We start from the raw sequence: 41,157 nt of genomic DNA on the forward strand, positions 1-41,157 counted from the left end.
TTCGGCGCCGACTCCTGCAGGCGCAGCAGGGGCGGTGCGAACTCGAGGTGGTCGGCCTCGGTCCTGGCGAGAACCTTGTTCAGTAGCTTCATGTCACGGCGATTCCCTGTTCCGGGCCCGCAGCCCCAGGCCGGGGCGGCCTGGGGCACGAGTCCCACATTGCGCTAAGCGATCTTCTGCACGCCCTCGGCGAGGCCTTTGAAACCCTTGAGGTCGGCGCCTGCCAACAGGCCGATCGTGTCGGTGCCCATCGTCTGGTTCGAGCCGACGATACTGCCGTTGGCCGCGAGCAAGCCGCGTAGATCGGCGCCCTGGACCTTATCCAGCCAGTCCGGCATGCCGTCGGCCGAGTCGCGCGCCAGCGCCTGCTCCACCGCCAGCCAGCGGGCAAAGACCGCCACGGAATCGCCGCTCTTCCCGGTTGGCTGATTGCTGCTGTCAGTCCGGTCCAGATAGGCCCATGCCGTATCGCCCAGCCAAGCCGTTTCCACTGCCTTGCCGCGGACGGCGGGCTCGGCTGCGGCGCGCGGGCCGCTCGCCGCCTCATCCGGCGCCGCGTCAAGAGTTGGCGCTGGCGACACGGCAGCCGGATCGCCGCCGCTGCCTGCTGCGGCGGATAGCGCATCCGTCTCGCCCGCGGCCTGCTTGATCTGACCCGGCGCTGCAGCGTGGGCAGCGTCCGAATTGCCATGGCTTGCCGCCGGTCCTTGCGCCTCGATGACCGGCGTCGCGATCTGAACCTGGGTCAGGACGATGTCGGCACGGCTGGGCGGGCGGTAGCCGTTGCCGCCCTGCGCGCCGGGATTGCCTGGCCCGGTGCCGGCGCCGTCGTTGAAGCTGGCATCGTGGCCCGGCGGCGGCGCATCGACGCCGTTGCCGACGCCTTCGTTGCCCTGGCTGCCGCCACCGCCGCCACCACCCCCACCCCCACCGCCCGTACCCGCAGCAAAACTCAACGTAAAGACGTCGGCCGCGCTCTCCCCCAAACGATCGGTCGCTGCGACGCGAATGTCGATGCTGCCGCTCGCCGATTTCGGCACCCGGCCGGAGAAAGTCTGCGTCGCGGCATCGAAGGCCAGCCAGCTCGGCAGCGCCGTGCCATCGGCCAGCGTCGCGCCATAGCCCAGCATGTCGCCGGCATCGATGTCGGTAAAGCTGCCGGCCGGCAGCGTCCAGCTCCAACTGGTATTGGCCGCCACGCTCTGGTCGGCCAGTGCGCTGGCGATGATAGGCGCATCGTTGCGACCGATGATGCTGATCGCCAGCTTGCCGCCCACCTGCACGATGCCGTCGCTCACCGCTTGCGTGAAGTTCTCCGTCACGCTCTGTCCGGCGGCCAGGCTTTGCACCGCCGTCGTGGCATTGGCCAGGTCGTAGCGCCAGGCGCCGTCGGCGGCGAGGTTCAGCGTACCGTAGGCGCCGACTTGGGCGCCGGGATCGGCAATCGTCAGCACGGTGCCGGCATCGATGTCGCTGTCGTTGGCCAGCAGGTTGCCGGCAATTGGCGCCGCATCTTCGCTGGTTGCGGCACTGTCGGCACCGAGCAGCGGCACGTCGTTGGCGCCCAGCACGCTGATGTCGATGCTCGATGCGGCGGTGGCTGCACCATTGGGATCGTCGTCGGTGACGATGTAGGCGAAGCGCTCCAACAGGCTCTGCCCGGCGGCCAGGCTCTGCACCGCGGTCGACCCGTTGTCCAGCACATAGCTCCAGCCGCCGCCGCTGCCCAACGACAGCGTGCCGGCGCTACCGGTCCGGATGCCGGAATCGATGACGCGCAGGGCGCGGCCTTCGGGGTCGCTGTCGTTGGCCAGCGCGTTGCCGGTGATCTCGGTGATGGCGTCCTCGACCGCCGTGCCGCTATCGGCATTGGCCAGCGGCGCCTGGTTCTGCGGCATCGCGGCTTCAACGCCGGCATGGTCGAGCAGCGTGCCATCGGCCAGGCTCAGGCTGGCAAACGTGCTGCCCGCGGCAAACCAGTCCTTCACCGTCAGGCGGTCCGTGCTGTTCTTGACGGCGACCAGCAAGTCGCCGCCCTGGCGGCTGAAGACCACGGCGTCGAGCGTTAGGCCCGCGCCCAGCGCGATGGCGTTCTGCCCGAGCGCATCGCTGGCGGTGTCCTCGCCATCGCCCATCTGGAACAGGTAAGTGTCGTCGCCCTCGCCGCCTTGCAGGACATCCGTGCCCGTCCCGCCGGCGAGCAAGTCGTTGCCGGCATCTCCGATCAGCGTGTCGTCACCCGCTTCACCCAGCAGCACGTCATCGCCGTTGCCGCCGAAGACGACATCGTTGCCGTCCCCCGCATACACCACGTCGGCGCCGTCGCCGGCTTGCACCGTGTCGTTGCCGGCGCGCGCCGTGACCACGTCGTCACCGGCCAGCGCATCGATGGTCTCGGCCAGCGCCGTGCCCGAAAGCACGTCGGCTTCCGGCGTGCCGGTAGGCTGAATGCCCAGCGCATCGATCAGTTGGCCCTGGCTCATCACCGCGCCGTCGGCAAACTGGAAGTAGTCGATGCCGCCGGCGGCATAGGGATTATCGGGATCGAAATTGTCGAGGTGGATCTCGCCGCCATCGGGCAGCGTCAGCAGCAGCGAGCCGACACCCAGCCTGATCTGGCCCCAGGTAAGGTCGTTGAACACCAGCCAGTCGGTGCCGGCCGAATCGACAAAGCGGTCGCGACCGTCGCCCCGGGTATAGAAATACACGTCGTCGCCGTCGCCGCCATCGATCACGTCGTCGCCCAGGCCGCCGATCAGGTAGTCGTTGCCGGCGCCACCCAACAGCTTGTCGTTGCCGGCTTCGCCGAACAGCGTGTCGGCATCAGCGCCGCCGTCGAGCTGGTCGTCGCCCGCACCGCCTTGCAACTGATCGCTTCCCGTGCCGCCGGCGATCTGGTCGTTGCCCAGGCCACCGGCAACGATGTCGTTGTCGGCCCCGGCGTCGATCACGTCGTCGCCGCCCTGGCCATCGATGAAGTCGTTGCCGGCTTCGCCATGGATTGTGTCGGCGCTGCCCGAGCCGTCGGTGCCGCCGTTGTCGCCGGCGATCTGGTCGTTGCCGTCGCCACCGTGGAGTTCGTCGCTACCGCCCAGGCCCAGCAGGATGTCGTCGCCGGCCTCACCATCGAGATAATCGTTGCCGTCACCGACGCCGTTGCCGGCATCGCCTTGCAGGAAGTCGGCGCCTACCCCCCCAAAAAGCTGGTCGGCGCCTTCGCCGCCGACCAGCACATCGTTGCCGTCTTCGCCGTCGAGGTAGTCGTCGCCTTCGTTGCCGTAGAGCTGGTCGGCGCCAACGCCGCCGAACACTTGGTCGCTGCCACCCTGCCCAAACACGGTGTCGTCGCCGTCCTCGCCATCCAGATAGTCGTCGCCATGGGCGGACAGTGGCAGGCTGCTGGTGTCACCGACGATCATGTCGTTGCCGCTGCCGCCGAACAGGTCGTCGTTGCCCGCCTCGCCGAACAGCACGTCGGCGTCGTTGCCGCCATCGACATAATCGTTGCCGAAACCGGCAAAGACCCAGTCGACTCCAGCGCCGGCGTAGATAGCGTCGGCGCCGCCTTCCGTCGCCAGATCGTAATAGGTCTGGGTGTAGGCGCGGAAATAGGTGGTGTTGGTCACGGTGCGCGTCACAGTCCAGTCGGGAAGGATGTTGCTCGCTTCGACATCGCCTTCAATCGTGTCATCACCCGCTCCGGCAACGAGGATGTCGTCACCGCGACCGCCAAACAGCACGTCGTTGCCGATGCCGCCAATCGCCAGATCATCACCGGTACCACCAGTGAGGGCTTCGCCTTGCAGGCCGCTCGACGTAGCATTCTCGGCGGCCAGGGCATCGGTCACGGTCACGATGCCATCGGCGTACAGTTTATCGTTGCCATCACGCTCGACCAGCACGTCGCGGCCGAAGCCGCCTTCGACGAGGTCATTGCCGGCGCCACCAAGCAGCCAGTCGTCGCCTTCGCCTCCGTAGAGGATGTCGTCGCCGCCGCGCCAACTGTTGATAAAGTCGTTCCCGCCGAAGCCCTGGATGATGTCGTTGCCGGCGCTGTCGTTGAACGAATCTGCCCGACCTGGCGCGGGCTTAGTCGAGTCGAGGATGATGTTGCCCAAGTCGTCAATCTGGATCTGGATGCCGTCTTGGGTGACGTCGAAGTCCAGCGGCTGGTAGTCGCCGGTGAAAGTGCGGGAGGTGCCGGGGGCGGCAGTTTCTTCGAAGAGCTGGAGGCCGAAACTGCCGTCGAGCATATCTGCGCTGGTCTGGTTCTGGAAGGTGATCGTGTCCCCATCTGCGAGCGTCAGCACGCCGGGGGAATGAAACTCGATCGTCTTGCCAGAGTTGTCGACAAACTTGTATTGGCCGGTGCTGGCATCTTTGACGACCAGGCCGGCGATAAGTTCGCCGTCGTAAATGAGCCGGTTGGCGCCATCGTCGATGATGATGTCCGCGCCATCGCCGCTGTTGAAGACGTAGAGGTCGTTACCGGCGCCACCGGTCAGGGTGTCGCTATCCTTGCCACCGATTAGGATGTCATTGCCGTCGCCAGCGCCGAGGGTGTCTGCTTGCGTGCTGCCGACCATGAGATCGCTTTTGCCATCGACAGCCGCGGCGACATTCATGGCGCCGGCGGTGGGCAGGGTGTAGCGTTCGGCTTTTGGTTCGCTGTCATATTTGAGACCGGCGAAATCTGAATATTGCCCAAGTTCGAAGAGCACCGTTTTCAACGCCGCCTTGTAATCGTTCGGTCGGCCAGGATCGGGCGTGAACTGGATGCCGCCGGTCACCGTCTTGATCAGGTTGTCGAACGGAGTGTTGGTGACGCCGGTATGATTTTCCCCTTCGTCATAGTAGAGGGCAATGGCAAGCTGGTACAGGGCGGTCTTGAGTTTTGAATCAGCGCTGGTCGCGCCGCTGGCGACCGGATCGAGTGCGCCGGTGAACTTGGCGATGCCCTCAGCCAATGCATCCAGCGCCTGGTTGCCCGCAGCTTGCTGCTGGATCATCAGATTAAGGAAGTTGTGCTCGGCGAGTTTTTGATCGCCGCTGAACTTGGATTGGAATATCTGTTGCAGGAGCTCCGGATTTGCCTTGCTGGCTTGACGGAATTTCTCCGACTGAATGATGGCCGTCAGCAACGCCATTGAGTGAAGGTCGACTGCACCGACGCTGCTACCGGCGTCTTTCTCAACTATGGTTCCGGCGATTCCGGATGCAACGCTGCCAATCAATGCGCCGGCTGCTGCTCCCGCCGGTCCGCCCAAAACAGCACCGATCGCGGCGGCATAGATCGGGTTTCCAAGGTACTGGAGCGCTTCGCCCTTCACGAAAGTTTGAGTAACAAGCCCTTTTCTGAGGTCGAGACTTGTACCGGCATCGAAGGCGGAAAACTCGGACGGCAACACATAGTTCAGTCCCGTGAGCCTGGATTTAAGTCCATTGACGACACCCGACGTGCTCGCCGATTGCGCGAAAGGTGCTTGATCGAAGGTATGAGCTTCCCGACCGAAATAGACCGCCATTAGCGCAGCGAGACCACCACCGAGCGAGTGGCCGGTGAAACTGATATTGGCTTGGCTGTTTGTCTGGAGTACATCGAGATAAAACCTCGCGGCGTCGACTACCTGCTCGCCAAGCGATAACCCCGTTGCACCTGGTAGATTGCCCTTGGTCCAATCCAATGGCGCCATGCCATCTTCGGAAGTCGTGCCGCCGTAGGCTATGACGATCTCGCCCGATGTGCTCTTGTAGGCGCGGGCGAGGAAGCCGGTGGCGTTGTTGACGCCAGAATTTGCCGGAACAGCCATGACCGTCCATCCGGTTGGAAGGGGGATTTCATTGTTGAGGTGCACTACTGCTTGTGATGCTGAATAGGCATTGGCGGCAAACAGGGCGTAGTCGATTGGGTTTGGCATCTCAGTGTCCTCAGGTTATTGTTGGCATGAATTGCTGCCGTCATTGATGAAAGTCTCGGGCGCGACTTCCGGGCTTGGATTGACACGATCACACTTGTCGCAGGAGTTGCGCTTGTAGCTGTAGCTTTCGTTAAACCGTTTCCAGCCAATACGTCTTTGTTCGTGGCGCATGCTCTGATCTCTGTCCTTCAGCTTGTTTGCCAATGACAGAAAACCCCTCACATCGTCTTCCTCGTGCGCGGATTGGGAGTCCCAAAGTAAGTTCCACTCGGATGCGACTGGAAACTCCTCATGCCGGATCCGTTTCCACTGTCCGCCTTCCCACAAAAAGTAGTGTGCTCCTGTTGCCGGAAATCCGTGAAGGCGGCACTCCTCGCAACCGGCAATAGGCACATGCATATAAGCCTTGCCATCGACGATATCGAAGATATCTGGCCGGTAGCCGCCAACCGACTTCCAACGGAGGTTCATCGGCGCATAACATATCTCGTGAGACTTGTAGAGGCCACGGCGATTGGCTGGGAATCCCGCGTGCTTTGCAATTTCCGTCTTCCGTTGAACCTGAATGATTCGCCCATCGGAGAGCTTCACTTCCTCGGTCCAATGAAGATCGTTGCCGCCAGCCCCGAGACCAGCACAACCGGCGATCAACAGACTCGCGAAAAGCCTATAGAAAACTTTTAGTAGCGTTCTCATGCGACGATCCTCCGGCCGGCATCGTTGCTTGCCCGCAGCCCACGCGCGCCGTCCCGCAAGCGCCGATTCTTGCAGCCACTCGCTCTTGATCTTCGTTCGATACCATGTGTCATTCGCATCCCCTTACCCAAGCACCCGCTTGCGGATGTGCTTCGCTCGTGCTGCGTTCCCTCTGGGGTGGCACCTGCGTCAGGGCCGTAATTATTGCGTTCGTCATTGCGACGAATCGTTGAATCCATGTCACGACCATACTTGCTGCCGGCATTACCGTCAATCTGGACGAAAGATATAGAACCATGGTAATAGCCCGTCAGGCGGCCATCCGCCAGGCATAGGCATTGGCGGCATGATCGAGCAGCGTGCCGTCGCCCAGGCTCAGGCTGGCAAACGTGCTGCCCGCGGCAAACCAGTCCTTCACCGTCAGGCGGTCCGTGCTGTTCTTGACGGCGACCAGCAAGTCGCCGCCCTGGCGGCTGAAGACCACGGCGTCGAGCGTTAGGCCCGCGCCCAGCGCGATGGCGTTCTGCCCGAGCGCATCGCTGGCGGTGTCCTCGCCATCGCCCATCTGGAACAGGTAAGTGTCGTCGCCCTCGCCGCCTTGCAGGACATCCGTGCCCGTCCCGCCGGCGAGCAAGTCGTTGCCGGCATCTCCGATCAGCGTGTCGTCACCCGCTTCACCCAGCAGCACGTCATCGCCGTTGCCGCCGAAGACGACATCGTTGCCGTCCCCCGCATACACCACGTCGGCGCCGTCGCCGGCTTGCACCGTGTCGTTGCCGGCGCGCGCCGTGACCACGTCGTCACCGGCCAGCGCATCGATGGTCTCGGCCAGCGCCGTGCCCGAAAGCACGTCGGCTTCCGGCGTGCCGGTAGGCTGAATGCCCAGCGCATCGATCAGTTGGCCCTGGCTCATCACCGCGCCGTCGGCAAACTGGAAGTAGTCGATGCCGCCGGCGGCATAGGGATTATCGGGATCGAAATTGTCGAGGTGGATCTCGCCGCCATCGGGCAGCGTCAGCAGCAGCGAGCCGACACCCAGCCTGATCTGGCCCCAGGTAAGGTCGTTGAACACCAGCCAGTCGGTGCCGGCCGAATCGACAAAGCGGTCGCGACCGTCGCCCCGGGTATAGAAATACACGTCGTCGCCGTCGCCGCCATCGATCACGTCGTCGCCCAGGCCGCCGATCAGGTAGTCGTTGCCGGCGCCACCCAACAGCTTGTCGTTGCCGGCTTCGCCGAACAGCGTGTCGGCATCAGCGCCGCCGTCGAGCTGGTCGTCGCCCGCACCGCCTTGCAACTGATCGCTTCCCGTGCCGCCGGCGATCTGGTCGTTGCCCAGGCCACCGGCAACGATGTCGTTGTCGGCCCCGGCGTCGATCACGTCGTCGCCGCCCTGGCCATCGATGAAGTCGTTGCCGGCTTCGCCATGGATTGTGTCGGCGCTGCCCGAGCCGTCGGTGCCGCCGTTGTCGCCGGCGATCTGGTCGTTGCCGTCGCCACCGTGGAGTTCGTCGCTACCGCCCAGGCCCAGCAGGATGTCGTCGCCGGCCTCACCATCGAGATAATCGTTGCCGTCACCGACGCCGTTGCCGGCATCGCCTTGCAGGAAGTCGGCGCCTACCCCCCCAAAAAGCTGGTCGGCGCCTTCGCCGCCGACCAGCACGTCGTTGCCGTCTTCGCCGTCGAGGTAGTCGCCGCCGTCCTGGCCGTAGAGCTTGTCGGCGCCGATGCCGCCGAACAACCGGTCCTTGCCGCCTTCGCCGAACAAGCTGTCGTCACCGTCTTCGCCGTCGAGGTAGTCGTCGCCATGGGCCGAAATCGGCAGGCTGGCGTTGTCGCCCATGATCAGATCGGCCCCCGCACCGCCGAAGAGATCGTCGTTGCCGGCTTCGCCCCAGATCAGGTCGGCGTCGTTGCCACCGTCGACGTAGTCGTTGCCGTTACCGGCCCGCACCCAGTCTGCGCCAGCCCCGGCGTAAATGGCATCGGCACCGCCGTCGACCGGCCAGGACATGCTGAACTGGTTGTAGGTACTGAAATAGCTGTTCGTGCCCACCGTGCGCGTGACGCTCCAGTCGGGCTGGATGTTGCCGGCCATGGCGTCGCCTTCGATGTTGTCGTCACCCGCGCCGGCGATCAGGATGTCGTCGCCGGTGCCGCCCAGCAGCGCGTCATTGCCGGCGCCGCCGATGGCAAGGTCGTCGCCGAATCCGCCGGACAGCGCTTCGCCTTGCAGGCCGCTCCCGGCGGCATTCTCGGCATCCAATGCGGCGGCCACGGTGACGATACCTTCGGCGTAGAGCTTGTCGTTGCCGGCACCTTCGATGAGAACGTCGCGGTCGGCACCGCCGATGACGAGATCGTTGCCGTCTGCGCCGATCATCCAGTCGTCACCGTCGCCGCCTTCGATGCGATCGTCGCCGCCGTAGAAGCTGGCGATGCTGTCGTTGCCGCCCAGGCCCTGGATCACCTCGCTGGCATATACACCTTCGAAAATGTTGTCACTCAGCGTGTCGGCTTGATCCGTTCCGGCGAGGGCACGGGTGGTGGCAGGGCCGCTAGCTTCCTCATAAAGCTGAAAACCAAAGCTGCCATCCAGCATTTCGCCACTGGTCTGATTCTGGAATGTAAGCGTGGTTCCACTTGCCAGCGTAAGCACGCCGGGCGAATGAAATTCGATCTTGTTGCCCGATGCATCAAGGAATTCGTACACTCCCGTGCTCGCGTTCTTGACCACCAGACCTGAAATGGTCCTGCCGTCATAAAGAACTCGATTGTTGCCGGTGTCGACAATGGTATCGGCGCCATCGCCGGTGTTGAAGATATACAGATCGTCTCCGGCGCCGCCTTCCAGCACATCTGCACCGGCGCCACCAAACAGGGTGTCGTGACCTTCGCCACCCTTGAGATTGTCTGTTCCCGCGTTGCCCTCTAGGTAGTCGTCGCCGGCCTGCCCGTCCAGCACATCGTCGCCGGCGCCGCCGAACAAGTGGTCCACCACTCCTCTGCCCGCAAAGGCATCGTTCCGCTCGTCACCAAAATAAAAGTGTCGTGTCGCGTTGGACACCACGCCCTGAGCGATCTTGTAGTCACTGGCGGCATCCAGGAAAAGCACGTCATCGTTCTGATAGGCGTTTGGCGTGCTGTTGTACTGATAGGAAGGATCGAGCGGATTGATGTTATTTTCGTTGAACCAGTTCTTGCGCATAAGGAAATCGGCGCGGTCGGCGAGCCATTTGTCGGTGATGGCAAAGGTCTGCGGTTTCGTCCGATCGGCGAGGGTTTCCTTGTCCTTTTTCCAGGCGACGTAGGCCGGGTGTTGGCTCCACGAACTGTCCGCTGCGCTTTGCAACAGACCGTCCGGCCCCGAGAGAACGAAGGGGCTCAAACTGTAAAGGGCAGCGAAGGCCTCAAAGTCCTTGCGGGCAGCGCTGGCGAGATTGTCTGTGGAAGGCTTCAGGGTCAACTTGCCGGCGAGAACCTTCTTGTAGGCATCGCTTGCCGTGATCGCATCCAGGGTTGCGTAAAGCTTGTCGCGGCCGGAGTAGGAAGCACTTAGATCTTCCGTGGTCCTCCACCAGGTATCACCATCCGGGCTGCCATTGAGACGGTCGGTCTTGACCTGCGGTCCGAGCACCACGTCGGCCAGAGCATTGACGACATTCTCCAGGACGTCGCCTTGTGCCGTTCCTTGCGTCCCCGAGTTGGATTCCGCCTTGCGCCAGGAGGCCTCTTTCAGAAGGGTGTTGAGCGTTCCCGCCGCGTTGCCGCGTTGTGTCAACGGCACCAGGTTGAGCAGGGTATTCTGGACATTCAGCGAATCGACGATCAACACCAGGCTGTGGGTATCGCCGAAGTCGTTCTTCGAATAGTTCGGCACCAGCAGTTTGATCGCGGCGCTGGCGAACGATGCCTGCAGAACCTCGGAAATCGCATCGCCGCGATACAGCGGTTGGTCTTCGATGAAGAGCTGGAATTCCTGACCGTAGCGGTATTGCGAATGCGCGACCATGAACAGTTGCTTTTCCGCGTCGATCTCGGTGCCCGTCAGGTCCCACTGGTTGCCCAGCCCGAGTGGGGCGCCGCCGCCCATGATGGGCTTGCCCATCGTCGCCTTCAGCCCATCCAACAGACTCAGGGGCTGGGTGTTGAATTGCTTGGCGGTGGCGAGCACGGCCAGTTGGTAATCCAGCGATTCGGCGGCGATGGCAAGCTTTTGCGGCCCCGTGGCGGGCGAATACAGGTCGCCGATGAGGGCGGGGTTGGCCAGGCCTCCGCTACTGCCCGACGCAAGCGTCGGCGCGCGATGGGCTTCGTTATGCACGTCGAGCGCACGATCCATGGCCCGCCAGAGCAGATCGTAATCCGCCAGATTGTCGCCCGTCCGCGGCTCACCGACGGCGGAGGACGGCATGTTGTTGATGATGTCGACGAGTCCGGCGTAGGGCACGCCGTAGGTATCGGCCAGAGCGTTCTTGAGATCGCGGTAGGCGGTGCGGCCTTCGGCGGTCTGGAACAGCGAGGCCAGACCGTCGGTACTTTCGCCATCGGCACGCAGCTTGGCAAAGTGCTTGATCATGGCCGGCAGTAGCGTGCGCGTGCTGAACAGGCTGCCGTCGCCGATCTTGCCTACCCCGGCGCCGTTGAAGTTGATGACTTGCTTCACCAGCGGCTGGCCGTTCTCCAGCGGTTCCTGGCCGTGGATCAGATTGAAGGCCGTGGCCAGATGCCCGCCCAGGCTGTAGCCGGTGACGGACAGGGGGCCGGTGATCTTGCCGGCGCCCTTGAGTTCGCCGTACCACTTTTCCATATCGGCGAGCTGGCCAAAGGCCCAACCTTTGTCGGCGATCTCCAGCTTGTTGGTCGCTTCGTTGTCGCGCGCGGCGTCGTCGATGAATTCGGTGGAGCGGAAGGACAGGACGAGTTCGTCTTTCGTGATTCCGTTGGCCGGGTCGTCCTTGATGGCCTTGAGCAGTGTCCCGGAGAAACCAGTAGTAGTGTTGGAGACGTGCTCGACCACCGTCCATTGGGCGGCGAACTTGGTGGCTTCGGTGCCGATGAATTTGCTGGCGTGGAGGTTACCGTCGGTGAGGTAGCGATCAAGGATCGTACCGTTGTATTTCGCTCCAGGAGTTAGCTGTATTCCCTTGGTAGCGTCGGAGTTGTAGAGTGCCTCCGCCGCCATCTGCAGGTTAGCGAACTTGAGGTAGTCGGTAATTGTGGGTGCGGGCATCTCATTTCTCCTTGGTGGGAATCAGAACTGTGTCGACAAACTGACGGGTAACACTAACGAGATCACCTGACGTCGGCGGGCATTTGTAAGCGGTGAGCCACGGACTGGGATTTCCAGAACTGGGTCCAAGACTCCATGCGTAGCGGGTCAACTCGCCCAACACTTCCTTGGTCTGGAGGTCGAGCACCTTGACGGTGCTGCTAGCAATACCCAGCGCGCGGTCTTCGGTGATGACGTGATCCTCGAAGGTGACGCCGTAGCGCGGAATGGGGCCAGTGGCCGGGGCTTTATCGAGATTGAAGCGAATGTAACTTTTTGAGTAAGAGCTATCGGTCTTCCATGGCTCGTCGTAGCGGCCGGTGTAGCGATAACGTTGGCCGTCCTTCTCGTCGATAACTTCGACCCAGCGGTAGCCGGGGCGGCCACCGGGGCGACGGTCGGTATTGATGTAGCCGCGATTGTTCGGTGTTATCGGATCGTTGCTACCAGCCGGATTCGAGGCGTACTCGTACCCGAGAAAGGTTGTGACGTATTCATGCCCCGAAGTTTCCCGCGCAAACGCCGCTCCTGGCCACATGCGGTCGGCCAGTTGCCGGTCACCGCGCTCAGGCCGCACCTTCATCAGCAACAGTCCTTCGACGTCCTCCACTCTGCGATAAATCTTCTCGCCGGCGACGGTGCGGCATTTTTCTTCCCAAAGTGCCTTGCGGGCCAGCGCGCGATTGACCGCCGCCTCGCCGGCATTCGGGTCGGCCGGACGGGTCTGGCAGGCGGCCAGCGCGGCCAGCAGAAAGATGCCGGCCCAGCGCGAGATCGTGTGGTTGCGCTTCATGCGGCGTGCTTCCACGGGATGTCGTTGGCGACGCTCGCGGTCGGACCGCCGTCTCGCCAGCGCCAACTTTTACATGACCCAACCAGGCGCCGCGTTTGCTCAACCAAAGGAACCAGCTTCACAATCTTTTTCATCGTCATTCCTCCCTAAAACCCGAATCCCGTCTGCTCTTCCAATGCGTCCGCCGCCTTTGTCTTTCCTGGCGGACGCCCTCTTCCGGGCATTGCACGACGCATACCCAACCTGGCGCAGATGCGCTCGGCAAACCGGTCGTCACCCAGCGGCTGGCTTTGTGCCAACGCCAGTCGAATATCAGTAATCGCGTCGTCATCAAGTTCCGATCTAAACAGTGCGCGGTAGCTGTTACGCCGCTGGTCCGCATCGCGGCCGAGGTCCTGGAACAAGGGATGGGGCGTGAGTCGTTCGTCGGCTTGGCCGAGGCCGTTATGCCGGTAACTCGACCAGCGATACTGGCCGGGGTCGGCAACCATGGCGGCTCGCACCGGGTTGAGCTTGATGTAGCGCATGCAGGCAAACAGGTAGGTCTCGGCTTGCACGATGCTGGATTTGTAGCGCCCTTCCCACAGGCTGCCGCTGCGCTTGTAGGCACGATTGACGTACTGCACGTAGCGCCGGCCGAGGGACTGCATCAGCTTGGCCGGGCCGTCGCTGCGCTGCGGGGTGACCAGCAGGTGCACGTGGTTGGTCATGAGGACGTAAGCATGTATGGGGCAGCCCCAATCGGCAGCCGACTTCTGCAGCCAATGGAGGTAGCAGTGATAGTCCTCCTCGGCAAAGAAGCACGGCTCTCGATTAATGCCTCGCTGAACGAGGTGCATCGGGAGTCCGGCGAGATGGATGCGGGGGCGACGTGGCATGGCTGTTCAGCTTGGAATTAATGCGAAGCTGACCCCGTTAGTTTCGCAATCGGCAGCCGACTTCTGCAGCCAATGGAGGTAGCTGTGATAGTCCTCCTCGACAAAGAAGCACGGCTCTCGATTGATGCCTCGCTGAACGAGGTGCATCGGTAGTCCGGCGAGATGGATGCGTGGGCGGCGTGGCATGGCTGTTCAGTTTGGAATTAATGCGAAGCTGACCCTTTTAGTTGTTCGATGAAACATCGCCGAGGCGAACGGCATATGCGTTCGTGGAAAGCAGTGCACATTCAAGTTGAGTAGCCATGGTTTACTCCTTTAGTTGGAATGATCTATTGGCACGATGATGCGGAATCGTCAATCAGTACTTCGAGAACGCTCTTGTCACTTCCATAATTTATGTTTCGTATTCCTTTGCATGCTTCGCAACGGCCTTTTTGCGAATAGCTTTCGCTCACTCGCTTCCAGCCGAAGCGCTTTTGTTCGTAACTCAGGCTGTCGTCCTGCCATTTGCCGGTGGTCTTGTCCGCAATCGAGATCATTCCATTCGGACCATTTTTCGAGGGGCCTCGCATCACTTGCATCATCAGGTTCCACTCCGAGGCAGCAGGAAACTCATCGTGCGTGATCCGCTTCCACTGTCCTTGGTCCCAGACGAAATAGACGGCATTGGTGCTCGGATAGCCATAACGTTCGCAGGAAAAGCAGTCCGAGATGGGAACGTGCATATAGGCCTTGCCATCGACGATGTCGAAGATGTCGGGCTTGTAACCAGGCTTCGATTTCCAGTGGATGCCCATCGGCGGGTAGCAAATTTCATGGAAACGCGGTGAGCCACGCTCCTCCAAGCGCCCCATTGGCGCACCAATTTCAACGTGGCGCTGAATCTGGATCACCTTGCCGTCGGAGAGTTTCACTTCCTCGGTCCACCGGACGTGTTCGCTTCCCCCGACGCCACTCCCTGCGCAGCCGGCTATCGACAAACACACACACACCACGCACAGAGTCCTGATCAGTTTTCTCATGCGACACGCTCCCATAAGCCTGCGTCGCCAGTGCCAAGGGGGCCAGAGACATTTCGCTTCTTGTTTCGCATCTTCTTTTCCTCCATTCGCAGAATCTAAATCCTTGTTGTTCAGTTCGCGCCGGTAGCGATGGCGGTTCTCTGCGGGGTACCCGTCCTCGCTTGCCGGTGTTGCGTCGAATACCCAGCCCCGAAGACCATAGGGGTCGGCATCGCATTCCTTTTCATACGTCTCTCCTCAAAATCCAAATCCAGTTTTTTCTTCCATCCCGTCCACTTCGATCGTCTAATCGCCGTTCCGCCATCGCCAACTTTGTCGAGAACCAATTGAATCAACACTAGCGACCGCCCTGCGGCCGGAGCATGTCTTCGAATCCCAGTAGCCGGCTGATTTCGAAACAGATCACGCCGAAGACGCCGGCACCAGATGCCATACCGAACCACAGCGCGACGACAAACGCGGCGATGCCGTTTGGCCCCTTGGTGCCAAAGATCGCCTGCGCCAACTGGCCGCTGAAGGCCATTCCAAATGCGGCCAGCGTTCCCACCAGCATCAGGCCGATGCCTAACTTGCGCAGCGCTGCATGCCATCGGGTCGGTATGAATGCATCCAGCGTCGTCGGGTGCCGAATGACGAGCTGGATGCGGTAGCCGTACATAAGGAGCAGCGGGATCTGGAAAATTCCTACCCACCCCATGGCCAGTCCAACCCAGCTCGATGCCGCGAGAAAACTCGGCAGAACAGCGCCGATCAAGGCCAGGCAATACAGCCATTTCAGTTTTCGATCTGCTTTGGTGCGCATGCGTGTTTTCCTTTGCTCAGGGTTACTTGATCTTGGTCGGACAGGCCAGCTTCACGTCCCGCCCACCATATCGAGCAGCTCATCGACGGCAAACCGCCCGCCGTCGGCGAACTCGACAAATTCAGGGTCGGCGCCCATGGCGCCATAGATCGCCAGCAGGGTCTGGCCGGCATAGAGCAACAGGTATTGGCCGTCGTCGCTGCGACTGACTGCGAGATCGCCGGGAACCATCCGAATGGAATATGTCAGCTCTTTGTCTTGTTCGGCGTCCTTGCTGTCCGCTTCGCTCATTCCGTCGCCTCCCTGGTTGTCGATCCGGGTCCGCCTTCGCTCACCACGCCCATCCGCGCGCCGTGCTCGCCGAGCGAAATCACCTCGTCGACATGCAGTCCTCTTGGAATCTGGTGGGTGATGAAAATCATGGTCACCGTGCCCTTCAGCGTATTGATGGTTCGCGCGAAGTGTTCCGCGGTGTGCTGGTCGAGGTTGGATACGGCCTCGTCGAAAATCAGGATGCGCGGCTGCTTCAAGAGTGCGCGGGCGATCGCGATGCGCTGGCGCTGGCCGCCGGAGAGGCCGACGCCGCGCTCGCCGATTTCGGTCCGGTAGCCGTCGGGCAGCGTGTCGATCAGATCGTGGATCTCGGCGGCCTTGCAGGCTTTGATCACGTCGTCGAAGCTGGCATGGGGCTGGGCCATGGCCAGGTTGTCGTAGAGCGTGCCGGCGAACAGCACGGTCTCCTGCGGCACCACGCCGAAGGTCCGGCGAAGCTCGTTGGCGGCGAGATGGCGGATGTCCCTGCCGTCGAGGCGGATCTGCCCTTCCTGCGGCAGGTAGAAGCCCAGGAGCAAGCGGGCCAACGTGCTCTTGCCGCAGCCGGAAGGACCCATCAGCACGGTGAGCCGGCCGGGCTTGAAGGCGAGATTCAGGTTGCGATAGAGCCAGGGATGCTGCTCGCCGTAACGGAAGCCGAGGTCGGCCAGTTCGATCAGGCCGCTGCCGCCGGTATTCTCCCGGGCCGGGATCAGGGTGTGGGGTTCCTGCGGCATGTCGAGGATGTCGCCCAGACGCTTGACGGCGATGTTGGCCTGCTGGAATTCCTGCCACAGGCCGACCAGGCGCAGCATGGGCTGGCTCATGCGGCTGGCGAACATCTGGAAGGCGACCAGCATGCCGATGGTGAAGCCTTCGTTTCTCATCACCAGCAGCGCGCCGACGATCAGGATGGACAATGTCATGATCTGTTCGACGCCGTTTGCGACGACGTTGTAGCTGTTGCCAACCTGCTTGGTGGAAAAGCCGGCGGCGAGATAGCCGGCCAGCAGATCGCCATACTTGCGGTCGACGTCGGGTTCCATCTGCAAGGATTTCACCGTGTCCATGCCGGCGATGTACTCGGTGAGGAAGGCCTGGTTGCGCGCGCCGAGCATGAACTGCCGGTTCAGGCGCTCGCGGAACACCGGTACCATCAAGAGGCTCATCGCCGCGATGAGCCCCAAGAGGCCGAGCACGATCAGCGAGAGCTGCCACGAGTACCAGAACATCACGGCGAGGAAGATGAACAGGAAGGGCAGGTCGAGCATCAGCGTGACGGCGGCGCCGGAGACGAACTCGCGGATGGTCTCCACCCCTTGCAGGCGGGCGACCAGGGTGCCGGTGGGGCGGCGCTCGAAGTAGGGTGCGGGCAGGTGCAACAGGTGGCGGAACACCTGGCTGCCCAGCACGGCGTCGATGCGGTTGCCGGTGTGCAGCACGAGGTACTGGCGCAACCATGTCATCGTGCTGGTGAAGAGCATGAACATCACCAGGGCGGCGCCGAGCACGACGAGGGTGTTCTGCGTCTGATGCACGACCACCTTGTCGATGATGACCTGGGTAAATAGCGGCGTCGCCAGGCCGACGAGTTGGATCACCAGCGAGGCGAGCAGGATGTCGCGCCAGATGCGCCGGTGCTTGAGCAGTTCAGGCACGAACCAGCGGAAGCCGAAGGGCTGCTTCTCGGACTTATCCCACCGGGGGATACCGTCCCTTTGGGACATAAAGCCGGGGACATCCTCATCCTTGCCCTCACCCGCAGACGATTCCTTGGCGACGAGGACAAGATCCGGTCCGAGTCTGACGGCCGCGTCTTCGACGCTGAGCGTTTCCGGAGCCTGGCCACCCGGCAGGAAATAGAGCAGGGTTGCGCCGTCGCTCTTGAGGATCAGGATGGGCGTGGCGGTAGTTGAATCCTCCGTGGTGTTGTCTGCGGCGTGGAGGAAAGCGATGGCCGGCAGCGGCAGCTTGCGCCAATCGAGTCCAGCAAACTTGCGCGAACCTGTCTTGAGGCCCAGAGCCCTGGCGGCGTGGTGGAACGACGCCAGGGTGTGCGGCGGTGGGAATTGCTGCGCAACCAGCGCGGCATCAAAGGGGATGCGATGGAGATTGCAGAGACTGCCAAGCAGCCAGAGCATCTGCTCACCCAGCAGTGACCGATCCAAGATTACCCATCTCCCCGACAGTTACCAATGCCGCGGATCGACGCCGCTGGCCGCTTAGCGCATGTCCGCCTTGTTTAGCCCGGCGGCATTGCGTCTTGTTAGCGACATGCCGCCCCTGAATGGGAAGGCCATGAAGATGGTATGGAGATTAGCGGGATTTGAATGGGAATGTAACTGACAGAAATAGCAGGTAGCCAATGGCTGGCCGGAAACCACCCATCCCCAGCAACGGCAGTGGTTTCCGCGGCATTTTTGCTGCAAAGCAGTGCCTCGAAGGGGAAAGATGCGACGGACGACCCCGCTTCAGTCTTCCCGTATGGCCGGCAACAGTCGCGCAGCGGCTTCTCCGATCACCGACAGCTTTTGCGGATCAGTAGCCGCCCTGCCGGTAGCCCCCAGCTACTGTCGCCGCGTGCCTACCGCCCGCGCAGCAACCGCCGCTGCACCTTGCCGGTGGTGGTCATCGGCAGGGCGTCGATGAACTCGATGATCTTGGGATATTCGTAGGGCGCCAGGTATTGGCGCACGTGCTGCTGCAGCGAGGCTTCGAGTTCGGCCGAGGGTTTTTCGCCGGTGGCGAGCACGATGAAGGCCTTGACCACGGTACCGCGCGTCTCGTCGGGCACACCGATCACGGCGGCATTGGCCACCGCGGCGTGCTTGACCAGGCAGTTCTCGATCTCGCCCGGGCCGATGCGGTAGCCGGCGCTCTTGAACATATCGTCGCTGCGGCCCTGGTACCAGAGCACGCCGTCCTCGTCCTGCTTGGCCAGGTCGCCGGTGCGGCCCCAGGCCTGCGGGTCGTCGATGCCGCCGCCGAAGAATTTTTCCGCGGTGGCCTGCGGGTTGTCCCAGTAGCCGAGCATGAACACCGGGTCCATCTCGCCGTTGCAGTTGCGCTGGACGCAGACTTCGCCGAGTTCGCCGAGCGCCGCCGGATTGCCTTCATCGTCGAGCACGGCGAGCTGGTGCCCCGGATAGCCGCGGCCCATGGCGCCGGGCTTGGGCGGCGTCACCGCGGCGCAATTGCCGACGATGTAGTTGATCTCGGTCTGGCCGTACATTTCGTTGACCGTCACGCCCAGCGCCTGCTGCGCCCAGCCGCAGACCGCCTCGCCGACGGTCTCGCCGGCGCTCATGATGCTGCGCAGGACCAGGTCGTATTTTTCCTGCGGCTGCGGCACGGCCTTCATCATCATTTTCAGCGCCGTGGGAAAGAGGAAGGCATTGCGTATGCCGTACTTTTCCATGAGCCAGAAGGCCTTCTCCGGATCGAAGCGGCCGCGGTAGCCCAAGAGCGGCTGACCGAAATTCCAGCTCGGCAAGAGTGCGTCGAACAGGCCGCCGGTCCACGCCCAGTCGGCCGGCGACCAGAACATGTCGCCGCGCTGCGGATAGAAATCGTGCGAGCAGACGAAGCCCGAGAGGTTGCCGATCAGGCTGCGCTGGGCGATCAGCGCGCCCTTGGGATTGCCGGTGGTGCCGCTGGTGTAGATGATCATCGCCGCATCGTCGGCCGCCGTGTCGCGCGGCGTGTAGCGCGACGAAGCCAGCGGCAGCAGCGTGCTCCATTCGCGCACCCAGAATTCGCGCGCGCCGCCGACGCCGATCACGTGCTTCAGCTCGGGCAGCTTGTCGCGCACGGCGCCGAGCTTTTCCAGGCCGCCCTCGTCGATGATGGCCACGCGCACGCCGGCATGCGCGAGGCGGAATTCGAGCGCGTCGGCGCCGAACAGGTGCGAGACCGGCACGGCGATGGCGCCCATCTGGTAGCAGGCCATGTGCGCGATGCCGGTTTCGGGCCGCTGCGGCAGGATGATGGCGACGCGGTCGCCGGCCATCACGCCCATCGCGCCGAGCACGTTGCACAGGCGGTTGGCGGCCTGCTGCACGTCCCAGAAGCTCCAGGCGGAGGTCATGCCCGCTTCGTCCTCGTAATACAAGGCGAAGCGCGTGCGATCCCCGGCCCAGCGGCCGCAACAGGCCTGGGCGATGTTGTAGCGCGCCGGCACGTTCCAGCGAAAGGAAGCGCGCAGGGTCTGCCAGTCGCGCGCCTTGCTGTCGAGCCCGATGCCGCTCATGGGAACACCTTCCCCCCTGCCCCACGGCTGGCTTTGCACAGCCAGCCGGCTTCGTCAGCGCGGAGCAGTACTCCGCGAAACCCTGCCTTCGCCCCAAGGAAGGGGGTGACAGTGGTTCGCGGGCGACGCCCGCTCCGAGTGGTTGGCCGCGACATCCTTGGGGCGGCCCGACTGATGTCGCTCATGACGACAAACGCGCGTCGAGCAATTCGATCCAGTGCCTGACCGGCAGCGTCGTGGCGCCCTGCAGATGCCCCATGCAGCCGACATTGGCGCTGGCGATCGCGGCCGGGCCGCCGGCCGTCAGCGCGGCGATCTTGTTGGCCTGCAGGCGCTTCGAAAGTTCCGCTTGCAGCACCGAGTAGGTGCCCGCGGAGCCGCAGCACAGGTGCGAATCGGCCACCGCGGTCAGCGTGTAGCCGGCCGCCGTCAGCAAGGACTCGACGGTGCCGCGGATCTTCAGCCCGTGCTGCAGGCTGCAGGGATTCTGGAAGGCCAGCAGGCGTTCGCTCTCGGCCAGGGGGCGGCAGGCCTGCAACAGCGGCGTCAGCGTGGCGACTTCGGCCGCGACGACCTCGCTGACGTCGCGCGTGGCCAGCACCACGCGCGCCGCCTTGACCGCGTAATCGGGATCGTCCTGCAGCAGATGAGCATATTCGAGCACATGCGAGCCGCAACCCGAGGCGGTCATTACCAGGCCTTCGGCGCCGGCTTCGAGCAGCGGCCACCAGGCGTCGATGTTGCGCCGGGCATCGTCGCGCGCGCCTTCGGCTTCGTTCAGATGCAGACGCACGGCGCCGCAGCAGCCGGCGCCTTGCGCTTCGACCATCTGGATGCCGAGACGGTCGAGCACGCGCCGCGCCGCGCCATTGACGTTGGGATACATCGAGGGCTGCACGCAGCCGGCCAGCGCGATGAATTGCCGCGCATGGCTGCGCCGCGGCGTCGGGCCGGCCGCGGACAGCGGCGGCACCTTGGCGCGTAGCGCGCCCGGCAGCAGCATGCGCACCGACTGGCCGAGCTTCATCGCGGCGCCGAACACGGTTGCGCGCGGCAGCAGGGTCTTCAGCGCGCCGCGCATGAAGGCGTCGCTGCCCGTGCGCGGCACCATGCGCTCGACCACTTCGCGGCCGATGTCGAGCAGGCGCGAGTAGTGCACGCCCGAGGGGCAGGTGGTTTCGCAGGAGCGACAGGAGAGGCAGCGATCCAGATGCAGGCGGGTCTTGGCGGTCGGCGTGGCGCCTTCCAGCACCTGCTTGATCAGGTAGATGCGCCCGCGCGGACCGTCGAGCTCGTCGCCCAGCAACTGATAGGTCGGGCAGGTCGCGGTACAAAAGCCGCAATGCACGCAGCGCCGCAGGATCTCCTCGGCTTCGCGACCGGCGGTGGTATGACGTATGAAATCGGCGAGATGGGTTTCCATCAGAATTCCATGTAGAGACGGCCGGGATTGAACACGCCGAAAGGATCGAAGCTCTGCTTGAGCCGGCGATGCACTTCCATCAGCGCCGGTTGCAGCGGCGTGAACACCCCGCCTGTCCGCTGTTCCCCGTGGCCGCCGCGGAACAGCGTCGCGTGTCCGCCGGCCCGGGCGGCGATTTCGCGCAGTTGCGCGGCATCGGCGTCGGCCCGCAGCCAGCGCTGCGCCCCGCCCCACTCCAGCAGTTGCTCGCCGGGCAGTTCCAGCGGCAGGGCGACCGACGGCACGGACAATCGCCATAGCGGGGCGTCACCGGCGAAAAACTCGGCACTCTGCTCGCGCAGCCCCTGCCAGAAATCGGCCGCCGCCGTTGCCGCGAGCGGCTCGCCACCGAGCTTCCGGCAGGCCGAGGCGACCGCCGCCTGCGCGCCGGACAAATGCAGCGTAAGCGCGCCGTCCTGCCAACTGCCTGCCGCCAGCGGCAACGGCTGGCCGGCCCAGCGATTCATCGCATCCAGGGCCTGCGCCTGCGGCATATCGAAACGCAGGGTGGCGTCGCCCACCGGCAGCGGCATCACCTTCAGCGACACTTCGAGGATCAGGCCCAGGGTGCCGAGGCTGCCGGTCATCAGGCGCGAGACGTCGAAGCCCGCCACGTTCTTGATCACCTCGCCGCCGAACTTGAGCACGCGGCCCTCGCCATCCATGATCTTCACGCCGAGAACGAAGTCGCGCAGGCTGCCGGCCATCGCCCGACGCGGGCCGGAAAGCCCGGCGGCGACGGCGCCGCCGACGGTCGCGCCACCGAAGCCGGGCGGCTCGCAGGCGAGAAACTGGCGCCGTGCCGCCAGCGTCGACTCCAGTTCGGCCAGCGGCGTGCCGCAGCGCGCGGTGACTACCAGTTCGGTCGGCTCGTAGCTGACGATGCCGCTGTAGGCGCCGGTCTCCAGCACTTCGCCGGCCAGCGGCCCGCCATAGAAGTCCTTGCTGCCGCCGCCCCTGAGGCGCAGCGGCTTGCGTTCGAGGATGCGCGAGCGAAATTCTTCGACGAGTCCCTCCATCACAGGCGCTCCAGTTCCGGGAATGGAATGTCGTTGCCGTGCACATGCATGCGCCCGGACTCGGCGCAGCGATACAGCGTGGGGATGGCCTTCTCGGGATTGAGCAGGCCTTCCGGATCGAAGGCGCGCTTGACGGCGTGGAAGGCGCGGATTTCGTCGGCGCAGAACTGGTCGCACATGGAATTGATCTTCTCGTAACCGACGCCGTGTTCGCCGGTGATGGTGCCGCCGAGCTGCACCGACAGGCGCAGGATTTCGGCGCCGAAGGCTTCGGTGCGCTCCAGTTCGCCCGGCACGTTGGCGTCGTACAGAATCAGCGGATGCATGTTGCCGTCGCCGGCATGGAACACGTTGATGCAGCGCAGGCCGTATTTCTTCTCCATGCCGTAGATTGCCATCAGCATTTCGCCGAGGCGCTTGCGCGGGATGGTGCCGTCCATGCAGTAGTAATCGGGCGAAATGCGGCCGGCGGCGGGGAAGGCCGCCTTGCGCCCGGCCCAGAACAGCAGGCGCTCGGCTTCCGACTGCGAGACGCGGATTTTGGTGGCGCCGCTGGCTTCGAGCACGGCCTGCATGCGGCCGATTTCCTCGGCCACTTCCTCGGCCGTGCCGTCGGATTCGCAAAGCAGGATCGCCGCCGCCGTCAGGTCGTAGCCGGCCTTGACGTAGGGCTCGACCGCGGCGGTGGCCGGCTTGTCCATCATTTCCAGACCGGCGGGAATGATGCCGGCGGCTATCACGGCGGCCACGGCGTCGCCTGCCGTCATCACGTCGCCGAAGCTGGCGATGATGACCTGGGCATGGTCCGGCTTGGGCACCAGCTTGACCGTGACTTCGGTGACGACCGCCAACAGGCCCTCGGAGCCTATGGTCAGCGCCAGCAGGTCGTAGCCCGGTGCATCGAGGGCATGGTTGCCGAACTCGACGATCTCGCCGGTGATCAGCACGGCGCGCACGCGCAGCACGTTGTGCAGCGTCAGGCCGTATTTGAGGCAATGCACGCCGCCGGAATTCTCGGCGACATTGCCGCCGATCGAACAGGCGATCTGCGAACTGGGGTCCGGTGCGTAGTAGAGGCCCAGCGGCGCGGCCGCCTCGGAGATCGCCAGGTTGCGCACGCCGGGCTGCACCACGGCGACACGCGCCACCGGGTCGACGTGGAGGATTTTCTTCATCTTGGCCAGGGACAGCACCACACCCTGCGGATGCGGCAGCGCGCCTGCCGACAGCCCGGTACCGGCGCCGCGCGGCACCAGCGGCGCCCCGGCGGCGCGGCAGGCCTTGATCACCGCGATCACCTGCGCCTCGGTTTGCGGCAGGGCAACGGCCATCGGCATCTGGCGATAGGCCGACAGGCCGTCGCATTCGTAGGGCTTCACATCCTCGTTCACCTGCAGCAGCGAATCCGCCGGCAGCAGGCGCGCAAGCTCGGCCAGCAGTGCCGGGTAATTGGTGTCGGCAAAGTCCTGCGCGCTATCGGCAGAGTGTTCGCGTCGAGTCATGGCAGACCTTCCGTTGGTTCAATGGGGTTCAATGAGGATCGCCCTGAAGTCATTGACATTGGTCCGCGTGGGCCCGGTGACGACCAGATCGCCCAGGGCCGCGAACACGTTGTAGGCGTCATTTTCGGCCAGCCGCGCGCGCAAATCAATTCCGGCGGCGGCGGCACGCGCCGCACTATCGGGCAGCAGCAGCGCGCCGGCATTGTCTTCCGAACCGTCGATGCCGTCGGTATCGCAGGCGATGGCATGGATGCGGGCATGGCCGTTCAGCGCCAGCGCCAGGCCGAGCAGGAACTCGGCATTGCGCCCGCCACGCCCGCTGCCCTTCACGGTCACCGTGGTTTCACCGCCGGAAAGCAGTACGCAGGGCGCCGCCAGCGGCTGCCCGTGCGTGGCGCAGGACAGCGCGATGCCGCCCAGCACCCGCGCCGCCTCGCGCGCCTCGCCCTCGATCGAGTCGCCCAGCACCAGCGGCGTGATGCCGAACGCACGCGCCGCCTCGGCCGCCGCCGCGAGCGAAGCTTGCGCCGTGGCGATGACCTGCGACTCGCAGCGGGCAAATCCGGCGTGGTCGGGCTTCGGCGTTTCGGCGGCGCCGCTGGCGAGCGCCTGGCGCGCTGCGGCCGGCAGTTCGATGCCGTAACGCTCGACGATCTCCAGCGCTTCGGCGCAGGTGGTCGGGTCGGGCACAGTGGGGCCGGAGGCGATGGTGGACAGTTCGTCGCCCGGCACGTCGGAAATCGCCAGGGTCAGCACCCGCGCAGGCTGGGCGGCCAGCGCCAGGCGGCCGCCCTTGATCGCCGACAGGTGTTTCCTGACGCAGTTGATCTCGCCGATGCTGGCGCCGCAGGCCAGCAAGGCCTTGGTCACGGCACGCTTCTCGACCAGTGTGACGCCGGCCATCGGCGCCGCGAGCAAGGCCGAACCGCCGCCCGAAAGCAGCACCAGCACCAGGTCGTCCGCCGTGAGCCCCGCTACGGCGGCCAGCACGCGCGCGGCGGCTTGCTGCCCGGCTTCGTCGGGGGCCGGGTGCGAAGCCTCGACGACTTCGATGCGCCGCGTCGGCGCGCCGTGTCCGTAACGCGTGACGACGATGCCCGACAGGCGCTGCAAGTCGCCGCGCCAGTGTTCCTCGGCTGCCCGTGCCATGGCCGCCGCCGCCTTGCCAGCGCCTACTATTACGGTGCGGCCTCTGGGTGCAGGGGGTAACCAGGCGGGCAGGCAGCGCGCCGGATCGGCCGCCGCCACGGCGGCGTCGAACAAGTCGCGCAGCAGAGCGCGCTGCCGGGTGTGGGTCATTGCCACGCCTCCAGCCACCCCAGACTATCTTCGGTTCGTCCGCTCGGTTTGTATTCGCAACCGACCCAGCCGCCATAGCCGATGCGGTCGAGATGCTGCAGCAGGAAGGGAAAATTGATTTCGCCGGTGCCCGGCTCGTGACGTCCCGGATTGTCCGCCAACTGGATGTGGCCGATCCGCGGCAGATGTTCTTCCAGGGTGCGCGCGAGGTCGCCCGCCATGACCTGGGCGTGGTAGATGTCGTATTGCAGGCGCAGGTTTTCGCTGCCGACCGCCTCGATCAATGCCAGCCCGGCAAGCGGGGTGGCGACGAAAAAACCCGGCGTATCGCGGGTGTTGAGCGGCTCCAGCAGCAGTTGGATGTCGGCGCGCCTGGCCACCGCGGCGGCAAAACGCAAGTTCTCGATCAGGGTTTCGCGCGCCTTGTCATGGGCAAGGTCGTCGGGCGCGATGCCCGCCAGGCAGTTGAGCCGGCCGCAACCCAGCAGCCGGGCGTATTCGATGGCCAGGCCGACGCCATCCTGAAACTCCGCGATGCGCCGCGGATGGCAGGCAATGCCGCGCTCGCCGGCCGTCCAGTCGCCCGCCGGCAGGTTGAACAGCACCACTTCGAGGCCGGAGGTCAGCACCACCTCGGCCAGCACCGCGCGGTCAAGCTCGTAGGGAAAATGGAACTCGACGGCCGCGAAGCCGGCGGCCCGGGCCGCGGCAAAGCGTTCGAAAAAGGGGCGCTCGGTGAACAGGAAGGAAAGGTTCGCGGCAAAGCGTGGCATGGGGCGATTATATGACCTGGATGCTGTCGTATCGGATACGGTATGTCATCGGACAAGCTAGGGCGTGCTCTCATTCAGGCGACAAACTGCGTTGCGTCAGGAAGGCGATGGATGCAAGGCGCAGCGCGCCGCGACGCGACGCGACAGCAAATCAAAAGTTCCGGCTCATTGTTGCAGATGGAGCACCAATCATTTGTGGTTGCCCATCTTTGCTCGCCGAGATACGGCGCGTAAAGTGCGACGCTTGACTTGCGCTTGTCCTATGCACCCAGACCATGACGTCCCACCCTGCCGCCCCCAGTCCCGACAACAGCTATACCTTCACCGCCATCGGCCTGCACTGGCTGATCGCGCTGGCGATCATCGGCAGCTTTGCGCTGGGTTTCTATATGGCCGACTTGCCGATCTCGCCGCAGAAACTCAGGTTCTACTCCTGGCATAAATGGGCCGGCGTGACGATTTTCCTGTTCGTGGTGCTGCGCCTGGGCTGGCGCCTGGCGCACCGGCCACCCGAATTGCCCGCCGGCATGCCCGCCTGGCAGCGTTCCGTCGCCGCGGCAACCCATGTCCTGCTCTACCTGTTGATGGTCGCGGTGCCGCTTTCCGGCTGGCTGATGAGTTCCGCCAAGGGTTTTCAGACCGTCTGGTTCGGCGTGCTGCCGCTGCCCGACCTGCTCACAAAGAACGCGGAGCTCGGCGATCTGTTGCAGGCGCTGCATCGACTGCTCAACTACAGCATGGCGGCCATTGTTTTCGCCCACCTCGGCGCCGCCCTCAAGCACCATTTCATCGACCGCGACGACGTACTCGCGCGCATGCTGCCCTTTCTGCGCACCCCCTCCGGAGACACCCAATGAAGTTCTGGCCCCACCGCCTTGTCCTCTGCTGCGCCTTTGCCACGCTCGCGCCCGCGGCGCATGCCATCGAGTTCAATCAGCTGCAGCTCAACAAAAGCTCGCTCTCCTTCGTTTCGAAGCAGATGAACGTGCCGGTCGAAGGCCAGTTCAAGAGCTTCCGCAGCAAGCTCGCCTATGACCCGGCCAAGCCGGCCGCGGCGAAGGCCGAGCTCGAAATCGACATGGCCAGCATCGACGCCGGGTCGAAGGACGCCAACGACGAGGTGGCGGGCAAGGCCTGGTTCAACACCAAGGCCTTTCCCGTCGCGAAGTTCGTGGCAACCTCGGTCAAGCCGCTGGGCGGCAACCGCCTCGAAGTCGCCGGCAAAATGAGCATCAAGGGCAAGACCCTCGACCTGACCACGCCGGTCACCGTGACCCAGCAAGGCAACGCCGCCACCTTCGACGGCAGCCTGGTGTTGAAGCGTGCCGACTACGGCATCGGCGATGGCATCTGGGCCGACTTCGGCACCGTCGCCAATGAAGTTCAGATCAAGTTCCGTCTGGTGGCCACCGCGGCCGCCGCAAAATAGCGTTCCGATTTTTCACCCCAGGAGAACACCCATGAAGAAACTCGCTCTCGTCGCCACCCTTGCCAGCCTGTCTGCCGCCGCCCTCGCCGCTCCCGAAACCTTCAACATCGACGCCGGCCATACCCTGCCGCGCTTCGAGTACAACCACCTCGGCTACTCCTTCCAGCAGCACCGCTTCGACAAGACCAGCGGCAAGATCGTGCTCGATCGCACGGCCAAGACCGGATCGGTGGATGTGAACATCGATGCCAAGTCGGTCAATACCGGCTTCGCGCTGTTCAACGGTCACATCCAGGGCGAGGACTTCTTCCATACCGAGAAATACCCGAGCATCAGCTTCAAATCGACCAGCGTGAAGTTCGATGGCGACAAACCGGTGGCCATCGACGGCAATCTGACGATCAAGGGCGTGACCAAGCCGGTGACCCTGACCGTGACCAATTTCCACGCCATGCCGCACCCGATGCTGAAGAAGGATGCGATCGGCGCCAACGCCGTGACCAAGGTCAAGCGTTCGGACTTCAACATGAGCAAAAACGTGCCCTACGTCAGCGACGAAGTCAGCCTCAGCATCGCCGTCGAAGCCGTCAAGGAGTAAATCCGGGCGCTGGGCGGACTTGTAGGGCCGACGTAGGGCGGACGTAGGGCGGACTTCAGTCCGCCATCCACCTCTGGCCGACTGAAGTCGGCCCTACAACGCCATCCACGCTGGCCGACTGAAGTCGGCCCTGCAAAGCCCTACAACGCCATCCACCTCTGGCCGACTGAAGTCGGCCCTACAGGGAGATTGAGGCCGGCGCGTGGGACAGCGTCTCGATGCCGGCTTCGTCGAGATCGAGCAGGCGCCGGCCGAGTACGGTGAAATGCGCGCGGCCGGCTGTCGCCGCCGCGGCCAGGATCGCCGGGTCACCAGCGCCAACTCTTGAGCCATAGGCCTCGACCAGGCGCGGAAACAGTTCGCGGCGCAGGCCGTCGAAGGTCGAAAACCAGAAATGCAGCGAGTCCGCCGCGTCCCGCTGCAACAGTGCCGGCAGCGTCACCAGGCAATCCGCGAGGTTGTCGCGCACCGCGCGCGCCAGCAGTTCGGCGCGCTTGCCGCTGAAGCCGGCCAGCTTGTCGGCCCACGCGTGGCCCAGCAGACGGCCCGCGGCGAATTCGCCTTCCTCGTGCAGCACCAGGGTTTCGATTTCGCCGTCCGTCATGCGCTCGATGGCGGCCTGCGGATCGACGTCGAAACCGTAACCGAGCAGTGCCGATTTCAGCGCACCGTCCTGCTGCTTGACGTTCCAGCCCTCGGCCTTTTCCCACAGCCACTGCCGCAGCGCCTCGCGGCGCACGATCAGGGTGGCGCCCTGCGATGCCGCCGGGATCGCCGAGACGTCGCGCGCATATTCGCAGCCGCAGACCAGCAGGAGCGCCTCGCCGCGCTGCTCCTCGCGGTCGAGCTGGCCGAGGAAGAAGTGCGGCTTGTGGAAGCGCCCGAGCCCCGCGCCATACACCAGCCCGCTGCCGGCCAGCGCGGCATTGACCTGCTGCGCAGCGAAGGGATCGAACTCGCGGCCGGCGACCGGCACGGCGACGAAGTCGTCGGCGGCAATCAGTTCCCAGCGCGCCTCGCGCTCGGCAATCCAGCGCCCGACTTCATCGCGCGGCGGCGACACGCCGTAGGGCAACTGGTGTTCCCAGCGATAGAACTCGCGCATGCCGAGCAGATAGGTGCACAGGCTGACGTCGCGCGCATGGCGGGCGTCGGCGATGTCGCAATTGGTCTGTACGGCGTTGACCAGCGCCGCCATGCCGGCAATCATCGCGGCGCTCCGTGATGACGGCGGCGGGCCTTCCATGCCGCCACACCCTGCACGATCTCGGAGAAGGGCAGCGCGGCCAGATCGCCGTAGCGCTCCTGCGCCAGGCGCAGCAGGCGATCAATCTGCGGCGCCGCGGCGTCGGCATCGAGCAGGGCCTTGAGGCCATCGAGGCCGCCGCACTGGATTTTCATCATCATCACGTGCGGCAGGATGCGCTGGGTGGCGGTCAGGTGCAGGGCGAAGCTGGACTTCTCGCGCAGCAGTTGCGACATCCTGCTGCAGGCCTGGTGCGCCGCCGCCTGCGTGCAGGCGATGCTCTCGCGCTCGGCAATCTGGTGACTCAGCGCCAGCTCGCAGGTCGCGTGGCGCGCCAGCAGCGCGCGTTCAAAAACGCAGGGCAGGCGGTTGATGTCTTCCCTGGTGTGACGAAAGGCGGTTTCGTCGACCATCGAATCAATCGTCGATAAGCATGGGAAAGTCGACTACCCGTAGGAGCGAGCTTGCTCGCGATAAATGCCGCTCGCGAGCAAGCTCGCTCCTACGGGGACAACCGGATTCAACATGAAAGACCACTAGTAATCCTCTCCCGTCATCGGCTCCTCGCCCCGTGGCTCGTTGAGGAGCTCTTCCGCCTGGAGTTCGTTGGCGGCAAAGATGGTCTTGATCTTCTCGCCGGCGCCGAGCCCGGTTTCGCGGCGCAGGCGCTTGGCTTCGTTCGAAGCGTCCTTGAATACCTCGAACTGGCTGATCCTGGCGAGTTGCTGGATGGGACCGACGGGTGTGACACGATAGATGTAGTAGGGCATGGTTTTCAGTGGGTTTTAGTCTACGTAACGTTTGGTGGCCCGGCGACGCCCGGGTTTCGATTTCTGGATGATGACGCCTTTGACCGCGTCGAGGCCGGGAATATCCGCGGCGGGATAGGCCGGATTCAGCGCCTGCAGGCGCCAGCCGGCGTCATGGCGGACCAGTTGGCGGAAGATCCACTCGCCGGCCAACTGTGCCAGGACGAAGGAGCCATCGGTCGCCAGCCCCTCGGGTTCGATCAGGATCACCTCGCCTTCGACAAACTCCGGCGCCATGCTGTCGCCCAGGACCATCAGGGCGAAGGGCTCGGCCGAGGAACAGGCATCGAGTTCGGCGGGGGTTTCCAAAGTCGCGCCCTGCGGCTGTATCGGTATGGTGCGGCGTGCTTGGGTCATGGAAATTCGCTCACGGTCATAATGCCTCGATATGCAATTGGCGCGACGGCAGGCCGGCCGCGCGCAGCGTTGCCGCCAGCGGTTCGACCTGCTGCGTCGCGCCGGCAAGATAGATGTCGCTGGCGGCCAGGGCGGCGTTCGCCGCCAGCGCCGCCGGCAATTCGGCCAGGTCCAGCGGCAGGTAGCTGAATTCGTCGAGCGCCGCGGCCCAGGCGCGGCACTGGTTGGGCAGATACTGGCCGCCCGGCCGGGAACTGGCCCAGTAAAGCGTGATCGATTCGGCGGCATCGACCGCAATCGCATGTTCGATCAGGCTGTTGATCGGCGCAAAACCCTCGTCGATGGCGATGAATACCAGGGACCGCAGCGAGCCCTGGTCGAGCACGAAGCTGCCCCACGGCCCCCACACCGAGAGCTCGTCGCCGGCCTTCACCATGCCGGCCTCCAGGCATTCGGCAAAACCTTGCGCGGGATCGCCCTGAGAGTTGGCGCTGGTGCCACGGCGAGCCGGACTCGGAATATGGAAAATCAGGTTGCGGTCGTCGCAGGGGCAGCTTGCGATCGGGTATTCGGCATGCAGGTCGGCGCCGCTCGCGACGCCGGCCGGAAGGCCGAGGGTGACCCGTTGCCCGGCGAGAAAGCGCAGGCGGTTGCTGCGCGGGGTCTGCAGATGCAGGCGCAGCATGTCCTCGTTCAGCCTGTCGACGCTGCGCAGCCTGGCGACGATGCGCTGCTCGGGAATGTCCTCCGGCGCGCCGGCTTCCAGCACCTCCAGCACCAGGTCGGAACTGAGCGCCGTGCAGACGCACATCAGCACATGGTTCTGGGCCTTCTCGGCGGCGGAAAAACGGTAGTCGGAAGGCGCCATGGCACGTGTCTCGCCGGCCACCACGCGCGCCTTGCACAGGCCGCACAAACCGTTGCCGCAACCGTAATTGGGCGTCAGGCCGGCGCGCAATGCCGCCTTCAGGAGGGTCTCGGAACCCTCGACGAAGAACTCGTGACCCGATGGCTTGACCGTGACGTGCGCCGACATGACGCGCAGCATAGCATCGAGCGCGCTGACGTCCGCGCGCGGCGCCGGTGCCGCCAGTGCCTGCGCCAGGCCCTCGTCGAGCAGGTGCGCCAATTCTTCCGTGCCCGGCGCCGGCGCGGCGGCCAGGCGCTCCTGCAGGGCCTCGAACAGCGCGTGGTAGCGCGTCAGGGTGCGCTGCAGTTCGGCCAGTTCCTGCCCCTGTGCAAACAGGCGCTGGGCCAGCGCCTCCTGGCTGGGCAGCACGCGCTCGCGCAAGCGCCTGGCAAACGCATCCTCGCGAATCGCACGGGTTTTTTCAAAGCTGCCCGACTCTTCCAGATCGAGTTGCGGCCAGACGCGCTGCAGCTCATCGACGCTCACCATGCCATCGAAGGACGACAGTTCGCCCTCGCGAATGCGCTTTTGCAGCGCCATGCGCGAGATGCCGAGCAGATGCGCGGCGCGGGAAAGGGTCAGCCGTTGCGACATGGCGGCAAGCATAGCAATGCCGCCGCCCGCGCAATTCCAAAATTTTTATGTCCCCGAAAACGTGGAGGGGACGGTATCCCCTTGTGGGATATGTCTCCAACCGGAGGGCGGAGACGGTATCCCCCAGTGGGATATGTCCCCGCCAGCGCAATGGGGACATATCAGCGCAGGCAGCGCGCAGCCTTTTCAGAGCTTGTGAAGAAATCGTAGCGAGCGAGCCGCAGCGGGGTGCGGCCGGAGCGCAGCTACCGGAATGTACGAGTTTGTACATGAGGATAGCGAGCACCGCCCAAGCCCCGATCCGGCTCGCGCAGTAGATTTATTCACAAGCGCTCAGTCGGCGCCGTAGGACCAGTACAACCGGGAGCGCGTACCGCGCAGATTGATCACGCTGCGCGCGCCGGCGATCGACGACGCCGAGGTCAGGGAAGCGCCACCGCTGCCGATGATGAAGCGGTAGGGTGTGCCGCCGATCGACACCACCCCCGCGGTCACCGTCGGCGGCAGGCCGCCGCCGGAAAACTTGGTGGAAAAATCGTTGCTGGTGTAGGTCGCCACCCCGCCACTGGTCGATTCGTCGCGGTTGATCGCCGGCATACCGGTGAAGGGATCGACCGCGTAGCCCAGCGCCTCGCCCAGATTGGAGCAGATGCCCGCGCTCGGATTGGGCGACACGGGGGTATTGGTGGCGAAGAAGACCACCCCGGCCACCACCTTGGCCGAATTCACCGATTTCTCCTCGTTGCGTGTGCCGTTGCCGTCGGGATCGTTGCGCAGCAGGATGTGCCAGCCGCGTTCGCTGCTGGACAGGCTGAAGGGCGTCAGCGTGGTGGTCGCCAGGGTATTGGAATTGATCTGCTGCAGATCATTCAGCACGATCGGATCGGCATTCACCGTCGCCTCGGTGGCGCCGGATTGCACCGGATCGAGCAAACCGAAGAAGCGGTCGTTGATCTTGTTCGACGAAGAGCTCGGGTAGTAGGTGTCGGTGTAGAGGCTGGAGCAGGTCAGCGCATTCGGGCTGCCGTCGGACTGGAAGTTGGGCAGCGGCTTTTCGCGGTTGCCGCTGCCGACCAGCACCATGGTCTTGATCACGCCGTTGTGCAGGAAGGGCAGAACTTCCGGCGCGAAGAGGAATTTCCGCGCATTGACCCCGCCGTTGGCATCGGTGTCGCCCACCTTGGCCAGGTGATAGCGCTTCCAGTAGCTGCTGCTGGCGACATTGGTCACCGACTGCTGGGTATCGAAGCGGAACAGGTTGGCGTTGGTGTCGCCCGCGTAGATGCGGTCGAGATAGCCGTCGGCATTCAGGTCGAGGGCATTCACGTCGGCGGCAAAACTGTAGCCGGTGACGCCCGAGGTGGGCTGCAGGAACTGGATCAGTTGCCCGGTCTCGGCCTCGACCACGAACACGCCGCGGCCCATGGTCGGCGTGACAAGGCTGCCGGTCGGTTTGTCCTCCTGGGCGGTGTCGTAGCCGGCACCGAACACCAGCACCACGGGATCGGTGATCACCGTCGCGTCGGCCCGGGTGAAGCTGCCCTTGAGCTTGGCGATCTTCGGCTCGGACCAGGTCTGCGCCAGTTCGGAAAAACCCGTGCTGGCGTTGGTGATGCGCCACATGAACTTGGGCACGTCCGGATCGGTGACGTCCAGCGCATACAGGGCGCGCCCGCCGCGGCGCAGGGTGGCGAACAGCCAGGTCTTGCTCGGCGCCGTGGATGCCGTGCCGTCCGGCGACTGATAGGCGGTCAGCGAGCCGTCCCAGAAATAGTTGCGCGCCGTGGGCGTCGGCGAGATGCTGCAGGACAGGTTGGGATAGCGCACGACTTCGCTGTTGCTGTAAAGCCGCGCCAGCTTGGTGTAGGTCATGAATTCGCTGGGCATGAAGGCCCACTTTTCCTCGCCGTCGATACCCGCCGTGCCGCCGTGAATCGCGCGCAGGAAGCCGTCGTTGGCGCCGTAGAAGCCGACGATGCCGATGCTGCTGCCGTAGTTCACCACCACCGGCCGGGCATGCAGCACGTCGCCGTGGATGCTGGCGCGCACATTGGTCAGCGAGGCATTGATGTCCTCGTCTTCCCACAGATCCTTGCCGCGAGTCCACAGGATCAGGTTGGTGGTATCCGGCCCCGCCACGCCGCTGCCGGTGGTGGCCGTGATGGTTCCGCTCGGCGGCGTGGTCGGCGTCAGCGTGATCGGGCCGAAGGTGAAGGTATTGGCGTCGGGCGCGCCGACGCTCAAGGGCTGGAAAGTACCGTTGTACTGGCTCTGCGCCGCGCCGGTGATGGAAATGTTGTCGGTGGTGATGAAGCTGTGCGGAGCGGGCACGCCAAGCACCGTGGTGACCGCCGTCGCCGTGGTGCTGCCCAGCGTCCGCGTGATGTTGACGGAGAAGGAGGTGCCGGGACTTGTCGCGGTCTTGCTCGCTCCGCCGTCCGGCGTCACGACCGCCGGCTGCGCGGCCACGGTGTAACAATAGACGGCGTTCTTGTTGCTGTTGGTGACGGTCAGCGTCGCGGTGTTCGGGCAACTGGTGCCGGTGGCGCGGATCGTCGTCCCGGCAGCACCGGTGTTATAGGCGTCGGGCGCCGCACTGGAGACCACCACGGTGTTGCCGGTGACGAACTTGTTGCCGAGATTGGCCGTTGCCAGAACCACGGCACAGCCCGCAGTAGCGCCGGAAACACAGGCCGCCGTGGAGTAGCTGATCGAGCTGTGGGTTGCCGTCTGGCCGATGGCGACCGCGCTGCCGGCGGTCGTCGCCGGCGTCGCCGGATTGGCCGGCAAGGTCACGCTGACGGCGAAGGTGGTGCCGGTCACCGCCGGTGCGCCAAGAACGGTATGCGATCCATTGAGGAAGGACTGGGCGGCCCCCGCGATCGTCGTCACATTGCCGGCTAAAAGGCCGTGGGCCGGATTCGTCGTCACCGTGGCGGTCACGGTGGTGCCCGCGGTGGTGCCGGATAGCGAAATGTCGGTGACCGTGACCGTGCCGCCTGGCTTGGTCGCCGTCGCGGTATCGGTGGTGGTCGGCGACTCGTTCAGGGTGTAGGTGAAATGCGTGGCATCGACGAAAGCGATGGTCTTGGCGCCGTTGTAGTCGGTCGGCGTGGCGCCGGCGATGGTGACCGAGGCGCCGTCGGCAAAACCGTGCGCCGCCGTCGATGTGGCCGTCACCGTGTTACCGGCGCGGGCCAGGGTCACGGTCGCCGAGCCGCTGGGCGCCGCCAGCGCCGCCGTGACTTCGCTATTGCTGGTGGTCACCGCATTGTTCGACAGCGTCTTCTGCGATGTGGTGGCGGCGGAAGCCAGGCAGGTGCCGAGACAGGTGTACACCCTGCGCCCGTCCGGGTGCGGCGAGGTCGCCGTGGTCGCCCACGCGGTGCGCAAGCGCTGTGCCGCGGCACCGCGCTCGACCTCCGGTCCATCCGGCGAGTCGCTGGCGCCGCCGGTCGCGTTCGGTGTCGCGGTCCAGAAGCTCGAAGCGGACGTCCAATAGCTCTTGGCCGACAGGTCGATGAAGCCGGTATTGCCTTCCTCGTCGATCGCGCGGTAGCCGTGCTGGTCGCCCAGATAGAGATTGAGGGGAATGTCGCCCGACGCATCGGTGCCGCAGTTGGGCGCCGGGACGTCGTCGCCGATGCGCTCGTCGCTTGCAGTGAAGCTTCCCGACAGCGAGGAGATTCCGTTCAAGGTGCCGGTGAAGGTCGAACTGCCGGTGCCGGTGCCGGTGCCGGTAATGGTTCCGGTCACGGTGCCGCTGCCGGCATCGACCGCCGGACTGCCGGTGGTTCCCGGCGAGCCGCCGAAGGTCGCCGCAAGGGTGGCCGAGGAAGTGCCGCTGACCGTGCCGGCCACCGTCCCGCTCACCGCACTGCTGCCGCTCAGGGTGGTCAGTGTGCCGCTGAAGGTTCCCGTCACCGTGCCGGTGGCATTGCCGGTCAGGGTCGCGGCGACCATGCCGTTGGCCAGTGCGCGGGTGTTGTCGATCAGCACCTTGTCGTTGCGGTCGGCGTCGCAGTAGCGGCCGAACTTGTATTCCTTGAGGTTGCCGAACCAGCGCGGACGGGCGCCCGAGTCGGGACGGAACACCCCGATATACACCTGGTTTTCGAACGTGCCCTGGGTATTCACCGAAATCGGCAGCGTTGCGGAAGCGAACACGCTATTGACGGCCTGGATCTCGGCGAAGATCAGGGACATCGCGTTCTTGATTTCCTGCTTGCTGGTGGACTTGTAGTACTTGCCGCCACCGACCTTGGCCATGCTCTTGAGCAAGGTGGCCTGATCGGCTTCGCAGGCATCCTTGCAGACATCGATGGTGTAGGTGGCGATCTTGTTAACCAGCTTGGCCTTCGGGCTGCTGGTGCTTTTCGGGTCGTCCACGGTGGAAGTGACGCCGTAGGTATACATGAAGCGCGTCCACTCGTCGGCGATCTTCGGGCTGCCGCCGGAGACCGAGGCGGTGATGGCGCTGACGGTGGCCGAATCGGTGATCCCGGCCAGCGCCGCGGCATCGGACAGGTCGGTGGTGGTTCCGGCCTGGTTCGGATAGCCGTTGCCGATGAAAATAATAAAGTTCTTGGCGCAGCCATCGTTGGCGGTGCCGGGCGGCAAGTAAGTGGTGGAGGTGGCGGTGGCCAGCGAATTGCCGGCCAGCGCGCCGGCCGGCTGTTTGGTGGTGTTGACCGTACTGCCCGTGTAATCGCGCAGGTCGAGCGTGCTGCCGCTGGGCAGGTCGGTGGTACCGAAACGGGCAAAGCCGTTGAAATAGCGGTAGGCCGCATTCAACATGCTGTCATAGACGATGGAGGAGGTATTGACCTTGTCGTCGTTGTCGCCGTCGCCGCCGAAGTTGGCGACCATGGTGTTGAGCATGCCGGTGAATGCGGTCTTGTTGGTGCCGCTCATCTCGCGCACGCCGAAGCGCACGTAGCCGCCGTTGGAGCCCGCCGCCAACAGCAATCCGACATTGATGTTGTCGCCCAGGGTGGACAGGATTTCAGAAAGGGCTTGGAGTTCCGCTTCACCCTGCTTGGTGCCGGAAGGGAGCCAGCCCTGATTGGCCGCGGCCCAGTTGGTCGAATTGTCGAGCACGATCAGCACATTGGCCTGGGAGCCGGTGGAGGCTTCGCCGCCGACATAGAGATCGATGTCTTCGGCCAGCGATGGGGTCATCATCCCGAGACCGGCGGCGGCAGCCACCGCGATGACGCCGTGGCGCAGGGATTGGGGAATGTTCATGATATGAGCTCCGACTTCATGAGCAACGATAGGAAGAATCGTTGGAGTACACGGTCGCCGCGCCGTTGTCCATGCGGATGCCGGTGCCCTGGGTGATCGCGACATTGGCGCCGAACCAGCCTTCACTGACGGTGGCGGTGATCTCCCAGACCGTGGTGGAACAGGCGGATACCGGGTTGGAAATCGTGTCGTAGCATTTCAGGTCTTCGCTGTTGCCGATGTCCAGCACGGTGTTCATGATCGGCGTGACCTGGCGGATGCAGGGGCGGGCCACCGCGACGTTGTAGGTTTTCCCGGCATCGACCGCCACGGTCCAGTTGCGCTCCGTGCCGGCGACGTCGTCGGTGAAGTTGATGCTCATCACCTGGTCGAGGGCATGCTGGGCCGCGCCCATGGCCTCGCTGCGCATTTGCATGTTGTTGATGGTGCGCAAATTCACGGTGCCCATCTTGATGGCCGACAGCGCGAGCATGGTCATCACCATCAACATGAACAGGCTCAGCAACAGCACCGAACCGCGCTGCGCGGCGCGCCGCGGCGCTATGCGGATTGGGATTGATTTCATGGCACCACATCCTCCCTGCGTCCGGCCATGTTGACCACCTTGATGGTTGATCCCGAGGACTTGTAGCGGTAGCTGCCGCCACTCACGCCCCGGGCATTCAAGGTCGCCGCCGGCACGGAGATCGACCCGAGCACGAATTCCTTGTTGTTCGTGTAAGCCCTGGTCACCTCCGGGTCGCGCACGACCACCCACAATTTGATCGACATGACGTCCTGCCAATTGGTGGCGCCACCCCAGGGGTCGGTCAAGGCCGTGCCGGTGGTCGAACCGTTCGGCATCAGGCGCTCCGGATCGATGGTCGAGCGGCCGTAGGCATCGATCGAACCCTCGATCAGCGCATAAGGGGTCCAGCTGACGCCGCCATCGGAAACCGTGCCGCTGGTGTGCGTGGGCGCGGCGATGCCGGTGGTTCCGCCTGCCGCCGTCACGTACAGGCGGTCGAGGTTCCTGCGACCGGCACCGGCGAGGACCACCGTACTCGCCGTCCACTGGACACCCGAGGGGTCGATGCCGTATTCGAGGTGCAGATCCACCACATGCGGCGCGATGGTGACGGGCGTGGTGGCGCCGGCACTCGTGTCGATCATTTTCAGGGTCGGAATGTTGTCGCCGGACTCGTTTTCCGAGGCGACATAGTAGATGCGGGTGATCAGTTCCCAGACCGGGGCGCGGTCGGCGGCAAGCGTGGAACAACCCAGGCGCATCAGACCGGCAGGCGAGGTGCTGCCGGTCGTCACCGTAAAGTCGTTGGTGCCGATTTCGGTTGAACATGCGGATACCTGGAGATAGGTCCTGGCCGCACTGAGCGTGCCGGCGATGGCCTCCGCCGTCACGGCCGCCGTCTTGGCGCGCCGGATCACCAGGACATCGGTGCCCGCCAGATAGTTCGGCAGGCAGTCGGTGACCTCGTTGTCGATGGTCTGGGTGGCGCCTCCGTCGTCGTGCGCCTCGAATCCCAGTATCGGCACGGGTAGCCTGACGGTGCCGGTGCCCAGATTGGTCCAACCCTGGGTCAGGGCCGCGGCGGTGCATCCGCTACCGGCATCTTCCAGGGCCGACACCGCTTGCCATTGCACCGAATTCCAGCGCCCCGCCGGGGTGTAGTTGCCCCAGAATCCCGCCAGCCGGATGTCCTCGGCCATGGTTTCGATCGAGAAGCGCGCATTTTCGATCTTCTGGCCCTCGCGATCCACTTGCTGACGGGTGGTTACGGTCGAGGCGAACAGTCCTGCCAGCGCCGACAGCAGCACCATGGCAATGCCCATCGCCACCAGCACTTCGGCGAGCGTGAAGCCGGCCTGTGCGCCCGGATGAAAGTTGGCGCTGGCGACCCGGCGCCGCCTGCCTGTCTGTCCGACATTCAATCTGTGCATGATGCTCATCGTTTCATCCACTGAGATTCGCCACCCAGATGCGGCGGCTGATTCCGCGCCGCCCCGCGGTAATCGCCGTGTTGCCGCAAGTCAGGTCGGAGGCCACTGCGCCCGTGGCGTCGCGGCCCTGCCAGACGACATTGATTTCGTAGACGCTGGTGGCTTGCAGGAACACACAGCCGCGGGCACCCGCCAGACCGCCGATCTTGGATGCGCTGCCGGTGGTTTCGCCGATGCCCTTGAGCGCCAGATCCCACTCACAGATGTCGCTTTCGGCGACCGAGTTCTTCGTACCGCCCTGCGCCGTGGTCTTGCAGCACTCGGCCTGATCGCTGAGGCTGGCCGGATTGCCGGTCACACAGGAGTTCGTGTATCCGGTGCCGAACACGGTCTTGCTGCCGCCGCTGAGCTGATCATAGGTAGCACTGCCGGCAGGCGTCTTGAGCTGGGCCAGATTGGATTCCATGCGATCGGCCATTTCGTTGACCAACATCAACGCTTGCCCCCGCGAGGCGGATTCGACCTCGGCGGTAAGCGCACGGGCCTGCAATCCGACCAGGCCCAGCAGTCCAATCGCGATCACGAACATGGTGATCAGCACTTCGAGCAGCGAATAGCCGCGATGCTTCGCCGATATGGTTGTGCGCGTCATGTGCAGGCCCCCACCTTGGTGCTGGCATTGCCCGCCGTATCGATCGTCACGCAGCGGGTCAGCAGATTGCCCGTGTCGTCGTTATCCACCTTGATCTTGACCGCGCTGCCGGAGCTCAAGCGCCCGGTGCGCCCGAAGGTGATGACGCAGGGCGTGGCGCTGCACGAAAACACGGTATAGGTGACGTTCGCCGTCGCGGCATTGACGCGCATGACGTCGCCCCCCGGAGCGCTGACGCTGCAAGCCGAACTGCTGGTGAAGACGATGCACCAGCCATTGTTGTAGTTGCCGCTCTGCGCCACGATGGAAATCGATGCGCCCGACGTGGTCCCGTACTTGACGGCCTCGCTGCGCGCCTGCATGACCGTCGTCACCACGTCGAAAGTGGCGCTTTTCATCTTCTGCGTATCCATCAAGCTGCGCAGACCGGGCACTGCGATGGCCAGCAGGATGCCCATGATGGCGGTCACCACCAGCACTTCGATCAGCGTGAAGCCGGCGTCGGCGCGCCGCTGGGGCAACTGCGCGATCGGGGCGAAGGCGATCGGGTTCATGGCCGCGTCACCATTGCGCCAGCGGCATGCGCAGGCCGAACTGATTGACATACAGCGTGGCTTCGTCGACCTGAATCGTGTCGCTGCGTGCGATCGCCGTCGCCTGGAAGGTCGGCATGCTGGCGAGATTGACGTTGGTCGCCGTCGTCGTCGGCGCGCAGATGGCGAAGTTGTAGGCCGCCAAGGCCTCCTGCGGCAAGGTGACGCCCAGCGCCGAGAACATCGTCGTCGAGTTTGCCGTGCAGTCGGCGGTCGGCAAAGTGCTCGGATCCGCAGGGCAGGCGGCGGTGCAATTGAGAAAATAGCCGCGATTCTGTACTACGTACTGTTCCTGGCGACTGGCAATCTCCATCAACACAGCCTTGGCGGCCGCCTTGTTGGAGCGAATCAGGTAGAGGTTGTACTGAGGAACGGCGATCGAGACGAGAATACCGATAATCGCCACAACGACGATCAGCTCGACCAAGCTAAAACCGGATGGAGCCCTATTTCGCATTTGAGCAATTTTCAAAGTAGCGGATGACATTCTTATTGTCGTGTAGTTATGTAACTATAACAATGGCACTGTTCAGTGACATCCTGACAAGTAACAACTAGCAACACAATCAGGAATAGCTTAATTGCCATAAGGTAAACCTGATGCCGGCGCTAAGCGCGCCCCTTGTGTACAAGAAAGCCGAACGCCACCAATATCAAGGCGACCGCCGCGTCATTTCGAGCCTCGCCTGTGCCTTGCATGGCTGCAATCGATTTAATGTCGTTATATAACTACATCACTGCTGTCCGGCTAAATCGCGAACAGATTCAATTGGTTGTTGATGATACT

General features: G+C 64.1%; 29 protein-coding genes. 3 read left to right on the forward strand and 26 right to left on the reverse strand.

The window, feature by feature from the left end:
- Positions 1 to 164 precede the first annotated feature (164 nt).
- The 15 genes from RMO95_RS14190 to hyi all read right to left on the reverse strand — a co-directional run bounded on the left by RMO95_RS14190 (position 165) and on the right by hyi (position 25,997).
- Positions 165 to 5,810, reverse strand: a complete 5,646-nt coding sequence (locus tag RMO95_RS14190) for a VCBS domain-containing protein (RefSeq protein ID WP_310451293.1) — start codon at positions 5,808 to 5,810, stop codon at positions 165 to 167.
- A 123-nt stretch (positions 5,811 to 5,933) separates the two neighbouring features.
- Positions 5,934 to 6,614 (reverse strand): hypothetical protein, encoded by a 681-nt coding sequence (locus RMO95_RS14195; RefSeq protein ID WP_310451294.1) that lies wholly within the window; start codon positions 6,612 to 6,614, stop codon positions 5,934 to 5,936.
- 310 nt (positions 6,615 to 6,924) lie between these two features.
- Entirely contained in the window at positions 6,925 to 11,847 is a 4,923-nt protein-coding gene (locus tag RMO95_RS14200) for a hypothetical protein (RefSeq protein ID WP_310451295.1), read from the reverse strand.
- Position 11,848: 1 nt separating this feature from the next.
- The gene (locus tag RMO95_RS14205) at positions 11,849 to 12,679 is read right to left on the reverse strand and encodes a hypothetical protein (protein WP_310451296.1); all 831 of its coding nucleotides are present in this window, start codon (positions 12,677 to 12,679) and stop codon (positions 11,849 to 11,851) included.
- A 146-nt stretch (positions 12,680 to 12,825) separates the two neighbouring features.
- Positions 12,826 to 13,557: a transposase gene (locus tag RMO95_RS14210; RefSeq protein ID WP_310451297.1), complete on the reverse strand. Its 732-nt coding sequence runs from the start codon at positions 13,555 to 13,557 to the stop codon at positions 12,826 to 12,828.
- A gap of 329 nt (positions 13,558 to 13,886) precedes the next feature.
- Positions 13,887 to 14,579, reverse strand: coding sequence for a hypothetical protein (locus RMO95_RS14215; protein WP_310451298.1), 693 nt, complete (start codon positions 14,577 to 14,579; stop codon positions 13,887 to 13,889).
- Positions 14,580 to 14,916: 337 nt separating this feature from the next.
- Positions 14,917 to 15,381: a hypothetical protein gene (locus tag RMO95_RS14220; protein WP_310451299.1), complete on the reverse strand. Its 465-nt coding sequence runs from the start codon at positions 15,379 to 15,381 to the stop codon at positions 14,917 to 14,919.
- 51 nt (positions 15,382 to 15,432) lie between these two features.
- The gene (locus RMO95_RS14225; RefSeq protein ID WP_310451300.1) at positions 15,433 to 15,672 is read right to left on the reverse strand and encodes a hypothetical protein; all 240 of its coding nucleotides are present in this window, start codon (positions 15,670 to 15,672) and stop codon (positions 15,433 to 15,435) included.
- Positions 15,669 to 17,861: a peptidase domain-containing ABC transporter gene (locus tag RMO95_RS14230; protein ID WP_310451301.1), complete on the reverse strand. Its 2,193-nt coding sequence runs from the start codon at positions 17,859 to 17,861 to the stop codon at positions 15,669 to 15,671. Before RMO95_RS14230 ends, RMO95_RS14225 begins: the two co-directional genes overlap by 4 nt.
- 416 nt (positions 17,862 to 18,277) lie before the next feature.
- Positions 18,278 to 19,942: an acyl-CoA synthetase gene (locus RMO95_RS14235; RefSeq protein WP_310451302.1), complete on the reverse strand. Its 1,665-nt coding sequence runs from the start codon at positions 19,940 to 19,942 to the stop codon at positions 18,278 to 18,280.
- Between the two features lie 181 nt (positions 19,943 to 20,123).
- On the reverse strand, positions 20,124 to 21,365 hold the full coding sequence (glcF, locus tag RMO95_RS14240) for a glycolate oxidase subunit GlcF (RefSeq protein ID WP_310451303.1): 1,242 nt from the start codon (positions 21,363 to 21,365) through the stop codon (positions 20,124 to 20,126).
- Positions 21,365 to 22,423 carry a glycolate oxidase subunit GlcE gene (gene glcE / locus RMO95_RS14245; protein ID WP_310451304.1) on the reverse strand — a complete coding sequence of 353 codons (1,059 nt, stop codon included), beginning with the start codon at positions 22,421 to 22,423 and terminating at the stop codon, positions 21,365 to 21,367. The genes glcF and glcE overlap by 1 nt, the downstream gene beginning before the upstream one ends.
- Positions 22,423 to 23,925 carry an FAD-linked oxidase C-terminal domain-containing protein gene (locus RMO95_RS14250; RefSeq protein ID WP_310451305.1) on the reverse strand — a complete coding sequence of 501 codons (1,503 nt, stop codon included), beginning with the start codon at positions 23,923 to 23,925 and terminating at the stop codon, positions 22,423 to 22,425. Before RMO95_RS14250 ends, glcE begins: the two co-directional genes overlap by 1 nt.
- A gap of 18 nt (positions 23,926 to 23,943) precedes the next feature.
- Entirely contained in the window at positions 23,944 to 25,224 is a 1,281-nt protein-coding gene (locus tag RMO95_RS14255) for a glycerate kinase (RefSeq protein ID WP_310451306.1), read from the reverse strand.
- The gene (gene hyi, locus RMO95_RS14260) at positions 25,221 to 25,997 is read right to left on the reverse strand and encodes a hydroxypyruvate isomerase (RefSeq protein ID WP_310451307.1); all 777 of its coding nucleotides are present in this window, start codon (positions 25,995 to 25,997) and stop codon (positions 25,221 to 25,223) included. Before hyi ends, RMO95_RS14255 begins: the two co-directional genes overlap by 4 nt.
- A gap of 275 nt (positions 25,998 to 26,272) precedes the next feature.
- On the opposite strand from hyi, the gene RMO95_RS14265 reads away from it, so the two are divergent.
- The 3 genes from RMO95_RS14265 to RMO95_RS14275 are packed head-to-tail and all read left to right on the forward strand — an operon-like array spanning position 26,273 to position 28,024.
- On the forward strand, positions 26,273 to 26,854 hold the full coding sequence (locus RMO95_RS14265) for a cytochrome b (RefSeq protein WP_310451308.1): 582 nt from the start codon (positions 26,273 to 26,275) through the stop codon (positions 26,852 to 26,854).
- Positions 26,851 to 27,426 (forward strand): YceI family protein, encoded by a 576-nt coding sequence (locus RMO95_RS14270; RefSeq protein ID WP_310451309.1) that lies wholly within the window; start codon positions 26,851 to 26,853, stop codon positions 27,424 to 27,426. The genes RMO95_RS14265 and RMO95_RS14270 overlap by 4 nt, the downstream gene beginning before the upstream one ends.
- A 31-nt stretch (positions 27,427 to 27,457) precedes the next feature.
- Complete coding sequence (locus tag RMO95_RS14275) at positions 27,458 to 28,024, forward strand: YceI family protein (RefSeq protein WP_310451310.1); 567 nt, start codon at positions 27,458 to 27,460, stop codon at positions 28,022 to 28,024.
- A gap of 178 nt (positions 28,025 to 28,202) precedes the next feature.
- On the opposite strand, the gene RMO95_RS14280 is transcribed toward RMO95_RS14275, so the two are convergent.
- From RMO95_RS14280 to RMO95_RS14330, 11 genes are all read right to left on the reverse strand, one after another.
- Positions 28,203 to 29,234, reverse strand: coding sequence for an Sfum_1244 family protein (locus RMO95_RS14280; RefSeq protein ID WP_310451311.1), 1,032 nt, complete (start codon positions 29,232 to 29,234; stop codon positions 28,203 to 28,205).
- Positions 29,231 to 29,683: a hypothetical protein gene (locus RMO95_RS14285; RefSeq protein ID WP_310451312.1), complete on the reverse strand. Its 453-nt coding sequence runs from the start codon at positions 29,681 to 29,683 to the stop codon at positions 29,231 to 29,233. The genes RMO95_RS14280 and RMO95_RS14285 overlap by 4 nt, the downstream gene beginning before the upstream one ends.
- Before the next feature lie 123 nt (positions 29,684 to 29,806).
- Positions 29,807 to 30,040: a hypothetical protein gene (locus tag RMO95_RS14290; protein ID WP_310451313.1), complete on the reverse strand. Its 234-nt coding sequence runs from the start codon at positions 30,038 to 30,040 to the stop codon at positions 29,807 to 29,809.
- 15 nt (positions 30,041 to 30,055) lie between these two features.
- Positions 30,056 to 30,436, reverse strand: coding sequence for a S24 family peptidase (locus RMO95_RS14295; RefSeq protein WP_310451314.1), 381 nt, complete (start codon positions 30,434 to 30,436; stop codon positions 30,056 to 30,058).
- Positions 30,437 to 30,452: 16 nt separating this feature from the next.
- Positions 30,453 to 31,940, reverse strand: coding sequence for a 2Fe-2S iron-sulfur cluster-binding protein (locus RMO95_RS14300; RefSeq protein ID WP_310451315.1), 1,488 nt, complete (start codon positions 31,938 to 31,940; stop codon positions 30,453 to 30,455).
- Positions 31,941 to 32,273: 333 nt separating this feature from the next.
- Positions 32,274 to 37,187 carry a PilC/PilY family type IV pilus protein gene (locus RMO95_RS14305; protein WP_310451316.1) on the reverse strand — a complete coding sequence of 1,638 codons (4,914 nt, stop codon included), beginning with the start codon at positions 37,185 to 37,187 and terminating at the stop codon, positions 32,274 to 32,276.
- A gap of 16 nt (positions 37,188 to 37,203) precedes the next feature.
- Positions 37,204 to 37,752: a pilus assembly PilX N-terminal domain-containing protein gene (locus tag RMO95_RS14310; protein ID WP_310451317.1), complete on the reverse strand. Its 549-nt coding sequence runs from the start codon at positions 37,750 to 37,752 to the stop codon at positions 37,204 to 37,206.
- Complete coding sequence (locus RMO95_RS14315) at positions 37,749 to 39,134, reverse strand: prepilin-type N-terminal cleavage/methylation domain-containing protein (protein ID WP_310451318.1); 1,386 nt, start codon at positions 39,132 to 39,134, stop codon at positions 37,749 to 37,751. Before RMO95_RS14315 ends, RMO95_RS14310 begins: the two co-directional genes overlap by 4 nt.
- A 4-nt stretch (positions 39,135 to 39,138) precedes the next feature.
- Complete coding sequence (pilV, locus tag RMO95_RS14320; RefSeq protein ID WP_310451319.1) at positions 39,139 to 39,777, reverse strand: type IV pilus modification protein PilV; 639 nt, start codon at positions 39,775 to 39,777, stop codon at positions 39,139 to 39,141.
- Complete coding sequence (locus RMO95_RS14325) at positions 39,774 to 40,331, reverse strand: GspH/FimT family pseudopilin (protein WP_310451320.1); 558 nt, start codon at positions 40,329 to 40,331, stop codon at positions 39,774 to 39,776. The genes pilV and RMO95_RS14325 overlap by 4 nt, the downstream gene beginning before the upstream one ends.
- Before the next feature lie 7 nt (positions 40,332 to 40,338).
- A complete protein-coding gene (locus tag RMO95_RS14330) occupies positions 40,339 to 40,797 on the reverse strand; it encodes a type IV pilin protein (protein ID WP_409574964.1) in 459 nt (152 codons plus the stop codon).
- Positions 40,798 to 41,157: the final 360 nt, after the last annotated feature.

Source organism: Sulfuritalea sp., from assembly GCF_031426875.1.
Taxonomy (GTDB): Bacteria; Pseudomonadota; Gammaproteobacteria; order Burkholderiales; family Rhodocyclaceae; genus Sulfuritalea.

What these genes read in the sequence shown, in the direction of transcription:
- RMO95_RS14250 (WP_310451305.1), bottom strand. Translation starts at nt 23,925, where the DNA reads ATGACTCGACGCGAACACTCTGCCGATAGCGCGCAGGACTTTGCCGAC.
- RMO95_RS14190 (WP_310451293.1), bottom strand. Translation starts at nt 5,810, where the DNA reads ATGGCTGTTCCGGCAAATTCTGGCGTCAACAACGCCACCGGCTTCCTC.
- RMO95_RS14235 (WP_310451302.1), bottom strand. Translation starts at nt 19,942, where the DNA reads ATGAGCGGCATCGGGCTCGACAGCAAGGCGCGCGACTGGCAGACCCTG.
- RMO95_RS14325 (WP_310451320.1), bottom strand. Translation starts at nt 40,331, where the DNA reads ATGAACCCGATCGCCTTCGCCCCGATCGCGCAGTTGCCCCAGCGGCGC.
- RMO95_RS14200 (WP_310451295.1), bottom strand. Translation starts at nt 11,847, where the DNA reads ATGCCCGCACCCACAATTACCGACTACCTCAAGTTCGCTAACCTGCAG.
- RMO95_RS14220 (WP_310451299.1), bottom strand. Translation starts at nt 15,381, where the DNA reads ATGCGCACCAAAGCAGATCGAAAACTGAAATGGCTGTATTGCCTGGCC.
- RMO95_RS14265 (WP_310451308.1), top strand. Translation starts at nt 26,273, where the DNA reads ATGACGTCCCACCCTGCCGCCCCCAGTCCCGACAACAGCTATACCTTC.
- pilV (WP_310451319.1), bottom strand. Translation starts at nt 39,777, where the DNA reads ATGACGCGCACAACCATATCGGCGAAGCATCGCGGCTATTCGCTGCTC.
- RMO95_RS14205 (WP_310451296.1), bottom strand. Translation starts at nt 12,679, where the DNA reads ATGAAGCGCAACCACACGATCTCGCGCTGGGCCGGCATCTTTCTGCTG.
- RMO95_RS14295 (WP_310451314.1), bottom strand. Translation starts at nt 30,436, where the DNA reads ATGACCCAAGCACGCCGCACCATACCGATACAGCCGCAGGGCGCGACT.
- glcF (WP_310451303.1), bottom strand. Translation starts at nt 21,365, where the DNA reads ATGGAAACCCATCTCGCCGATTTCATACGTCATACCACCGCCGGTCGC.
- RMO95_RS14255 (WP_310451306.1), bottom strand. Translation starts at nt 25,224, where the DNA reads ATGACCCACACCCGGCAGCGCGCTCTGCTGCGCGACTTGTTCGACGCC.
- RMO95_RS14270 (WP_310451309.1), top strand. Translation starts at nt 26,851, where the DNA reads ATGAAGTTCTGGCCCCACCGCCTTGTCCTCTGCTGCGCCTTTGCCACG.
- RMO95_RS14225 (WP_310451300.1), bottom strand. Translation starts at nt 15,672, where the DNA reads ATGAGCGAAGCGGACAGCAAGGACGCCGAACAAGACAAAGAGCTGACA.
- RMO95_RS14210 (WP_310451297.1), bottom strand. Translation starts at nt 13,557, where the DNA reads ATGCCACGTCGCCCCCGCATCCATCTCGCCGGACTCCCGATGCACCTC.
- hyi (WP_310451307.1), bottom strand. Translation starts at nt 25,997, where the DNA reads ATGCCACGCTTTGCCGCGAACCTTTCCTTCCTGTTCACCGAGCGCCCC.
- RMO95_RS14315 (WP_310451318.1), bottom strand. Translation starts at nt 39,134, where the DNA reads ATGAGCATCATGCACAGATTGAATGTCGGACAGACAGGCAGGCGGCGC.
- RMO95_RS14305 (WP_310451316.1), bottom strand. Translation starts at nt 37,187, where the DNA reads ATGAACATTCCCCAATCCCTGCGCCACGGCGTCATCGCGGTGGCTGCC.
- RMO95_RS14280 (WP_310451311.1), bottom strand. Translation starts at nt 29,234, where the DNA reads ATGATTGCCGGCATGGCGGCGCTGGTCAACGCCGTACAGACCAATTGC.
- RMO95_RS14285 (WP_310451312.1), bottom strand. Translation starts at nt 29,683, where the DNA reads ATGGTCGACGAAACCGCCTTTCGTCACACCAGGGAAGACATCAACCGC.
- glcE (WP_310451304.1), bottom strand. Translation starts at nt 22,423, where the DNA reads ATGGAGGGACTCGTCGAAGAATTTCGCTCGCGCATCCTCGAACGCAAG.
- RMO95_RS14310 (WP_310451317.1), bottom strand. Translation starts at nt 37,752, where the DNA reads ATGAAATCAATCCCAATCCGCATAGCGCCGCGGCGCGCCGCGCAGCGC.
- RMO95_RS14215 (WP_310451298.1), bottom strand. Translation starts at nt 14,579, where the DNA reads ATGAGAAAACTGATCAGGACTCTGTGCGTGGTGTGTGTGTGTTTGTCG.
- RMO95_RS14290 (WP_310451313.1), bottom strand. Translation starts at nt 30,040, where the DNA reads ATGCCCTACTACATCTATCGTGTCACACCCGTCGGTCCCATCCAGCAA.
- RMO95_RS14195 (WP_310451294.1), bottom strand. Translation starts at nt 6,614, where the DNA reads ATGAGAACGCTACTAAAAGTTTTCTATAGGCTTTTCGCGAGTCTGTTG.
- RMO95_RS14300 (WP_310451315.1), bottom strand. Translation starts at nt 31,940, where the DNA reads ATGTCGCAACGGCTGACCCTTTCCCGCGCCGCGCATCTGCTCGGCATC.
- RMO95_RS14275 (WP_310451310.1), top strand. Translation starts at nt 27,458, where the DNA reads ATGAAGAAACTCGCTCTCGTCGCCACCCTTGCCAGCCTGTCTGCCGCC.